Raw genomic sequence first — 56504 nt, 5'->3', positions numbered from 1 at the left:
AGCTCCGCCGCGACCGCCCGCGCCGTGAGACCACTGCCGAGATAGCCGACGTAGTCGGCGAAGCCCTCCACCAGCCAGGCCGGCATGTCCCCGGAGAGCGCGGCGCCGGTGGCGACGTGGGTCAGCTCGTGGGCCAGCACGACCCGGCGGCCGGTCGGGGAGAGCCGGCCGAACCCGGACGGCGCCACGATCACGTGGTCGACGTCGGCCAGGGCGGCCAGGCCCGCCACCCCGGAGGGCGACGCGAGCGCCTCCGCCTGCTCGTCGGTCGCCGGGACGAGGATCACCGCGTCCACCGGCCCCCACACCCGGGCGACCGTACGGCGAGCGGAGTCGGCCACGTCGGCGAGCCCGGCTCCGGCACGGGCCCCGGGCGTGGAGAGGGACGGCGGCGTGGACGCCGCATGCCCGGTGACGACGACAGCGTGCTTCCCCCTGGCGATGGAGGCGCCGACCCATATCTCGGGGTGCTCCCCCATGACCGTCCGCGCCGTGGCGAAGGCCCGGTCGGGTGGGGCGTCGGCGGCCAGGCCGGTCACCGACGCCACGACCAGCGCGGCCGCCGTGAGGCGGGCCAGAGCGAGCATGCGGAAATCGTACGGGTCGCCGGATATGCCGCGACCCCGCCCCTCTGGACGAGGGACGGGGCCGCGAGGCGTGTCCGGTCAGACCCCACCCCGGCCGGGGGGCGTCCCGGGCGCGCCCGGGATGGGGTCTTCTTCTGCCGGACGTACCCGGCCGATGGGCGGGGACGCTCCTGGGGGCACGTCGGGGCGCCAGGTCCGACAGCCCGGGGGAACGGCTGTCGGCATCGGACGCTCACCGCCCATCGGCGGGCGCTCCTGTGTTCTCAGCTGCCGGGGCGGACCGCTCCGACGAAGCTGCTCTTGCGGTAGGCGTCGAGCTTGTCGATGCGGACCACCGCGCCGGTGTGCGGCGAGTGGATCATCTTGCCCTTTCCGACGTACATACCGACGTGGCCGCCGCCGCTCGTGAAGATGAGGTCACCGGGCTTGAGCTTGCTCCAGGCGACCTTCTTCTTCACGCCGCTGCGCTGCGACCAGGTGGTGCGCGGGATGTCCACGCCGGCCTTCCGCCAGGCGTACTGGACGAGGCCCGAGCAGTCGAACGCGCCGGGGCCGCTGGCGCCCCATCGGTACGGGTCGCCGAGTTGCTTCTTGGCCACTTCGACGGCCTTGCGGGCCAGCTGCTGCTGGCGGGCCGCCTTGGACTGGCGGCTGGAGGTCTGCGCGGCGGCGGCCGTCACGGTGGCCGACATTTCGGCGTCCGTCAGGGCCGTCGCACTCGTGGTCGTGACCTTCTCCATGGTGAGGCCGTCCGTCACGGGGTCGGCCGAGGCAGGGGAGGCGCCGACGGCCCCGAAGGAGACGCCGATCGCGGCGCCGCCCAGGGTGACGCGGGCAAGGCGGGACAGACGTGCAGGGGTGCTGGACAGGATCGCTCCTAGGGTCTTCCGCTTGCGCCTACCGGGTTAGCTGACGGGTTCGGGCGGGGAAGTCGCCCTACGGCGCGAAGCGCGCCGATTCACCCCGGACCTTCGGCAGAAGGTCGATGGTTCCCCGGCTCCGTGCCTCCTGACTGCACGGACTCGGCATGTCGCCTCACCTCGGGAAGTCCCGAAGCTGGCGACGGATGCTGCGCGAACACGGCGTCGGACCGTTGTTCGCGGCGGTGGCGTGGCGCTCACCGCGGCCCAGAAGTTACCGATTCGTGCCACAAGAGGGCAAAGGCCTGCCCAAGAAATAAAGATCGAATAAACGATCCAGCAAAGCGAAAACCCCTGGATAGTCGATATTTCCGGACAGTCGATGTGACCCTGCTCACATTTACCGAATCACACCACAAATTGGCCACATCAGCCACATCGATCACTCCGATTGCGAGATCGATTCCGGCGTTCGCCCTTACGCCATGAAGATCGCCAACGGCGGCATTTTGATCCACTCGAGTGTGAGAGTTATCACATTTCTCACTAAAGATCGGAAGTCATAATCCAGCCCTACGCGAGCCGGTGTACTTCGCTATGGATCGTGTCTCCATCGCCTTCCCAGCCCGCGCTTCCGGCGAATGGGCGAGAGGCACCGCACGCGCCGACGGCACGCCGTCATTGTTCGCGCACCGGAGCGGACGAACGGCGGGGCCTCGGGCGAGACCGCGTGGGTGCGCGCCACGCAACGGAGTCCGCGTGGGACCGGTATCGGCCCTCCGGGCGACGTGACGGGACCCCCCGGGGGCGAGCAGGGCACGCGAGAGCCGGCGCGCTGGCCGCACCACGTATCACCAGGATCGCGGGCGCGGAGCGGAAGGGAGCGAGGACCGCAGCGTTGGCCCGCGGGCGTCGCGAGGACCGCGGGTTCCTTCCGGCGAAGCGCCCGGCCCGGCCAAGCCGGAAGAGCAGGCCGTATACGCGAAGCGGGACACCGGTCAGCCGGTGTCCCGCCAGGTCGAGAGTCCGCTGTCCAGCGGCACGGATCAAGGGCGAACCGCCCCCATCGCGTTGTACTGGGCCAGCGTGACGACCTTCACCACGTCACCCGTCTGCGGAGCGTGGACGACCTTGCCGTTTCCGGCGTAGATGCCCACATGACCGAGCCCGGCATGCCAGAGCAGGTCGCCGGCCTGTAGCGCGTTGAGCGGAACCTTGCGGCTCGCCCCCCACGCCCACTGCTCATAGCTCGTCCGTGGCAGCGACACCCCGCCGGCCGACCACGCGGCCTGGACGAGTCCCGAGCAGTCCCACGAGCCCGGCCCGGTCGCGCCGTACCGGTACGGCTTGCCGATCTGCCGGTAGGCGAACTGAAGCGCGGCGAGCGCGTTACCCGAGGCGGGCCCGGAATACACGGCGCCGGGGCTGTTGGTGTTGCCCGGGTTGTACGCCCCGATGCGGCGCAGCAGCTCGGTCTGCTCCTTGACCAGTTGGTCGGCCTCCTTCTTCTCCTTGAGGAGGTCGGCTTTGACCTTGGTGGCCTCGACGTAGACGCCCTTCTTCTGATCCCGCTGTTTCTTGAGATCAGCGATGGCGCCCTGGTACTCACTGAGCTGCCGGGCCCGCCCCTGCGAAAGCTGGTCGAGCGCGGCGAGGCCGCTGAGCATCGAGTCGGGGTTCGGGCTGTAGAGCAGCCCCATGGAGACGATGTCTCCGGTCTGGTACGTGCTGGTGGCGACCGTCACCAGGCTCTCGCGCAGTACGTCGACCCTCTCGGCCTTCTTGGTGTAGCTGGCGTTGATCTCGGCGTACTGCTTCTTGGCCTTCTTCCACTTCTCGTTGGCCGCGTTGTACTGGTCCACGACCTTGTCGGCCTGGTCGTTCAGCTTCTTCAGCTTGGCCTTGGCCTGCGCGACCGTGGGCTTGGGGTCGGCCTGGGCGCCAGTTATAGGCAACAGCAGCGCCACAGCTGCCAAGCCGACAACGACCGCGGGTACACGCCCTCGCACTGACGTCCCCTTCGATATAGACAAATCTGGGGCGCGACTTTACTCAGGCGATCATGGTGATTCAACCTATTCGCAGGTATTCGCACTGCTCATCACCTATGGCGACCAGCAGGGAACCCTCAGTGATCACGCGCGGCCGAGACGCCGGAGCAACAGCAGCGACGGCACCGGCCGCGCCCCCATCCGGCGTACGGAATCGGCCACCTCGCGGTCGGAGGAGACCACCGCGATGGCGCGCCCGGCGGGCTCCGCCTTGACGAGCTGGCGGATGAGGTCGTCGGCGATCTGACCCGGGGCGCTGAACATCACCCGGACCCCGCGTGGAGCCGAGACCTGCACCGGCCCGTTGAGCTCCGCTCCGTCGAAGACGCAGGTCACCTCCACCCTGGCCTGTACGGCGAGGCCGCCGAGCCCGGTGAGGAGCCGGGCCCGCTGGTCCGCCAGCGTGAGCGTCGGATAACCCGTCTTGGTGACGTTGTAGCCGTCAATGATGACGTGCAGGTTGGGAATGGCGAGCAACTGGTCGAACAGCTGGGGATCGTCGTCGGCGAGCGCCCTGGCGGGCACCGCGCGCACGCTCGGCGCACCCGGGACCACCGCCGACACGTAGTCGGCCGGCTTGCTGATCATCGTGGGCAGGGCCAGCTCCTTGCGCAGCCCGGCGGCGGCGTCCTGCAAGGCGTCCATGAGCACGCGGATGCGGGCGTCCTCCACGCTGCGTCCCTCGCGGGCCGCGCGGCGGCTCGCCTCAAGCTGCCGCTCCGCGTCCGCGAGGCGCTCCTTCAGTTTGCGGATCTCCGTCTCGGCCGCGCCGCTGGCGTTCGCCACCCTGGCCCTGGCCTCGACCGTCTCGGTCTCCAGCTCGGCCGCACGCTGGTCGGCGGCCTTGGCCCGCTCACGCGCGTCGTGCAGCTTGCGCCGGAGGTCGGCGTTCTCCCCGCGGGCGGCTCTGATCTGCTCACGCAGGCGCTCGGCCTCCTCCTTGGCGGCCGTGCGCTGGGCGGCGAGCTGCTCGCGGAGCCGCGCCTCGACCTGGTCCCGCTCCGCCTCGGCCGACGTGGTCAGCTCCAGGTCCTCACGGGCGCGCTCGACCAGATCCGGCCAGTCCTGAGGGCGGATCAGGTACGCCGCGGCGGCGACGAGCACAGGATCGGCCGCCGCCGGGACCACGCCTTCGGCGAGGCCCGTCGCCAGGTCCGGCCAAGCGGACCTGAGCGTCTCCGCGACCGTCTCGCGGAACTCCTTGTCCGACTCGAGCAGGGCGGCGATCGGCGCGCCGCCGAGGCGGGCGCGCTTGCGCGGGTCGAACTTGGCGATGCCGCGCAACTGAGGCGGGATCGTGGCCGCCGGCATGGACCCCAGAACCTGAGCCGCGAGCTCCACCACGTGTAAACGCACCTGCTCCGGCAGCGGACGAGACAGGCCCTCTCCGGCTGAACTCATCCGCTTGCTCCTCATCCTTGTCCTTTTTAAAGGGTACGGCCGCCGTGCCCCTGGCCGGGTCGGGGCATCACCCTGGCCCGCGCGTCCGCCGCCCGGGCCTTCTCTTGGCATCGCGGGGGGCTCCCTTACGATGCACGAACTGCGAGGTTAACGGACTTCAGCCAACCGGTTGGTTGCGATAAGGACTCAGGACGGACCCGCCGACCCGTGACTGCGCTCCAGAGGACACCCCCTTACCGGACGTCCCGCCAGTCCTCCGGCACCTCCCCCGCCAAGCACACGGTGTTCCCGTGTATCCACACCTCCCCCCGCTCAGGGAAGCCGACAATGCCGAGCTCAAATGCATCGGTATCCGCATATATCTCGGGATGTTTTGGAGCGCCCGAATTTTCCTCTTGAATGCGGTAGCCGCGACTGCGCCAATGAGCGCCGACGGCCTTGACGACAGAGCGAGGATCTCTGGCCTTGACATCGTAGCTAGAGCTGAATGACCTCTTTTGTGCTTGATCACATTGCCAGGGCCTCCTGGTCTTCAGATAGGGCTCCGCTCCGTCAAGCCCGGCCGCCACCGTTTCATCCAGTGCCCCGAGCATCATGCGCAGCCCGTCGGCCAGAGAAGGCAGCTTCTTATCCACCATCACGCATCCTTGGGCAAATACAACAATAATGACGACGAGAGGGACAAACCTCTTACGTTTCATCGGTCCTGTCCCTCCCAACGCCGAATGGCATCGGTCTCTGATCTCCGGCGATCACATGCGCGATGTTCTTGGTCGCAAGCTTGCTTCTGCCCGTGGTCGTGAAGTAGTCGCCGTGGGCGTCGATGTCGAGGCCGAGTTGCACGAGATCGCGGTCCGTGCCGGTCGCCAGACGGGTGACGCCGTCGAGGAGGATGGGATCCTGCCCGTGGCCCGTCCAGGCGGTGGCCAGCAGGCCGAGCAGCCCCGCCTTCGACAGCAGCGACACCACGGGCGCGATGCCGATCACGTCGTGGGGGTGGCGCAGGGCGTACAGGCGGATGCCGGGAGCGTGCAGAGCCGCCGCCGAGTACACCCCCCACCCCGGGCTCGCCACGGCGACGAGGTTGCCGGGACGCAGCCCGGCGGTCACGGCGTGGCCGGTCACCGTACTGCCGTACGAGTGGCCGACCAGGGTGGTGCGGACGTCGTCGCCGAGGCGCAGGCCGGTCACGAAGTCGCGGAGCAGGGGCCCGCCGGCCTCGGCGTAGGACGTCCAGGCCGCCTGTGGCAAGGTCTGCGGCAGGTCGCATCCCATCCAGGCGATCGTGGCCGTCCTTCCCCCGGAGAAGCGCTCGGCGAAGTCGTGCAGGGCCAGCGCGTTCGCGCCCGGGCCGTCGGTGTAGGTCGCGAGGTTGTTCCCGGTGCCGGGCACGGTGACGGCGACGGACACCGCGGAGGCGAGGTCGCCGAACACCTCGGCGACCCGGCCCTGCCCGTTCGGGTCGAACAGCAGGAACTGCCGGGGCACCCGCAGCGAGACGACCCGCCCGTCCCGCATGGCCGACACCTCGCGGGGTTGAAGCAGCCGGGAGAACAGGGCGACCCGGTCGGTCAGCCACAGAGCCTCCGCCTCCGCGCGAGCCTGCCGGATGAGCAGCCGGTTCGCCGCGTACCGCAGCTCGTACGGCACGCCGCCGAGCGGGCCGGTCAGGGCGGCGCCGGCGAGGGCGACCGCGAGCGCGGTGTCCGGCGCGAGCGTGGCGAAGAACGCGGCCACCGCTTCGTCACGCCCGGGCCCGGGGCCCCGGGCACCGACGAGGAGCCGTAGTTCGGACAGCGCGGCGTCGGCCGCACCGGACGCGGCGGCGACCAGCGCGCTGCGCACCGCGGGCGGCTCCACCGGGTCGAGGGCCAGCGCGTCGGCCTGTTCGGCGATCGCGGCCCTGCGCCGCAGGTCCGCCGAGGTCTCCTCGCACCAGCGCCGCAGCGCGCGCAGCCGCTCGGCGTAGTGCGCGAGCTCGGGGTGGCGCGCGATCTGGTCGGCGCCGAACACCGGTGAAAGGGCGCCGCCCACCCTGGGGGCGAGGCGGCCCGACACGTCGTCCAGGCGGGCGGCGAGCGCGCGCAGGGACGGCGCGTCGGCCAACCACAGCTTGGTCACGTTGCGGATCGTAGGGCATCGGTCACGTACTGTTCCCGCTTCTGTCAGGCTTGGGCGCGTGACGTTCGAGAGCGACGCAATGCGCAGGACCGCGCCCTGGTTCGACGATCTGCTGGATCCGGTGGCCGGGCTGCGCCGATCCCCGGGGTGGACCGGCCCGGCCTCCGAGCGATTCGACCGCGAGTTGTACGGCTGGCGCGGGATGCTGCATCTGTTGGCCGAGGACCTCAGGAGCGTCGCGGCGAGACTGGACCGGGACGCGCGGCGAGCGGCCGGGCCGCCAATAGGATGATCCGGTGCTGAACCCGTCCTACCCCATCAAAACCCCCCGACTGCTGCTCCGCCCGTTCACGATGGACGACCTCGACGAGCTGTACTCCTTCCACTCGCGTCCCGACGTCGCCCGCTACGTCTACTGGGACGCCCGTACGCGCGACGAGACCAGGGCCGCACTGGAGAAGAAGATCGGGTACGCCGTCCTGAGCGACGACAACGACACCCTCAACATGGCTGTCGAGCTGCGCGAGACGGGAACGTTGATCGGCGACATCTCCCTGTTCTGGCGCAGCCGTGAGCACCGGCAGGGCGAGATCGGTTTCGTCTTCCACCCCGCCTACCACGGGCGCGGGTTCGCCACGGAGGCGTCTCAGGAGCTGCTCCGGCTCGCCTTCGCCGACCTGGACCTGCACCGCGTCTACGGCCGCTGCGACAACCGCAACACCGCCTCCTCCCGTGTCATGGAGCGTCTCGGCATGCGCCGCGAGGCCCACCTGGTGGAGAACGAGGTGTTCAAGGGCGAGTGGAGCGACGAGGTGATCTACGCCATGCTGCGGCGGGAGTGGACCCCTCAGGCGTAGCCCTGCCGTGGGGAATGTCGGTGCCCGTCTTTAAGGTCAGGCGCGTGGAAGCGGTACAGGGCACTCTGGACGAGCTCGGCACTCCCCTGCGGGACGTGACGTTCGTGGTCTTCGACCTGGAGACCACCGGCGGCTCGGCGGCCGAGCACGCCATCACCGAGATCGGCGCGGTCAAGGTGCGCGGCGGCGAGGTCCTCGGCGAGTTCGCCACGCTGGTCGACCCCGGCGGACCGATCCCGCCGTTCATCTCCGTCCTCACCGGCATCACCGACGCCATGGTCATGGCCGCGCCGAAGATGCCCGAGGTGCTGCCCGCGTTCCTGGAGTTCGCCGCCGGCGCCACGCTGGTCGCGCACAACGCGCCCTTCGACATGGGGTTCCTCAGGGCCGCGTGTGCCGCCGGGGGCTACCCGCCGCCGGCCAACCCCGTGGTCGACACCGCGGACCTGGCGCGGCGGGTCCTCACCCGGGACGAGACGCCCAACTGCAAGCTGGCCACCCTCGCCCGGCTGTTCCGCAGCGTCACCGACCCCTGCCACCGGGCGCTGTCCGACGCCAAGGCGACCGTCGACGTGTTGCACGGCCTGATCGGCCGGGTCGGCTCGTACGGCGTGCACACCTTGGAGGACCTGCGCTCCTTCGTCCGCGCCCCGACCCCGGAGCAGCAGCGCAAGCGGCACCTGGCCCAGTCGGTGCCCGGCGCCCCGGGCGTGTACGTCTTCGAGGACGCCAAGGGCGAGGCGCTCTACATCGGCAAGAGCTCCAACCTGCGCAACCGGGTCAGGAGCTACTTCACGGCGAGCGAGACCCGCCCACGGGTCCGCGAGATGGTCGGCATCGCGGAGAGCGTCCGTTCGATCGTGTGCGCGACCGCGCTGGAGGCGGAGGTACGCGAGCTGCGCATGATCGGGGCGGCGAAGCCGCGTTACAACAAGCGGTCCCGGTTCCCGGAGCGCGTGGTCTGGCTCAAGCTGACCGACGAGCCGTTCCCCCGGCTCAGCGTCGTCCGCGACCTCAAGGACGACCACGGCACCTATCTCGGGCCGTTCTCCAGCAGCAGGCTCGCCGACGAGGCGCGGGCCGCCCTGCACGAGGCGATCCCGCTGCGGCAGTGCACGCAGCGGCTCTCTCCCCGCGTCCGCCGCTCCGCATGCACGCTGGCCGGGCTCGGCCGGTGCGGCGCGCCCTGCGAGGGCCGCGAGAGCGAGGGGGATTATTCACGGCACGTGGAAAGCGCCCGGCACGCGATGGAGCGCGACCCCGAGGTGGTCGTCTCCGCGATCGAGACGAGGATGCGCCGCCTGTCGGCGGAGCAGCGGTATGAGGAGGCGGCCGTGGACCGTGACCGGCTCGCCGCCTACGTCCGTACGGCCGCCCGCATGCAGCGACTGCGCTCTCTCACCGCGATCCCGCAGATGGTGGCGGCCGCCCCCGCGTTCGACGGCGGGTGGGACATCCACGTGGTACGGCACGGGCGGCTCGCCGCGGCGGGGGTGATGCCGCGCGGCGCCCATCCGGTGCCCTACGTCGACGCCCTGGTCGCCACGGCCGAGACCGTCTCACCGGGTCCCGGCCCCATCCCGGCGGCCAGCGCGGAGGAGACCGAGTGCGTGCTGCGCTGGTTGGAGGCCCCCGGCGTGCGGCTGGTCCGGGTGGACGGCACGTGGAGCCTCCCGGCGTACGGCGCGGGCCGGCTGCGCGCCCGGATGGAACGCGCCTACCAGGGGCTCCCCGGGCATCAGCCGCGCGAGGGCAAGCCCCTACGATGAACCATCGACCCCGCCCCCGCGTCGCCGGGGCGCGGGCCGTACGCGATGAACCCCGACTGACACAGGAGAACGCGAATGGTCACCGCGATCGTGCACATCAAGGCTGATGTCGACCGGATTCCCGAGGTCGCGCAGACGGTCGCCGAGCTCGACGGGGTCAGCGAGGTCTACTCGATCACCGGCGAGTACGACCTGCTCGCCATGATCCGCGTGGGGCGGTACGAACAGATCGCCGAGATCGTGCCCGGCCGGATCAATAAGGTGCCCGGGGTGCAGCAGACCGAGACGCACATCGCCTTCCGCACCTACTCCCGCCACGACCTCGACGCGGCCTTCTCGATCGGCCTCAGCGAGGCCGACTGACCGCACAGCAGGCGGACCCGGGTGTCGATAGCGGCCGGGCACGACGCGCGCCGCGCGGCCGCTCCTCGGCGCGCCGTCGGCCCGTCCGGTCAGGCCGAGCAGGCGTCCGGGTCCGGCGTGACCGCAGGGCGAGCAGAAGGCGCGGCAGGCGCGCACGGTACGGCTCACGCCCCGCGGCACGCGTCATCTCCGCGGCGGACCGGGACTCCCTCGCGGGGCGGATCCCGGCCCGCGCGGCTCAGGAGGCGAGGGAGCGGCTGACCTCGACCCAGCGCTTGAGGGTCGCGGCGGCCTTCCCGGTGTCGACCGCCTCGGCGGCGCGGGCGTACGCGGCGCCGAGATCGGCGACCAGGTCGTCGCCGGATCCGTCGAAGGCGACCAGGGCGGCGGCGGCGTTCAGCAGCACCGCGTCGCGCACCGGACCGGTCTTGCCCCCGAGCGTGTCGTGGACGGCCGCGGCGTTGAACACGACGTCGCCGCCGCGCAGGTCGTCCGGCCGGGACCGCGACACGCCGATGTCCGCCGGATCGAAAAGAATCTCGGCGGCGGCGCCGTCACGGACGACGAAGACCCGCGAGGGCCCGGCGGTGGACAGCTCGTCCAGCCCGTCCTCGCCCCGGAAGACCAGCGCGGACACGCCGCGCTCGGCGAAGACGCCCGCGACCACGGGGAGCATACGGGCGTCGAAGACGCCGATCGCCTGGGCGGTGGGCCGCGCCGGGTTGGTGAGCGGGCCGAGGAAGTTGAAGACGGTGGGGATGCCGATCTCGCGGCGCGGCGGCCCGGCGAACCGGAAGCCCGGGTGGTAGACGGGCGCGAAGCAGAACGCGATCCCGGCCTCGGCCGCGAGCCGGGCGGTGGCCTGCGGCGACAGGTCGAGGACGACACCGAGGTGCTCCAGGACGTCGGCCGCGCCGCACAGGGAGGTCGCGGCCCGGTTGCCGTGCTTGACGACCCGGGCGCCCGCGGCCGCGGCGACGATGGCCGACATCGTGGACACGTTGACGGTGTGCGCCCGGTCGCCTCCGGTGCCGACGATGTCGACGACGGGCCCCTCGATGGACAGCGGAACCGCCCGCTCCAGCATGGCCCTGGCCAGGCCGGACGCCTCGGCGACGGTCTCCCCCTTCGCCCGCAGCGCGACCGCGAACGCCCCGATCTGGGCGGGGGTGGCGTCACCGGACATGATCTCGCCCATGGCCCACGCCGTCTCGTCGGCGCTCAGGTGCTCGCCGGCGAGCAGGGCGTTCAGCAGGGACGGCCAGGTGGTACGCGAGTCCATAGGGAGAGGCTCCGTTACGAGACGGGCTGGGCGGGGAGGTTCGATCCGGTCAGGTTCAGCCGGCGCCGCATGAGGTCGGCGACGGCCTCGGCGACGGCCATGGGGTCGAGCGGCTGGGCGACGACGGCGTCGGCGCGGGACCAGTTGGCGAGCCAGCGGTCGTCCTTGCGCGCGATGATGAGCAGGATCGGCGGGCAGTTGTGCACCTCGTCCTTGGCCTGCCTGCTGACCCCCATGCCCCCGGCCGGGGCGGCCTCGCCGTCGAGGATCGCGATGTCGATCTCGCCGGAGTCGAGATGCTTGAGCACGGCCGGCTGGGTGGCGCACTCGACGATCTCGACGAGGGGCACGTCCGCTGCGGGACGCCGTCCGATGGCAAGCCGCACCTTCTCACGGGTGCCTGCGTCGTCGCTGTAGACGAGAACCCTCATGTCACGCTCACTGTCGAATCGCTGGGTATGGTCATCGTGATGGTACCGGCGCCCCCGCCGTACGCGTAGCCCAGGGTTCTTGCCAGGATTCTGAGGTTCTAAACCGAGCAAAGCGGCCTCTAACGGGGGGCCGTGCGGCGACCCGACCAGGGGAGCCGCAATAATGCTGCCCGTGGCGACAGCATCCGCAATTACAACGACGACGACGCCCTACGGGACCCGCCGACCGAATCTGGTCCAGGTCGGGACCATCGTGTGGCTGTCCTCTGAGCTCATGTTCTTCGCGGCGCTGTTCGCGATGTACTTCACCATCCGGTCGGTCAGCCTCGGCCAGGGCCAGCCCTGGCCGGACACCCATCTCGACATTCCGTACGCCACGGCGAACACGATCATCCTGATCCTCTCCAGCGTGACGTGCCAGTTCGGTGTATGGGCCGCGGAAAAGGGCCAGGTCAAGAAGCTCAGGTTCTGGTACATCTTCAGCTTCATCTTGGGCGCGATCTTCGTCGCGGGCCAGCTGAACGAGTACCGCACCCTGGTGGAGGAGGGCATGACCCTCGCCTCCAGCGCCTACGGCTCCGTCTTCTACCTGACCACAGGCTTCCACGGTCTGCACGTGACGGGTGGACTGATCGCGTTCCTGTTCATTCTGGGACGCACGTACGCCGCGAAGCGCTTCACCCATGAGCAGGCCACCAGCGCGATCGTCGTGTCCTACTACTGGCACTTCGTCGACGTGGTCTGGATCGGCCTTTTCGCGACCATCTACATCATCAAATGATCGGAACGGGGAGATCGGTGAAACCCATCACCGCGCGACGGCGGCATCCCCTCGCGCGTTTTGCCGTTGTGGCACTCGCGCTGGGCCTCCTCGGCGGGGGATACGCGCTCGCCGCGCCGAACGGCAGCACCGCGGACGCGGCGGTCGCGTCCGGCAAGGCCGATGACGTGGCGAAGGGCAAGGACCTCTTCGTCGCCCACTGCGCCAGCTGTCACGGGCTGAACGCCGAGGGCACCAAGTCCGGCCCCACCCTGGTGGGCGTGGGCGCGGCGGCCGTGGACTTCCAGGTGAGCAGCGGGCGCATGCCTGCGGCCGACCCGGGGGCCCAGGCTCCGCGCAAGCCCCTTGACGAGTGGGCGACGCCCGAGGCCATCGACCAGCTCGCTGCGTACGTGCAGTCGCTGGGCGGCGGCCCGACCCGGCCGACGGCCGAGCAGGTGGACCCGGCCAAGGGCGACCCGGCGAAGGGTGGCGAGCTGTTCCGCGCGAACTGCATCCAGTGCCACAACTTCGTCGGCGCGGGCGGCGCGCTGACCTACGGCAAGTACGCACCCCCGCTGCACGAGTCGTCGCCGACGCAGATCTACGAGGCGATGGCCACCGGTCCGCAGGCGATGCCCGTCTTCAACGACTCAGTGATCACTCCCGAACAGAAGCGGGACATGATCGCCTACATCACCAGCGTCCGTGGCCAGGTGGACCCGGGCGGTGCCGGCCTCGGCAGGATCGGTCCGGTGACCGAGGGCCTGGTGGGCTGGGTCGTCGGCATCAGCCTGCTGGTTCTCGCCGCTATCTGGATCACCGCGAAGAAGCGACAGGCTCACTAATGACAGACAACACCATCGACCAGCCCGAGGATCGCGTGCCTAAGCGCGTTATCGGCACCCCCCCGCCGAGCGAGGCCATCCTCAAGGAAGAGCCCGCCCACAAGCCCGAGGCTCTGCTTGGGGTGAAGCTCCAGGATCCCGAGAGCGCCCGTAAGGCCGAAAGGGTGGTCGCGCTTCTGTTCGCGATCGCCTTCCTGGCGGGCGTCGGCTTCATCGCCTCGTACGTCATCTTCCAGGTGGGGACGCTCGAGAAGACCTCGGCGTCCAACTTCGCGCTCGGCGGCACGCTGACGCTGGCGCTGCTCGCGCTGGCGGCCGGCATCACGACGTGGGTGCGCAGGATCATGCCGAAGTACAGCATGATCCAGGAGCGCCACCCGATGGCGTCCGACTCCGAGACCCGTGAGTCCGTCAAGGAGACGTTCCTCGCGGGGGCCAACGAGAGCGGCTTCGTCAAGTACAAGCTGCTCCGCCGCACGCTGCTGCTGGCGGCGGCGCCGCTCGGCCTGGCTCCGATCGTCCTGCTCAGGGACCTCGGCCCGCTGCCGGGCACCAAGCTCCGGCACACGGTCTGGGGCGAGCCCACCAAGAACGGCAAGCCGCGCCGCCTCATCACCGAGGGCACCGGCCAGCCGATCCGCGCCGCCGACTTCAACTCGCCCGGCGGCATCCTCTCGGTGGTGCCCGAGGGTCACGAGCACGACCTCAACGCCCTGGCCAAGGCCACGCTGATCCTGCTCAAGTTCCGTCCGGAGGAGCTCAAGTCCGGCACGAACCTGAACTGGACGCACGACGGCATCGTCGCCTACTCGAAGATCTGCACCCACGTGGGCTGTCCCGCGGCGCTGTACGAGCAGACGACCCACCACATCCTCTGCCCGTGTCACCAGTCGACCTTCGACGCCGCCGACGGCGCCAAGGTCGTCTTCGGTCCCGCGGCGCGGCCGCTGCCGCAGCTTCCGATCGGGATCGACGAAGAGGGCTACCTCGTCGCCAAGGCCGACTTCAACGTGCCCGTCGGTCCCAGCTTCTGGGAGCGCGGGGACGCTGAGAAGGAAGCCCGGGAGAAGGCGGAGAAGGCGTAATGGACACTCCTCCGAAGGCAATCGCCGGCGTTTCGACCTTCGTCGACGACCGGCTCGGGGCGGGCAGCTTCCTCAAGCGCAATCTGCGGAAGATGTTCCCCGACCACTGGTCGTTCCTCCTGGGTGAGATCGCGCTCTACTCGTTCGTCATCCTGCTGCTGACCGGTACGTTCCTGACGTTCTGGTTCAGGCCCACCATGGGCGAAGTGATGTACAACGGGGCGTACGAGCCGCTCAAGGGCGTCATGATGTCCGAGGCGTACGCCTCGGCGCTGAACATCTCGTTCGACGTCCGCGGCGGTCTGCTCATCCGGCAGATCCACCACTGGGCGGCCCTGCTGTTCATCGCCGGCATGGTGGTGCACATGCTCCGCGTGTTCTTCACCGGGGCATACCGCAAGCCGCGCGAGCTGAACTGGCTGATCGGCATCCTGCTGCTGAGCCTCGCCCTGTTCGAGGGCCTGACCGGCTACTCGCTGCCGGACGACCTGCTGTCCGGTGCCGGTCTGCGCATCACCCAGGGCGTCATCCTGTCGATCCCGCTGATCGGCACGTACATCCAGTTCTTCCTGTTCGGGGGCGAGTACCCCGGCGAGGACATCATCTCCCGGTTCTTCACGCTGCACATCCTGCTCATCCCGGGCATCCTGCTTGCGCTGATCACCGCTCACATGATCCTCATGTGGGTGCAGAAGCACACGCAGATGCCGGGCAAGGGCCGGACCGAGCGCAACGTGGTGGGCGCGCCGTTCTACCCGGCCTTCATGGCCAAGGCGGGCGCGTACTTCCTGTTCACGTTCGGCGTGCTGGCGCTGCTGGGCACGTTCGCGCAGATCAACCCGATCTGGCTGTTCGGGCCGTACACACCGGCGGACATCTCGGCGGGCTCGCAGCCCGACTGGTACATGGGCTTCCTCGAAGGTTCCCTGCGCCTGATGCCCGCGTGGGAGATCAACCTCTTCGGCACGTCCGGAGGCACGATCCCGCTGAGCGTGCTGATCCCGGCGCTGCTGCCGCTGGGGCTCATCATGACCGGCCTCGCGCTGTATCCGTTCCTGGAACAGTGGGTGACCGGCGACCGGCGCGAGCACCACATCGTCGACCGGCCGCGCAACAACCCGCACCGCACCTCGATCGGCATCTCCGCGATGACGTTCTACGGTGTCCTGTGGCTGCTGGGCGCCAACGACGAGATCTCGGCCAACTTCCACATCGGCCTCTACGAGACGACGATCTTCGGCCGGGTGGCCGTCTTCCTCGGCCCGGCGATCGCCTACTTCGTCACCTACCGGATCTGCCTCGGCCTCCAGCGCAAGGACGCCGAGATCGTGTCCCACGGTGTCGAGTCCGGTGTCATCAAGCGGATGCCGAACGGCGAGTACATCGAGGTCCACACGCCGCCGGCGGACGACATCCTGGCGCACATGCGGGGCAAGAAGGAGATCCCCGTCATCGAGAGCGCAGCCGACCGTGAGGGGATCCCGCCCAAGGGCGCCCGCTCGCTGATCGGCCGGCTCCGCGCCAAGATGAGCAAGGCGTACGGCACCGACCGCGTCCCCCTTGAGGAAGGCCACGGCGAGGAGCACGTCGCCGTCGGCGCCGGGGAGCACAAAGAAGGTCACTGAGTCCGGGTGAACCGCACGTGAGCGGCCCGGGTGGGGATTCCCACCCGGGCCGTTTCACTTTCTGGCGTTGTCCGGCCCCTTGGGGGCCGCACAACGCCCTACCCTCAGGGACGGGCCCCTACGGCCCGCCGGGGCGGCTCAGCGCCGCTGTGCCGCCCTGAGCGGCCGGCCGCGACGCGCACACGCCACCACAAGGGCGCCTCTCCCCCGAATGGGCTGTCCGGCCCTCATTCGGCCGCAGACGGCGGACGACCCGCGCCCCGGAGAAATGGGACACGGGCCGTCGTCGCGGCGTTCAGCGGCCGTCAGAGCGGCTCGGTGCTGGCGCCGCGGAGCCGGCTCCACTTGAGCCACTGCTTCCAGGACTCCTGCCAGTGCCCCCAGCCGTTCGTCGGGTCGAGCGGCCGCGGCGATCCACTGATGACGATGGGGTCGCCGATCAGGGTGTTGATCCTGAACCACTTCGCGTTCGCGGGGCTGACGTTGACGCAGCCGTGGCTCACGTTGGAGTTGCCCTGGTCCCCCACCGACCACGGGGCGCCGTGCACGTACTCGCCGGTGTCGGAGATCCGTACGGTGTCGTAGACGGTGGTCTGGTAGTAGCCGGCGCTGCCGGGGCCGATGCCGGGCGAGGTCATGACGGTGACGAGTTCGCGGTCCATGGCGAGATGGATGCCCGAGGTCGTGTAGTACTTCATCTGGCCGCCCATGCCGGCGCTGATGGGCATGTTCCGGATGACCTTCCCGTCGCGCTCCACCTTCATGTAGTGCGATCCGGTGTCGGCGTGGCTGATCTGGGAGCGGCCGATGGTGAAGTCGCGGACGTAGTCCTTCGTGCCGTACGTGCCCTCGCCGCCGCGGACACCGGCGAGCCGGGCCACCAGCCGGACCTTCGTGTGCGCCGGCCAGTACTCCTTGGGACGGAACGTCACCCGGCGGTTGTCGAACCAGTGCCACGCGCCCTGGATCGGCTTGGACGCGTAGACCTGCAGGTTCTTCTCCACCGAGACGCGGTCGGTGACGTCGTGGTCGAATGTGATCATGATGGGCATGCCGATGCCCACGGTCAGACCGGTGATCTCCTTGTTTGGGAGGATGGTCTGGACGTCGAACGTCTTGGCCGCCTTCTGCGTCGAGAAGACGCTCCTGGTCTCGGTGGTCTTGCCCGCCGCGTTGACCGCCACGGCGGTGACCGTGTAGTCGGTGCCCGGTGTCATCGGCCGGGCGCTCCGCCACCTCGTCCGGTCGGCGCTGAACATCCCGGCCACGGGCTTGCCCTTCGCCTCGGCAGTGACGCTCTTCAGCGTCCCCGCGGCGGCCGCGATCATGATGGGCAGTTCGGGCGCGAGGCCCTGGGCCCCGTTCTCCGGCGTGATGCCCACCGCCGCCGCCGGTAGGCCGGCGGCCTCCTTCTCGCGATCCGCCACGGCGGCGGAACATCCGGTCGCCATGAGTATGGCAAGCAGCCCAGCACCAGCTCGCACGTCGGCCTCCCCCCGCCACGTACCACTTGCAACGGGTTAGTACCCGATTACGTTGGGTCTGCGCTCAGGGCAGGGATGACACCTGGCAAAGAAAAGCGTCGCGGCCGGCCAACGAGATCGTTGGCCGGCCGCGACGGAGTCGGTGGAGACGCGCTCCTCCGGGTCAGTGCGAGAAGTTGCCCCGGTAGTACTGGAACACGAAGCCGATCATGCTCATGACGGTGGCGAAGACACCGATCAGGAAGAGCCACATCCCGACGGCGAAGCCGAAGAACGTCAGCGCCGCGGAGAGGCAGACGAACAGCGGCCACCAGCTGTGCGGGCTGAAGAAGCCCAGCTCGCCGGCGCCGTCGCTGATCTCGGCCTCCTTGCTGTCCTCCGGCTGCTCACCGATGCGGCGAGCCGTGAAGAGCAGGTAGTAGCCGACCATGAAGGCGAGGCCGACGGAGATGGCCATCACCGCGGTGCCGGTCGGCTCCTTGGACCAGAACCAGTAGACCACGTCCACTGCGGCGAAGAAGAGGCCGCAGATCACGAACACCCAACCCTGGACCTTCATCGGCCTTCCTCCAGTGCAGGCTGCGCGGCAAGGTGCGGGTACTTCAGGTCGAACGCGGGACGCTCAGACCGGATGCGCGGCAGCGACGTGAAGTTGTGCCGCGGCGGGGGGCAGGAGGTCGCCCACTCGAGCGAGCCGCAGTAGCCCCACGGGTCGTCGACGGTGACCTTCGGCGCCTTCTTCCACGTGATCCACATGTTGTAGAAGAACGGCAGCAGCGAGGCGCCGAGGAGGAACGCGCCCACCGACGAGACCATGTTCAGGTCGGTGAAGCCGTCCACCGCCGCGTAGTCGGCGTAGCGCCGCGGGAAGCCGATGACGCCCAGCCAGTGCTGCACCAGGAAGGTCAGGTGGAAGCCGAAGAACGTGAGCCAGAAGTGGACCTTGCCCAGCCGGTCGTTCAGCATCCGCCCGGTGAACTTGGGCCACCAGAAGTAGAAGCCCGAGAACATCGCGAACACCACGGTGCCGAAGATCACGTAGTGGAAGTGGGCCACGACGAAGTAGGTGTCGGTGATGTGGAAGTCGAGCGGCGGCGAGGCCAGGATGACGCCGGTGAGACCGCCGAAGAGGAAGGTCACCAGGAAGCCGACCGCGAACAGCATCGGCGACTCGAACGTCAGATGGCCACGCCACATCGTGCCGATCCAGTTGAAGAACTTCACACCGGTCGGGACCGCGATGAGGAACGTCATGAACGAGAAGAACGGCAGGAGCACCTGGCCGGTCGCGAACATGTGGTGCGCCCACACGGTGATCGACAGGCCCGCGATCAGGATCGTCGCGCTGACCAGGCCGATGTAACCGAAGATCGGCTTGCGGCTGAACACCGGGATGACCTCGGTGATGATTCCGAAGAACGGCAGCGCGATGATGTAGACCTCGGGGTGCCCGAAGAACCAGAACAGGTGCTGCCACAGCATCGCGCCACCGGTGGCGGAGTCGAAGATGTGGGCGCCGAGCTTGCGGTCGGCCTCCAGCGCCAGCATCGCGGCCGCGAGGACCGGGAAGGCCAGCAGCACCAGGACGCTGGTGAGCAGGATGTTCCAGGTGAACATCGGCATGCGGAACATGGTCATGCCGGGCGCGCGCATGGTGATGATCGTGGTGATGAAGTTCACCGCGCCGAGGATCGTGCCGAGTCCGGACAGCGCCAGACCCATGATCCACATGTCGCCGCCGAGGCCGGGCGAGGTGATCGCGTTGGACAGCGGCGCGTACGCCGTCCATCCGAAGGCGGCGGCGCCGCCGGGGGTGATGAAGCCCGCCACCGCGATGGTGCTGCCGAACAGGTAGAGCCAGTAGCTCACCATGTTCAGCCGGGGGAAGGCCACGTCGGGCGCGCCGATCTGCAACGGCATGATCGCGTTGGCGAAGCCCGCGAAGAGCGGCGTCGCGAACATCAGCAGCATGATCGTGCCGTGCATCGTGAAGAGCTGGTTGAACTGCTCGTTCGTCACGAACTGCAGACCCGGCTGGGCCAGCTCGGCGCGCATGACCAGCGCCATGACGCCGCCGATCAGGAAGAACACGAACGACGTGATCAGGTACAGGTTCCCGATGACCTTGTGGTCAGTGGTGGAAAGCCACTTGGCCACGACCGAGCCCTTGGTGTGCGGCCGGGCCGCGAGGGCGGCGGGTTGGTGGATGGCGGTCACTGTGCACTCCCCGCCTGGCTCTGGATGTACTGGTCGAACTCCGTCTGCGGCACGAGCTTGACGGAGAACAGCATCTTGCTGTGATCGACACCGCACAGCTCGGCGCACCGTCCGACGAAGACGCCGGGGCGGTTCAAAGTCTTGATCTGGAACTTGTTGTGGACCTGGCCGGGGAACACGTCCTGCTTGAACAGGAAGGCCGGCACCCAGAACGAGTGGATGACGTCGGGCGAGTGCAGCTCGAACTCGACCTCGGAGCCCGTCGGCAGCACGAGCTGCGGGCCCTCGGGGTTCTCCACGCTCTGCTTGGCGAGGTCGACCGGCACGCCGTCGACCTTGGCGGTCTTGCCCTGGTACTCGGTGGTGAAGCGCCAGCTCCACTGGAAGCCGTCGACCTTGACCTTGACCGGAGCGGTGCCGGTCACCTTCATGATCGTGGTCTCGTCACGCGAGGTGAAGTAGAAGAAGACCGAGACCATGATGATCGGCACCACGGTGTAGAGGATCTCGATCGGCAGGTTGTACCGCACCTGAGGCGGCAGCCGGTCCGGCGAGTTCTTCTTCTTACGGTGGAACGCGCACGCCCAGAGGATCAGGCCCCACACGACGATGCCGGTGGCCAGTGCCGCGATCCAGGCCCCGTTCCAGAGCGACTGGGTAAGGAGTGACTGCTCTGTAACGCCCTCGGGCATACCGCCACGGGACCACTGCTCAGTCGTCTGGGCGCTACACGCCGTCGCAGCAGCCACGAGCACCGCCAGAGCGGCGACGCGTGGCAACCGGCGGCGGGCCAACGGTCGCCGTGTCGTACGGCGGGTCGGACTCACGGATTGCCTACCCCACAGGTGAAGCCCAAGAGTCCTTCTCCTGGGCGAATCTTCCAACTTGCACGTTCAAAGGGACCAGGGCCGTCTCGGACCGGTCACCCCTTTACTTGATTGAGTTCACGCTGGGGGACACATTAGCGCGGACCGGGACCGCCCCTCTGAGCAGCCCCCGTTAATGTCCTAACTGTGGTCTATCTGGACGCTGCCTCGACTGAACCGCTTCACCCCGCGGCGCGGGACGCCCTGCTGTCCGCCCTCGACTCCGGCTGGGCCGACCCGGCACGCCTGTACGGCGCCGCGCGACGTGCGCAGATGCTGCTTGAGCAGGCGCGGGCCGACGTCGCCGAGGTGATCGGCGCCCGCCCGGACGAGGTGGCGTTCACCTCGTCGGGCACCCAGGCGGTCCATCTCGGCGTCCTCGGCACGTTGAACGGGCGCAGGCGCGTCGGCGATCGCCTGGTGACCGGCGCGGTCGAGCACTCCAGTGTCCTGCACGCCGCCGAGGAGCACGAGCGCGGGGGCGGCACCGCCGAGGTGGTCGGCGTGAGCCGTTCCGGCCGGGTGGACGCGGAGACTTTCGCGCGAGCCGTCTCCGCGCCGGGGACGGCGCTGGCCTGCCTGCAGACGGCCAACCACGAGGTGGGGACCCTCCAGCCCGTCGAGGAGGCCGCCGCGGCCTGCCAGGAGGCGGGGGTGCCGCTGCTGGTCGACGCCGCGCAGTCGGCGGGACGGCTCCCGCTCCCCCGCGGCTGGTCCGTGCTGACGGCGAGCGCGCACAAGTGGGGCGGCCCGGCGGGGGTCGGCGTCCTCGCGGTGCGCAAGGGGACCCGCTGGCGCTCGCCGTACCCGCAGGACGAGCGGGAACGGCGCCGCGTGCCGGGGTTCGAGAACGTCCCGGCGATCGTGGCCGCCGCGGCGGCGCTGCGCGCGACTGCCGAGGAGGCCGCGGCGGAGAACGCCCGGCTGTCGGCCCTGGTCGATCGGGTCAGGACCGAGGTTCCGCGCCTGGTTCCCGACGTGGAGGTGGTCGGCGACCCCGTCCTGAGGTTGCCGCACATCGTCACCTTTTCGTGTCTTTATGTGGAGGGCGAGGCGCTGCTGACCGAGCTGGACCGGGCCGGGTTCGCCGTCTCATCCGGGAGTTCCTGCACGGCGAGTACGCTTCGTCCATCGCACGTGCTGGAGGCGATGGGGGTGCTTACGCACGGGAACGTCCGGGTATCGCTGCCTCGAGGCGTGTCCGAGGGCGACGTCGACCGGTTCCTCGCCGCACTACCGGACATCGTGCGACGCATCCGAGCGAGTTTGGGAGTGCGCTGATGTGGCGGAGGCGTTCGGGGGCCGGCGGAGGCGAGACCGGGGAGCCGGGGGCGGAGGCGGTGGCCGAGACACAGGCCGGGACGCGTGAGCCCGCCGCTCTGACGATCGACGCGCTCGGGCGCAAGTGCCCGATCCCGATCATCATGCTGGCCGACCAGATCAACCAGGTGCCGATGGGCGCGGTGGTCGAGGTCCTGGCCGACGACCCGGCCGCGTACACCGACATCCCCGCGTGGTGCCGGCTGAAGTCCCACGCGCACGTGGGCAGCGCCGAGATCCCCCAGGGCGGCTGGGCCATCCGGGTGCGGCGCAACTACTGACCGCCCATCTTCTGGGTAGAGGGTCCCCGGAAACGCACATCGAGAGATCTCGGGGGATTCCATGACCACCGCACGCAACGTCATGCACTTCGGCGTGCAGTGCATCGGGGAGAACGAGAACCTGCTCACCGCCGCGCGGATGATGCGCGATCTCAACGTCGGTTCGCTGCCGGTGTGCGGCGAGGACGACCGGCTCAAGGGGATCATCACCGACCGCGACATCATCATCAAATGTGTCGCGGCCGGTAAGAGCTGCGCCGAGGTGAAAGCGAGTGAACTCGCGCAGGGCACGCCCGTGTGGATCGACGCCGACGCGGATCTGGACGACGCGCTCCAGACCATGGAGGAGCACCAGATCCGGCGGCTGCCCGTGCTGGAGAACCACCGACTGGTCGGGGTGATCAGCGAGGCCGACCTGGCCGCCCACCTGCCCGAGAACAAACTCGCCGAGGCGGTCAGCAGGATCTACGCGGAAAGCACGCCGCGTCTGTAGCCGCGTGCCGCGGCTACGCGTAGTGGCACTTCACGTGGGCGGCGACCTCACCCGCGGCGTCCTGGCCGTAGACGGCGCCGAACCGCTCCAGGAAGACGCGCTGGCTCAGCTCGTACTCCTGGCAGCCGACCTGCTCCAGGACGTGCGTCGCGGTGAGGTTGCCGACCTGCGCGCAGCGCTCGAGTGACAGGTCCCAGGTGAGGGCCGAGAGGAAGCCGGCCCGGAAGGCGTCGCCGACGCCGGTCGGGTCGGCTTTACCCAGCTCGGGAGCCGGGGGGACGTGCAGGCTCGGCTCGCCGACGCGGTCGATCCGCGCGCCCTTCGGGCCGAGCGTGGTGACGCGCACGCCGACCCGCTGCAGGATCTCCTCGTCCGACCAGCCGGTCTTCTGCTCGATGAGGCCCTTTTCGTAGTCGTTGCCGAACAGGTAGGCCGCGCCGTCGACGAGCTGGCGGATGTCCTCGCCGGGCATCCGGGCGAGCTGCTGGGAGGGGTCGGCCGCGAAGGGGATGCCCCGGCCGCGCGCCTCGTCCGTGTGCCGCAGCATGGCGTCGGGGTCGTTGGGGCTGATCAGGACCAGGTCGAGGCCGCCGAGGCGGTCGACGATCGGGCCCAGCTCGATCTCCCTGGCCTCGGCCATCGCCCCGGTGTAGAACGAGGCGATCTGGTTGTGATCCTCGTCCGTGGTGCACAGGAAGCGCGCCGTGTGGTGCAGCTCGGAGACGTAGACCGACTCGCAGTCGACGCCGTGACGCTCCAGCCACGAGCGGTAGTCCGTGAAGTCCGTTCCCACGGCGCCGACGAGGACGGGGCGCTGCCCCAGGCATCCCATGCCGAACGAGATGTTCGCCGCGCACCCCCCGCGGCGGATCTGCAGTTCGTCGACCAGGAAGGACAGGGATACCCGGTCGAGCTGTTCGGCGATGAGCTGGTCCCCGAAACGGCCGGGGAAGGTCATCAGGTGGTCGGTCGCGATGGAGCCGGTGACGGCGATGCGCACGGGGTCAGTCTCCTCGTTGTCAGCATCTGGACGAACGTTTCGAGGATCTCCATAGGACTTCGCGGACGCCTCGATGAACGTTCCGACAAACCCCGCAAGAATACGCGACCGGAGTCCAGGTGGGATCTCCACCGGCGCCGGTGCACGCCGACGCCCCGCACGGCAGGGGCCGTACGGGGCGTCCGTGTCGCGGTGCGCGGCCCGAGAGGGTTGCTCCGGGGCCGCGGGCGGCCGCTAGTTGAACGAGTCGCCGCAGGCGCAGGAGCCCGTGGCGTTCGGGTTGTCGATCGTGAAGCCCTGCTTCTCGATCGTGTCCACGAAGTCGACCGTGGCGCCGATCAGGTACGGCGCGCTCATCCGGTCGGTCACGACGCTGACACCGCCGAAGTCCGACACGACGTCGCCGTCCATGGAGCGGTCGTCGAAGAAGAGCTGGTAGCGAAGGCCGGAACAGCCGCCCGGCTGCACCGCGACGCGCAGCTGCAGTCCTTCCTCGCCCTGCTGCTCCAGCAGGCTCTTGACCTTGGCGGCGGCCGCGTCAGTCAGGATCAGACCCTGCTGGGTGGTCTCGCTGCTCTCAACCGTCATGTGCTGACTCCCGCGTCTGCGTCAACCGCCCTCCGGGAGCGGTCGATGGATTCTGACGTCTCAGGGTGGGCCCAAAGGGATGATTTCCGCCTTTGTCGAAGGCCACACCCCTGAGCTCTCCCCAGATAGACGCTACCAACACCGCTTCGGCGCCACACATTCCCGGCCGGGCCCTCCCCGCGGCACCCGGGCTCGTGATCGCCGGTGAGCGTGGGGCCGGGTCGCGGGCAGGCCCGCGCGGAGACCGGCGACCCCTGGCACGAAACGGACTAAGGATGTGTAATTATTAGTCGTCAGTTCGACGATAAGTCCCCGAAGGGGGTGTGGTCGTGACGACCACCGAGACCGGGATTCCGCTCTTCATCCTCGGCCAGGACGCCGACCCGCACAGCGAGCGTGGCGTGGAGTGTCCGGGTGAGCTGCCCCTCGCCTCCGATCCCGCGCTGGTCGAGCGCGCCCGCAAGGCCAAGGAACGGCTCGGCGACAGGCTCTTCGTGCTCGGCCACCACTACCAGCGCGACGAGGTCATCCAGTTCGCGGATGTGACCGGCGACTCTTTCAAGCTCGCCCGCGAGGCCGCCGCCCGTCCCGAGGCCGAATACATCGTCTTCTGCGGCGTCCACTTCATGGCCGAGTCGGCCGACATCCTCACCTCCGACGCCCAGAAGGTCGTCCTGCCGGACATGGCGGCCGGCTGCTCGATGGCCGACATGGCGACCTTCGACCAGGTCGAGGAGTGCTGGGACGCCCTGGAGGACGCGGGGCTCGCCGACCGCGTGGTCCCGATCACGTACATGAACTCCAGCGCCGACATCAAGGCCTTCTGCGGGCGGCACGGAGGGGCCGTCTGCACCTCGTCCAACGCGCGGCGCGCGCTGGAGTGGGCCTTCGAGCAGGGAGAGAAGGTCCTGTTCCTCCCCGACCAGCACCTCGGCCGCAACACCGCCGTGCTGGAAATGGGCATGTCGCTGGACGACTGCGTCGTCTACAACCCGCACCGCCCGAACGGGGGCCTCACCCGGGAGCAGCTCGAGAACGCCCGGATGATCCTGTGGAAGGGCCACTGCTCGGTCCACGGCCGGTTCACCGCCGAATGCGTCGACGGCGTACGCGCCCGCATCCCCGGTGTGAACGTGCTGGTCCACCCGGAGTGCCGGCACGAGGTCGTGACCAAGGCCGACTTCGTCGGCTCCACCGAGTACATCATCCGCAAGCTTCAGGAGGCCCCGGCCGGCTCGTCGTGGGCGATCGGCACCGAGCTGAACCTGGTCAAGCGGCTCGCGGGGATGTTCCCGGACAAGGACGTGACCTTCCTCGACCGGACCGTCTGCTACTGCTCCACCATGAACCGGATCGACCTGCCGCACCTGGTGTGGGCGCTGGAGTCGCTCGCCGACGGCGAGGTGGTCAACCAGATCACCGTCGACCCCGACACCGCCCACTGGGCCAAGGTCGCGCTCGACCGCATGCTGGCGCTTCCGTAGTGGGGCCGGGGGCGCCGCGCGACCGGCTCACAGGCCGGGGGCGCCCCAGACCGGGAACCAGCGGGCGAGGTCGGGTTCGATCTTGAGCTCGCCCGCGAGCACCCCGCGCATCTGCAGTTCGAGCGCGTTGTCCCGCTGGGTGCCACCGGTGGGCGCGAAGGGGTAGAAGGTGCCCTGCTTGTACAGGTAGACGATGGCGAGCCGCCGGCCGCGCGGGTCGGCGAAGGTCACCAGCGAGCACAGCAGGGACGGCCCGAAGCCGTTCGCCTCCAGCGTCGAGTTGACCGCGTGCAGGTCGGTGACCAGCGACGCCACGTCCTCGGCGGGGCGGTGGACCACCAGCCAGGTGTAGCCGTACGAGTCGGGCGCCAGCTCGGTGCCCGTGCCGAGCAGGGCCTGGATCTCCTGTTCGAGCTGGACGAAGGCGCCGCCCTCCGCGGCGCGGAAGCACACCGACCCGACGCCGGCGGGGGTGAACCCGGTGGCCGCCTGCAGGGTCACCGCCGCCGACGGCAACGCGAACAGCGCGTCGAGGTCCGGCTTCGCCGGTTTCGACCTGCCGAGAAGCGCGTCGAACCAGCCCATCAGCGCCCCAGCTCGGCCGAGATGCCGGAGAGCTGCTCCAGGCGGCGCTCCAGCGACGGGTGGGTGGAGAACAGGGACGCGACGCTCTGTCCGGAGAGGGCGGGCGCGAAGTAGAACGCGTTGAACGGCTGCGCCTCGCGCAGGTCCTGCGTCGGGATCCGCGCGATCTCGCCGCTCACCTTCGTGAGCGCGCTCGCCAGCGCGGACGGCTGCTGCGTCAGCAGTGCGCCCGCGCGGTCGGCGGCCAGCTCGCGGTAGCGGGACAGGGCCCGCGTCAGCAGGAAGCTCACCGCGTAGACGATGCCGGACACCAGCAGGATGATCAGCCCGACGGGCGGGCCGTTGTTGTTGTCCCTGCGGCCTCCCGCGAGGCCGCTGTAGAGCGCGAACCGGGTCATCAGCCCGGCCACCACGCCGAGGAACGAGGCGATCGTCATGACCGCCACGTCGCGGTGCGCGACGTGGGACATCTCATGGGCGAGGACGCCTTCCAGCTCCCGCGCGTCGAGCCTGCGCAGGATGCCGGTCGTCACGCAGACGACCGCGTTCTTCTGGTTGCGCCCGGTGGCGAACGCGTTCGGCACGTCCGAGTCGGCGATCGCCACCCTGGGTTTGGGCATGTCCGCCATCGCGCTCAGCCGGTCGATGATGCCGTGCAGCTCAGGGGCTTCCTGAGGGGAGACCTCCCGTCCGTGCATCGCGAACAACGCGATCTTGTCGGACAGGAAGTACTGCACCAGCAGGAAGCCCGCGGCGATCACCAGAACCACGACCGCCCGCACTCCGACCGCGATCAGGATGGCCATGAACGCGACGTAGAGCAGGCCGAGCAAGAACATGGTCGTGACCATCCGGGTGGTCAGACCACGATCAGGGGCGAACCTGGTCCGGGACATCAGCCCGGGATGAGCCCGGTGTCGCCGAGCATGTCCCGCACTTCCTCGATCGAGGCGTCGGCGGGAGGCAGGATCAGCTCGGACGGCTCGAGCGAGTCGTCGGGCAGGGACTTGCCCACCTGACGGACCTTGTCCAGAAGCGCGTGCAGCTTGACCCGGAAGACCGCCTCATCCTCTGCCTCGATGGCGGCCTCAAGCTCGTCGTCCAGGGCGTTCAGAACGTCGAGGTCGGCGTCGGCTATCTGGATCTGGCCCTCTCCCATGATTCTGACGATCACAGGCCCTCCCCCGGCTGCCGAATCTGCTGGGTCTGCGGCGCCTGCTGGGCCGCCTGGCCAGGCTGCCCGGCCTCGATGGCGCTCTTGGGAGCCGGACCCTGCCCGAGCTCCGCCTTCATCCTGGCGATCTCCAGCTCGACGTCCGTGCCGCCGCCCATGCGGTCGAGCTCGGCCTGGATGTCGTCACGCTGACCGGTGAAGTCGTCGAGCGCGCCGCTGGCGAGCAGCTCGTCGATCGCGCCGGCGCGCGCCTGCATCTGCGCCGTCTTGTCCTCGGCGCGCTGGATCGCGAGGCCGACGTCGCCCATCTCCTCGGAGATGCCGGAGAACGCCTCGTTGATCCGGGTCTGCGCCTCGGCCGCGGTGTAGGTGGCCTTGATGGTCTCCTTCTTGGTGCGGAAGGAGTCCACCTTGGCCTGGAGCCGCTGGCTGGCGAGGGTGAGCTTCTCCTCCTCGCCCTGCAGGTTGTTGTACTGGATCCGCAGGTCGGCGATCTGGGTGTTGAGGCCGTTGCGGCGGGTCAGCGCCTCACGCGCCAGGTCCTCCCGCCCGACGGACAGCGCCTGCCTGCCCTGGTCCTCCAGTTTCTTGCCCTGGGCTTCGAGCTGGTTGATCTGCAGTTCGACCCGCTTGCGGCTGGTGGCGACGTCGGCCACGCCCCGGCGCACCTTCTGCAGCAGCTCAAGCTGGCGCTGGTAGGAGTAGTCCAGGGTCTCCCGCGGATCCTCCATCTTGTCCAGTGCCCTATTGGCCTTCGACTTGAAGATCATGGAAAGTCTTTTCATCACGCTCATGCGCGTCGGCCGTCCCCTTCTCAAGGTTGCGTGGGTAGCCCCAGCCGTATTCAGTCGCCCAAAAGCGGCCAAGCCGCCTTGGTTCACCCTACGCATAACGCGTGAGGGCGTCACTAAGTTGCACTCCCGGTAGGCTGGGCGACGTGTTCGGACGTCGTAACCAGGCCACCACGGACGAGACCCCCATCTCCGTCCAAGATCCTAAGCCTCAGCAGACTCAGGGCAAGGGCCGTCCCACCCCTAAGCGGAGCGAGGCGCAGGGGCGCCGCCGCTCGCCCGTTACCGCACCGGCCAACCGCAAGGAAGCCTACCGCCAGCAGCGGGACCGGGACCGGGTGCAGCGGGCCCGGCAGCGTGAGGGCATGCTCCGTGGCGAGGAGAGGTACCTCCTCCCCCGTGACAAGGGCCCCGTGCGCAGGTTCGCCCGGGACTGGGTCGATTCCCGGCGTCTCCCCGGGCAGTACTTCCTGCCCGCGGTGCTGGTCATCATGCTGCTGTCGGTGGTCCCGTTCCCGCCGGAGATCCGCGTGGCGGTTCTGACGGTCTACACCCTGGCCCTGCCGATCGTGATGGTCGCGGTCATCGGCAACTCGTTCTACGTCGGGTACCGGGTGAAGCAGGCCGCCGCGCAGAAATTCCCCGACGAGAACCTGAAGGGCATCGGCTTCTACGCCGCGATGCGCTCCTCGCAGATCCGCCGCCTGCGCTTCCCCAAGCCGATGGTGCTGCCCGGCGGCAAGCCGGTCACCCCGCCGTCGAGCTGAGGGCGGGCGGGTTCCGGTACGGCCACCGCGACGCGGTGGCCGTACGCCGTTCCGCCCTTCTCCGCCTTCTACGGCGTCATACCGACGGTCATGCCCGGGTTGCCCGTTTCCCGGTCGTCCACGTCGACCCATCCGAGCGCCCCATCCGTCACCCGGGGGGCGAGCCGGCCCTTGATCGGCTGTCCCGAGACCAGCGCGTCGGCGACGGTCCTGAGCAACGCGTAGTACGAGGTCCAGTCCGGCCCGCCCGTGAAGGTTCCGCCGTTCTCGGCGAGCGATCCCGCGACGTCCCTTCGTACTGAGTCGACCAGCAGGTACTCACCGTTCTGGTCGTCGCCGACGGGGATCATCCGCCCGCTCCACCACTCGTCACGCGGATCGTCGGTGTAGTCGACGCCCTCCTGCCGGCACAGGTGCCGCCAGGTGTCGCGGATCTCCTTCACGCCGGACATCCCGTACCGGTAGAGCCGCAGGCCCCCGGTCTCCGGCGTGACGCGGGAGCCGTTGTGGCGCAGCAGCGAGGCGCGCAGGTCGTCGGGGAACCGCACGCCCATCTGGGCCTCGGCGACGGCGATCGTCCCCGCCCTCGCGGGCGGGCGCAGCGTGCGGAACGTCCTGGGCGCGTTGGCCTTGAGCCACCTCTCGATGCGCCGCCACTGCCGGTTCACGGCGCGGGTCACCCGGGGCCGCACCGGCCGGACCACGGGCCTGCCCACGGTGGGCGCGCACGCCGGGTCCGGCTTCTCCCCCGCCTGCACATGGTCCTCGGGATCCGCCCCACCGGTGGCGGATGTCACAGCGCCGCCGCCGCCCGGGCAGCCGTCCCCGACGCAGGGGACGCTGTCCGGGTGCCGCGCGTCCGCCGAGGTCAGCGGGTCTTCGTGGAAGGTCGTGGCCTCGACGTAGCGGACCCCCAGCGCGAGCAGGCAGACGACCACCGCGGCCCCCACCAACCGGTGCAGCCGCCTGCGGGTTCGCCGGTCAAGTCTGCGCACGTCCGCGAGCGGCCCCTCCCCCGGAGGCCCACCCGCTTGGGCGAACGCCTCGAGCCTTTCGGCCGCGCGCGAGCGGCGGCCGAGGAAGAGCCGGGCCTCCTCGGTCGTCGGCCGTCCCAGGACCGGCTCGGGCGGGAAGGGTGCGACCTCGGCCGTGCCGGTGCCGGGTGCGCCCCCTGTCCGCGGGACCGGACGGCCCTGGTCAGGGCGTGCCGCGCCCCCGGGCGCACCGCCGATGGCGCCGTCCGCCGCGTGACCGGACGCACGGCCTGAAACACGGCCTGAAGCGCGGCCGGGCACGCTGGCGGAGGCGGGGTCCGCGCGGCGCCGGAGCAGGAGGAACACGGCCCCGACGATGGTCGCGGCCACCGCGGCCGCGAGCGCGAGCCGTATCAGACGAGAAGGGATCAACCGCCGCACCGGGGCACACTACCGCCAATCCGTCCCAGGTCTGATCCGTTCCCGCGCGACGGCGGTGGTCCCGATCCCGGCTCCTGCGCGGCTTCCCGGGCTGTACGGGCGGGTCGTGGCACTATGGCGACCGGCGTCGCGCCGGGGGCGGCCGCGAGCCGTACCGGTCGCTTGGGGGGCGGCGCGACGATCGTGAAGACGGGGCGGGGATGAGGACCAGCAGGCGGGGATTCTGGACCGTGGCCGCGGGGCTCGCGGCGACCGCGGTGGGCTGGGGCGGCGGCAGGGTGGTGGCGTCGGTCCGCGGGGAGACTCCGGGGACGATCGGATCGGGAGACGACCCGCACGGAAGTTCGGCGCACGGCCCGCAGCGCCCCGGCTCCTCGCCGACCGGCAACGTACCCCCCGCCGCGGCGGACATCCCGCAGGGCCGCGGGATCACCACCACGCTGACGCCCTTCCTGGACGCGCTCCGCGTCCCGCCGGTCCTCCGCCCGCAGGGGCAGCGGCTGACGATCGAGCTACGCTCGGTGAACCGGCGGCTGCACGCGCAGCTCCCGCCGACCCGCTTGTGGACCTACGGCGGGCATTTCCCCGGCCCGACCATCGAGGTGCGGCGCGGGCAGCGGCTGGAGGTGGCCTGGCGCAACGTCATCGACGACCAGCGGGTGCCGGTCACCGCGGTGGAGGTCTACGCCCCGGTGGGGGTGCAGCCCAACCCGTACGTCGTGCCGGGGCGCAGCGGGGGCACGCCGCGCGCGGACGTGGCCGCGATCCCGCCGTGGCTGGTCGTGCACCTGCACGGCGCCGTCACGGGGGCGGGCCAGGACGGGTGGTCGGAGAACGGGCAGCTCCCCGGTGAGACACAGATCGTGGAGTATCTCAACTCCCAGCCGGCGTCGACCCTGTGGTACCACGATCACTCGATGCACGTCTCGACGTGGACGCTCTTCGCCGGGCTGATCGGCATGTACCTGATCAGGGACGATGAGGAGGACCGGCTCAGGCTCCCGGGCGACGACCGCGAGATCCCGCTGGTGATCACCGACCGCAACTTCGAGGTGGACGCGGACGGACGGCTCACCGGCCGCCTGCTGCACAAGGTGACCTACGCCGACGCCGCGCCGCCGCACGTCACGGCCGGGTTCCGCGGGCCGTACACGCTGGTCAACGGCACGATCTGGCCCTATCTGGACGTGAAGCCCGCCTGGTACCGGTTCCGAATGCTCAACGCCTGCAACACCCGCACCTACCACATGATGATCATCGATGAGGAGACCGGGCGGCCGGTGAAAGGGGCGGTGCGGCAGATCGGGACGGACGCCGGGCTCCTCCCCGCACCGGTTACCGTCGACTCGCCGCTCATCCTGTCGCCCGGGGAGCGGGTGGACATCCTGGTCGACTTCTCGGGATCCGGCGGGCGGCGGCTGCGGCTGGTGAACGTGCTGGACGACAACCCGCCCGCCCCGCCCATCTCGCGGGAATCGGCTCCGGGGGTGCCCACGCCCGGCCTGCCGTACCCGCAGATGATGCAGTTCCGGGTCGCGGCCGGGAGCGGAGCCGACTCGTTCGCCCCTCCCGCGGTGCTCTCGTCCTCGTTCGCCCGCCTGACGTACGGCGCGCTGCCCGCGGACCGCTATCACCGGATCGTCGCCACGAAGGTGCTCGGCGGGCGGCACGCCGAAATGTGGGAGATGGCGGAGGTGGACGCGGCGTCGGTGCGGATCCCGTCGGACGGCGTGGTGCAGCTCCGGGGGGCGGACGGCCGGCTGCGGACCTTCAAGCGGATCTCCCGTAACCCCGACGACACCGTGAACTTCTACAGCGAGCTGGGCAAGTGCGAGCAGTGGACGTTCATCAACGTCGCCACGGCGCTGCACCCGATGCACATCCACCTGATGCGCTTCCAGATCCTGTCGCGGGACGTCTACGACGTCAGCGGGTTCGACATGAAGCTCTGCGGCACCACCCGGCCCCTCGAGTTCAAGGAGACGGGCGTGGTCGAGGAGGGAGAGAAGGGCTGGAAGGACGTGGTCCGGCTCGGCGACGCGGAGGTCGTGGAGATCGCCGGCACGTTCGTGGGCGGCACCGGGCGGTACGCCTACCACTGCCACCTGCTGGAACACCAGGACATGGGGATGATGCGGCCGATCATCGTCTTCCCGCCGGGGATCGCGGCGATGCGCCTGGCACACCAGCGCACCGCCTGATCGACCGGGTGTTCTAGTGTTCCGCTTATGGAATTCCGCCATCTCGGCCGGAGCGGTCTCATGGTCAGTGAGATCAGCTACGGCAACTGGATCACGCACGGTTCCCAGGTTGAGGAGGACGCCGCGCACGCGTGCGTGCGCGCGGCCCTGGATGAGGGCATCACGACCTTCGACACCGCGGACGTCTACGCGGGCACGAAGGCCGAGGAGGTGCTCGGCCGGGCGCTGAAGGGCGTGCGCCGCGAGTCTCTGGAGATCTTCACGAAGGTCTACTGGCCGACCGGGCCCGGCCGCAACGACCGCGGCCTGTCACGCAAGCACATCATGGAGTCGATCAACGGGTCGCTGCGGCGGCTCGGCACGGACTATGTGGACCTCTATCAGGCGCACCGCTTCGACTCTGAGACTCCCTTGGAGGAGACCCTCCGGGCCTTCGACGACCTCGTACGGCAGGGCAAGGTGCTCTACGTCGGTGTCAGCGAGTGGAGCGCCGACCAGATCTCCCAGGCGTTGAAGATCGCCGAGTCGATGGGCTTCGACCGCCTCGTCTCGAACCAGCCGCAGTACTCGATGCTGTGGCGGGTCATCGAGGCCGAGGTCGTGCCGCTGAGCGAGCGCGAGGGGCTCGGCCAGATCGTGTGGTCGCCCATCGCGCAGGGTGTGCTGACCGGCAAGTACCTGCCCGGGCAGCCGCCGCCCGCCGGCTCGCGGGCGACGGACACCACCGGGTCGCGGTTCATCGACGGCCTCATGTCCGACGAGGTGCTGCGCCGGGTGCAGGAGCTGAAGCCGGTCGCGGCCGACCACGGGCTCACCATGGCCCAGCTCGCCGTGGCCTGGGTGCTGCAGAACCCCAACGTGTCGTCGGCGATCGTGGGCGCGACCCGTCCCGAGCAGGTCCGCGACAACGTGAAGGCGGCCGGGGTCAAGCTCGACGCCGACACCATGCGCAAGATCGACGAGATCCTCGGCCCGGTGGTCGAACGCGACCCGGCCAAGACGGTGAGCCCGGCGAGCCGGCCGTAGCGAGCCGCGCGCCGGAAACGAAGGCGCGGCGCGGATCCCTGCCGGTAGGGGATCCGCGCCGCCCCGGTCAGAGCCCGGCGCCGTGCCTCGCGTGGCGCCGGGTCAGAAACGGTCCCAGTCGTTGTCGGCCGCGCGCCACACGTCGATGTTGCGCGGGTCGGCGACCATGCGGCGGGCCCGGTGCGTCTCGTGCTCTTCGGGCGTGAAGACCCGGTGGCCGTCGCACAGCTCGTACCGCGGCCCGTGCTTGGGCTCGAACATGTAGAACGCGATCGACGTGGACGCGGAGTGGTTGACCAGGTCGGAGGGGATCGGCACCTTCTTGTGCAGCGCCCGCGCCCGACCGCGCATGACGTGGTCGAAGCTCTTCATCATGAAGCACAGGTGCGCGACGAAGTACTCCTTGTTCCGCTGCAGCGCGAGGCTGTGGTGGAACCGGTCCTCCGAGCGGAGGAACGCCGAGATGTCGCCGACGTAGTCCGAGACCTGGAAGCCGAGGACCTTGGTGTAGAACTCCAGGCACTCGTCGTACTTGTCCGTGGCGAGGAAGGGGTGCACCAGCTTGCGCGGGCGCAGCTCGATCGTCGGCGGCTCGGCGTACTCCTGGAACTCGGTGAACAGCTCGATGATCAGGCCGTTCGGGTCGCGTACGGCGAAGCCGTCCTGGCACAGGCCCTTCATCCGGTCCTGGAGCGCCAGCGCCTCGAGACCGGCGGCGGTCACCCGCTCGCGCAGGTCGGCGAGCACCTCGGCGGACTCGACGCTGAAGCCGATCGCGACGGTGTGCGACGCCGAAAGGCTCGGGTCGCTGATCAGCTCGATGCAGTGGTGCTCGATGTCGGCGCGCAGGTAGGCGTACTCGTCGGTGTGCCGCTCCAGCTGGAGGCCGACGTGGTAGCGCAGGAACTCGATGGTCTCGGCCATGTCCGGGACCAGGATCCGTGCGTACTCCATGCTGTGGGGCCCCCTGCGGCGGGCGCCGTCAGTCGTCATGTCAGTTCCTCATCGGTCGTGGTCGTAGGGGGCGCGCACGTCAGTACGCGAAGGTGACGATCGCCTGCCGGTCGATAACCGGGCGCCAGCGCTCGCGTACGAACTCCTCGTGGGAGTCGCTGCCGAGGTAGTCCAGGAGATCCTGCTCGGTGTCGAACTCGACGACGAACCCGTGCGTCATCGTGGTGTCGCGGGTGCTGATGTTGCGGCCACTGGCCCAGTTGCGCATCGTGGGGTACTTCGCCGGGAAGGTGGCCAGCTCCGCGAGGACGGCGGCGACGGTCTCCTCGGGGACGTCGTCGCGGAACCGGAACACCAGCGTGTGCCTGATCATGGACGCCGCCTCAGAGGATGAAGCTCAGCCGGGCGCCCGGGGCCATCGTCTCCATGGTCGGGATCGACCTGCGGAGCCGGAACCTGAGCCCGTCGTCGACCAGCAGGACGTGCTCGTAGCGGCCGACGTACGAGAACGCCTGGTTGTCGCGGTAGCGGTGGATGATGAAGTTGGCGGCGACCCAGACCGTCTCGTCCCCCTGCTCCAGGATGATCACGTTGGAGATCATCCGGTGGGTGCGGGAGTGCGGGTTCTCGGCGTGCGCCTTGCGGCTCTTGAGCCGCTTCACCCTGGCCTTGAGCAGGTCGTGGTCATCGCACATGAAGGCGCCGGCCGAGGAGCTGTCCCATCCGTTCCAGTCGGTGGTGGTGACCTCCATGCGGCCGCCCTCCTCGAAGAGGGCCAGCCACTCGTCCAGGCGCCACTCGTCGAGCAGCATCGCCTCCCGGTAGAGGAAGTCCTCGGCTTCCGCCCTGGTCACCGTGCGGCGGCCCATGGTGCTCTCCTTACGCTGGTCCATGCTCTCCACCCGTCCCGGCCGCTCAGGCACCCGGGGTTCCGTCGCCCTCGACGCGACGCGACCACTGCCGCCAGAAGCTGCGCATCGCGCCCTCGTCGATGGAGCGGCCCTGGTTGCCCTGCTTCTCGTTCGCCATGCCGCGCGACATGTCGCTCCAGTCCCAGGCGGGGTCGGCCGAGTCCGCGGTGGCCTCGATGCCGCGCTGCACCGCCTCGTACGCCTCGATGTCGTCGGGGGTCGCGAGCCCTCCGGGGCCGACGAAGCTGACCATCGTCTTGATGCGCAGCGCCCGGACCTCGTCCGGCTCGCCGGTCTCGACGAACTGCCAGGCCCGCACGTCCGTGCGGCCCGCCTCGACCGGCTCGATCTGCCGGATGGTCAGCGCCTCCAGGTCGAACAGCAGCAGGTTGGGGAACACGAACAGGATCCGGCTGGCGTCGGCGACCTCGGCGGCGAGCTCCTTGCCGAGGCGCTGCTCCATCTCCTGCCGCTTGGCGGCGATGCGCTCCTTCTCCTCCGGGCCGAAGCGCGGCTCCCACACCATGCCGATGCGGCCGTTGTGCCCGGTCAGGATGAGCAGCCCGTGGCCGTCGCCGAGGTCGTAGGCGTACTGGTCGTCGTCGGTGACCGCGAAGCCGGTCTCGCGCAGATAGCCCACGAAAGTGTTGTGGGTGGGGGCGAAGTGGTAGCCGTCCATGGCGTTCTCGACGGCGAGCTTCCAGTTGCCCTTGACCGAGTAGAGCTGGACGCCGGGGACGGTCTGCATGCCCTGCGGGCCGATCTTGGCGGTGAGCGACATGTAGTGCGCGGCCTCGCCGAGGTGGGTCAGCAGGTCCGGCACGTCCGGGTCGAAGGAGATGAAGACGAAGCCCTCGTGGCTGTCCACGCGCGGGACGGAGCGCAGCCGGTGCCGCTCCTTGAAGCCGGGGACGTCGGCGTACGCCTCGTCACCGGGCAGCGCGGCCAGCTCGCCGGAGTTGCTGAACGCCCAGGCGTGGTAGAAGCACTGGAAGAACTTGGTGTTGCCCTCGTTGTGCCGGCACAGGATGGTGCCGCGGTGGGTGCAGGCGTTGAAGAACACCTGGATCTTGCCGGAGGAGTCGCGGCAGAAGATGAGCGGCCGGCCGCCGAGCGTGCGGGACTTGAAGTCGCCCGGGTTCGGGATCTCGGTCTCGTGCCCCAGGTACAGCCAGGTGTGGCCCCAGATGCGGGACGTCTCCTGCTGGAACAGGGCGGGCGACCGGTAGGCCGACCTGTGCACCTTGAACGTCAACGCGTCCCAGTCCTCGTGGACGAGGGAGCGGTTGGGCGTTCCACCGGGGTCCGTATGTGTCAACTGCGTCATCGCCGCGGTCTGGCCCTTCTTGCGATTTGAGCGAGAATTCGAGATACCGTCTCGCAATGTGATGCTGGCCCGGAGCCTTGTGGAATGTCAAGAGGGTCCGGCTCATCCCTGTTCAGGGGAAATCCGTCCCGCGACGCGCGGGCACGCTCGCGCCGCCCTGGCGGGGGCACCCGACGGGCACGTGGCTCCCCGGATCGGCCCCGCGCCGATGGCGGGGCCGGGCGGGCCGCCCCGCCGGCCGGTCGAACGGCACGCACGGGCGGTCGGTCACCTACCGGTCAGGGGCCTTCCGGGAGCCAGACGGCGTCACGGAAGTCCGCGCGCGGCGGCGCGAAGACGTCCACGTTGACGCACGGCCCCTCGACGGGCTCGATGTAGTGCTCGGCCCCCTTGGGCACCAGCAGCATCGAGCCCGGCCCGAGGTCGTGGCCCACGCCGTCCACGTAGTACGTGCAGCGGCCCTGGTGGATGAGCACGAGCTGGTCGAAGTCGTCGTGGTGGTGCGGGTTGAGGGTCATCCCGACGGCCAGCTCGTGCCAGGCGAGCATGATCTCGTCGGTGGAGTACACCTTGCGCCGCACTCCGGGGCGGATCTCGGTCGCGGGGATGTCGTCCCAGTTCACCGCGACGCCGTACAGGTGCTGGTTGAACATGGTCGTTCCTTTCTCGGCGTCCTTCACCGGGCTCCCGATTCCGGACTGGGCAGGTCGCGCGCCACGGCCGCGGTGGCGCGCAGCGCGGATCCGAGGAACTGCAGGTCGGACCCGGCGATGACGTACGCGGCCGAGCCGAGCCCGGCCGCGGTGATCAGCGCGGCTTCCGGGCGGGCCACCCAGCCGCCGAAGGCCGTCCCGGTCGCGCGGGCGGCCGCGGAGATCTCGGCGACCCGCGCCGCGAGCGCCGTCTGGTCGGCGGCCCCGGCGAGGCCGAGGCCGACCGCGAGGTCGGTGGTGCCGACGAAGGCGACGTCGAGGCCGCGGACGAGGTCCGTGAGCGGGTCGCGGGTCGTCGCGGTCTCGATCTGCCCGACGAGCAGCGGCGGGTCGAGTTCCTCGGCGGCCAGGTACGCGGCCAGGTCTGCCGCGCCGAAGCCCGCCGCCGGGTGCGCCAGGCTGACGCTGCGCTCGCCGTGCGGCGCGTACCGCGTGGCCGCGACCAGGGCGGACGTCTCGGCGGCGCGGGTCAGCATCGAGAGCTGCACTCCGGCCGCGCCGCTCTCCAGCACGCGGTTGATCCACGCCGGGTCCACCGAGGGCACCCGGACCAGGGCGGGCAGCCCCGTGACGGCGGCGTGCCGTACCAGCGCGAGGACGGTCTCGTCGGTGAGGGCGGAGTGCTCGCCGTCCACCACGACGAAGTCGAGCCCGGCCTGGCGGGCCAGGTCCACGCAGTCGATCGTCGGCAGCTTGACGAACGTACCGGTGACCCGGCGCCCGGCGGCGAGCGCGGCCCGCAGCCGCCGCCGGGCGTCCGTCACCGGGGTGGTCCAGGTCACCGGGAGCCGGCCGGCTCCGCCGCCAGGCCCCGCCACGGGGTCGACTCGACCTTGCGGCCCTTGTGCAGGATGAGGGCGGGTTCGAGCCGGGGCGCGACGATCGAGTTGCCCGCAGCGTCGGGCAGCACCGTCTCGTCGGTCTCGGCGAGCACCGTGACGTGGGCGGGGCCCCCTTCGACGAGGGTTCCGTACCCCTCGGTGTCGAGGCCGAGGACGCGGGCGGGGGCGATCGTCATGCGCGGCGCGATCTCGTCCATCGGCATGCCGAGCGCGAGCAGCTTGGCCGCGCTGGTGATCAGGTCGAACACCGGTCCGCGCCAGTTGCGTCCGCTGGTGTCGGAGGTGAGCAGGTCCGGGAGGAAGCCTTCGGCGATGGCCTGCCGGGCGACCTCGAAGCTGAGGTTGCTCTTGCCGTGCGCGCTGTCGAACAGCACGCCGCGCGCCCTGGCCTCCTGTACGGCGGGGATGACCTTGCCGTCGTCGAGGATGCCGTGCGGCTTGCCGGTGTAGCAGTGGGCGACGATGTCGCCGGGGCGGAGCATCGGCAGCACGTCGGGCAGCGGCTCCTCGGTCTCGCCGATGTGGACCATGAGGGGCAGGCCCGCCTCGTCGGCGAGTTCGAGCGACGTCTTCAGCAGGGACCGCCAGGCCGGGCCGACGACATCCTCCGACAGCCGGATCTTGAAGCCGCGCACCACACCCGGGTTCTCCCTGGCCACGGCCAGCGCGTCCTCCGGGACCAGCGTCGCGGGGTTCAGCAGCTCTCCGAAGCGGAAGTCGATCAGGCCGAGCACCGACACGTTGAGGAAGTTCACCAGCCGCATCTCGGCCCGGCCGACCACGTACGCGTCGAAGGCGGCGAACGTGGACGCGCCGACCGTGCCCGCGTCGGCGGCGGCGACCACTCCCCTGCGCAGGTGGGCCTCGTCCGGCGGCGCCCCCACCTTCGACACGTGCTCGAAGATGTGCGTGTGGCCCTCCACCAGGCCGGGGAGCACCCAGCGGCCGGAGCAGTCCACGACCTCCCGCGCCCGGTCCTTGGCGCCCTGGTCGAGGGACGGCGCGATCCGCGCGACCCGGTCGCCCGAGATCGCCACGTCGGCCACCGCGGACGTCCCCGCCTCGGTGTCGAAGACGGTGCCGTTCGTCAGGACGAGATCGTAGGAAACATCTGTCTCGGTCATCGAATCTCCTTGAGCGTGGAGACCCCGGCCTGTGGACGGGGGAGCCGCCGCGGCACGGTGCCGCGCGGCGGATGCGGACAAAGCGAGTGACCCCGACGGGGTGTCGGGAAGAGGGGTGCGGTCAGGAGTGGCCGGGAAGCGCCCGGTATCGGGTGCGCAGGGGCAGCACCCCCGGCACGGTGATCTCCACCTCGTCGCCCGGACCGAGGAAGACCTGGCGGTCCTGCCCCGTGCCCGCCGGAGTGCCGGTCAGCACCACGTCTCCGGGCTCCAGCACGGCGAAGTGCGAGATCCGCGAGACCAGGTCGGGCACCGGGAAGATCAGCTCGGCCGTGCTGGAGTCCTGGTGGACGACGCCGTTGACGGTCGCGCGGACCGCGATGTCCCCGGGGTCGGGCACCCCGGACAGGTCGAGCACCGAGGCGCCGAGCGCGCCGAAGCCGGGGAAGCTCTTGGCCAGGGACGGCGTGCCGGTGGCCGCCATGACGTCGCGGGCGGTCATGTCGTTCGCGGCGGTGACGGCGGCGAGGTGCTCCCACACCTGCTCAGGCCGTACGCGGGACATGCGGCGGCCGACGACGAAGGCGACCTCGGCCTCGTAGTCGACCTGGCTGGACCGGTCCTGCGGCAGCTCGACCTCCGCCCCCGGCGCCGGCACGGCGGACGGGGCGCGCAGGAAGAGGATCGGCTCCTTCGGCACCGGCCGTCCGGTCAGCTCCGCCTTGGAGCGGTAGTTCAGCCCGACGCCCCAGATCGCCCGCGTGCGGGCCAGCGGCGCCAGGAGCTCTCCTTCGAGGCCGACCAGCGGAAGCCGGCGCAGCTCGCGCGCCCGCCGGGCGGGCGCGAAGCCCTCGCCCAGGGCGAGCAGCTCGGCGACGTCGCCGTACGGCAGGTCGAGGAGGACGGCCTCCCGGCCCTCGACGCGGGCCAGCCCGCCGGGGGTGGCCACCAGGTTGAGCGCGGTCATCGGGCCGCCACCGCAGACCGGCTGTGCGCCGGGGTGAGGGGGACGGTGGTCAGGGCCGCGAGGGTGCCCACGCGTCGGGTTCGCATGCAGGCTCCTTGGTTCCCGTCGTCGCCCACGCCCACCGCCGAGGGGTCGGCGGTATGGGCGTGGGCGACCGGGAGGGGGGTTGGAGGGATACGCACGAACGTAGGAGGAAGGTTCCATCCATGTCAATATGCGAAACAATATCTCGTATTACGTCACACCCCACGGGAAGCCGGTGCGGCGGGGAGCGGAGCGGAGTGCGGGTGGTTGTGGAGGCGCGCGTAGGACCGTGCCATGTACCACCGCGCCCGCGATGGCCGCGGGAGCGGCATCACCGGAGGCCCGCTATCACGGCGCGCCGGAGCAGCCACCCGCCGCAGCGCAGCGGCACTCATCAACGGCGAGGAGGACGTTCTCCGCCCACGGCCGTGCGGGCCCGCGGGTCAGGCGGGTGAGGAGGTGGCGCCGCCCAGTTCGGCGGACAGGCGGCGGGAGAGGGCGCGCAGCGCCTCTGTCACCCGATGCTCGGTCTCTCCGGCCAGGGCGGCCACTGTGCTCACCACCGCCATCGACGCGACGATCTGGTCGCCCTCGAAGATCGGCGCGGCGATCACGCGTACGCCGTGATCGGCGGGCGAGTTGACCGCGACGCCGGTCAGCCGCACCTCGTCGATCAGGTCGCGCAGGTCGGGGGCGGCGCGGAGTTTGCGCGCCAGCCCGGGGACCTCCCCCACCGGCAGGTACGCGCAGAAGACGCGGCCCTGCGCCGAGCGGAGCAGGTCGAGCGTGGAGCCGGTGCGCACGCTGAGCCGGATGTCGCCGTCGGTGTTGTCGACGCAGCGCACGACGACCGGGCTCTCGCCGTTCCAGACGCTGAGCACGGCGGTCTGGTTGGTCTCGCGGACCAGGAGGTCGAGGTACGGCCCGGCCGCGGCGGCGATGGGCAGCCCGGCGCGGGCGGCCGCCTCCAGGGCGAGGATCTCGGGCCCCAGCGTGTAGGTCGCCTGCTGGGCGTCGTACCGGAGCAGGTTGGCCGCCCGCAGCGCCCGCGTGTAGCGGTGCGCGGTGGGCTTACTGGTGCCGAGGCGGGCGGTGATCTCGCTCAGGCTGAGCCGGGGGTGTTCGACGGTGAACGCGCTCAGGATCAGCGCCGCGCGGCGTACGGTCTGGATCGCGGGGGCCTCGTCGCGCGCTTCGGGGGACGCGCTGGACTGGTTCGCGTCGTCGCGCCGCCGTGGCCCCGGCATTCCGTCTCCTCCGTCGAGTACCCCTTACGTCGGATGGGACTCTATCCAGGGACGCGCCGGAACGCATGCCACTTGACGTTCAACCTCGGAATCAACGCGACATTCACACAGCGTCCGACGAATGCCCCGGAACCGTGCTGAACGCCGGGTTGACGAGCGGCGCCAGGTTGTTGACCGCCGCGGCGGCCTCTCCGAACCCGACGGAGATCAGCCGGACCTTCCCGTCGTAGTCGCTGATGTCGCCGGCGGCGAAGACCCGTTCCAGGTTGGTCCGCATGGACCGGTCGACCAGGACGTGCCGCTTGCGCAGGTCGAGGCCCCACTTCTGAACCGGGCCGAGGTCGGCGATGAAGCCGAGCGCGGCCACGACGGTCTGCGCGGGCAGGGTGATCCGCTCGTCGCCGCGGACCCGCTCGACGGCCACCTCGCCGATCGCGCCGTCGCCGGTGATGTCGGCCACCTCGAACGGCGTGAGCACCCGTACGGAGGACGCGCGCAGCCGGGCGACGCTGTGCTCGTGGGCGCGGAAGGCGTCCCGGCGGTGGACCAGCGTGAGCGAGCGGGCGATCGGCTCCAGGGCGAGCGCCCAGTCGACGGCCGAGTCGCCGCCGCCGACCACCACCACGTCCTGCCCGGCCAGCTCGTCGAGCTTCCGGACGAAGTAGCGCAGGCCGCGCCCGAGGTACTCGCCGCCCACGGGCAGCTCCCTGGGCGTGAAGGTGCCGATGCCGCCGGTGAGGAGCAGCGCCTTGGCCCGTACCCGGGTGCCCGCGTCGGTGACGACCTCGACCGCGTCGGCGTCGTGCCGCAGTTCCAGGGCGCTCTCCCCCAGCAGGTAGAGCGGCTCGGCCTGGCTCGCCTGGGTGACCAGGGCGTCGACCAGATCCTGTCCCTTCACGACCGGATAGCCGGCGATGTCGAAGATGTCCTTCTCCGGGTACAGCGCGGCCACCTGGCCGCCGGGCTCCGGCAGGGAGTCGATCACGGCGACGGACATGCCGCGGAACCCGGCGTAGTAGGCGCCGTACAGCCCGGCGGGGCCGGCGCCGACGATGACCAGGTCCACCTCGTGAAGCGGGCGCGGCCCGCCGTTCTCCGCCGGATCGCCGAAGCCGTACGCGTCGGAGGCGGCGGTCACGACGCGTCCCCGGAGACGGCGGGATGGTCGGCCCCGGTCCGGCCGACCTTGCGCGCGCCCCCGGGGGAGCCGAGGCCGGCGAAGAACTCGGTGTTGATCTGGGCGAATCCGGCCAGGTTCGGCGGTAGGTCCTCGTGGTGGTAGATCGACGTCACCGGGCAGACCGGTTCGCATCGGCCGCAGTCCACGCACTCGTCCGGATGGATGTACATCATCCGGTCTCCCTCGTAGATGCAGTCGACCGGGCACTCCTCGACGCACGATTGGTCCTGTACGTCCACGCACGCGTCGGTCACGACGTAGGCCATCAGTCCTCCTGGGATGGGCGCCCGCGCGGGAACGGGGGGACGCGCGAGCCGTTGGCCGGAGGCCCGCCACCAGAAGGGCGGGCCGGGAGCGGCGGGAGCCGTGGGAATCCGGTTGGCCTGCGGAATCGGCCTCTCCACCGACGTGAGGGAACAGTAGGTTCCGGCCGAGAACGTTGTCAAGATACGAGATGCCATCTTGGATTGAGTTACCATCAGTGTGATGCGGGCCGCCCGCCCCATCGCGGAGCCCGAGCGGAACTCTGGAGAGCCCGTGACGACCGACCCCCTGGAAGGCCTGCGGAGCGCCGCGCACGGCGCGATCGACGGCGAGCGGATCGTCGAGGCGGTGCGGCTGCTCGCCGCCGGCCCGAGCCCGCGCGGAGCCGAACGCGCCGCCGCCGATCGGCTCGCGGAGTGGGCGCGGACGCGGTGGCCCCAGATCTCGTGGCGTCGCGACGCGATCGGGGCCGCGGGCGCCAACCTCGTGGCCACATCGGCCCAGGAAGATGCCGACCGGCCCCGGGACGTCCCCGGGGCCCGCGCTCTCCGCGGCGCGCCAGGCGGCGGGGAACTGCTCCTCTACTCCCACCTGGACACGTCCCTGCCCGGCGATCCGGAGCGGGACCGATGGACCACGGGGGTCGGCACCGCCCCGGCCCCGCTGACCGTGGACCGCGAGTCGGGCACGCTCGCCGGGTTCGGCCTCGGCGTGGCACGGGCCCCCGCCGCCGCCGCGCTGGCCGGGTACGCGGCCGCCGTGACGGCGCTGCGGAACGCGGGCGTCCCCCACCGGCTCACGCTGCTGCTGGCCGGCGGTGGCACGCACGCCTCCCCGTTCGCGGCCACCCCAGAGTCGGCCGCGCCGGTCGGCGTCGAGGAGTACCTCCGCTCCGGCCCGCGTCCGGACGCCGCCGTCGTGGCCAAGTGCGGCCCGCCCGGGATCTTGTACGAGGAGCCGGGGGCGGCCTTCGTCCGGGTGCGGCTGGGCACCGGGTACCGTCCGGTGCTCGCCAGGGACGCCGCGCCGCCGGCCGGCGGGCTGATCGCGCACCTCGGCGAGGTGATCGGCGTCCTGGAGCGGTGGCGGGAACGGCACGTCGCCGCCCGCGCCGGAGTCGGCGGTCAGATCGCGGCGGAGGCCGGGATCGGCGCGGTGCGCGGCGGCCTGGCGGCCAAGCCGGATCTGCTGCCCGGCGTCGTCGAGCTGCACCTCTATCTGGTCACCGTGCCTGGGGACGACGTCGCGCAAATCGCCGCCGACATCCGGGCCGCACTGGAGACCGGCCTGCGCGGCGGCCCACTGGAGGGTTGCGCGCTGTCCGTGGCGGCCCGGACGGCCCATCCCTCGGGCGCGACGCCGCCGGACGCGCCCGTCGTACGGCACGCCGCCGCCGCGTGGACCCGCGAGCACGGGGCCGCGCCCCCGCCCATCTCGGGCTGGAAGGGCTCGACCGACGGCGTGGTGCTGCGCGGCCACGGCGTACCCACTGTGCGGGTCGGCCCCGCCGTACGCGCCGATCCGGCGGACCCGCGGAGAGATGCCATCGAGTTGGACACTTTGCTGCGATTCGCCCGGATTTATAGCGAGATCGTCGTGCGGCATGCCGTTTACGGCGAATCAGTCATCGAAGCGCCTCACTCCTGAGAAGATCGTCGTCGCCGGACAGCTCCGCTCCATCCCGTGGAACACATCTCCGATGCCAAGACGATGTCTCGGAACATGGAACACGAGCGTGCCCCCGGGCCACCACCCCGACACAAAGGAAGCCATATGGGTGACGAGACCACGCCTGCCGTTCCCGGCGCAGGGGCCGAGCGGGCGGCCCCGGCGATCCAGACCGTCCAGCGCGCGGCCATGATCCTCAGCGCGTTCACGGTCAGCCGTCCGCAGCTCAGCCTCAACGAGCTGACCGCCAGCCTGGGCACCAGCAAGGCGACCGCGCATCGGTACACGAAGGCGCTGCGCGAGAGCAACCTGCTGCGCTACGACGACCGCGAGGCGCTCTACTCCCTCGGCCCGCAGATCCTGACGCTGTCGGCCGCCGCGCGGGCCGGGATGCCGGTCATCGGCATCGCCGGGCCGTACATGCAGCGGCTGGTGCGCGAGATCGACGAGACCGTGGTGCTGAGCGTCTGGGACGGCGACAGCGCGGTCGTGGTGCGGGTGGACGACAACACCGACCGCGTCATCCGGGTCAGCGTGCGCACCGGGACCCGGCTGTCACGGACCGAGTCGGCCCAGGGCCGGGTCTTCTGCGCGTTCCTGCCGGAGGGCGAGGTGCCGGGGCTGGCCGAGGAGCTGGCGGCGTCCCCGGAGCTGCGGCAGGAGCTGGAGCGGATCCGCGAGGAGAGGATCTCGGCCAACACACCATCGGTGAACGGCGTGCGCACCATCGCCGCCCCGGTCTTCCGGGACCGGATCCCGGTCGCGACGATGGCCGTCGTGGCGACCACGGACTCGGTGCCGCCGGGCAGCGGCTCCCCCGCCGCCGAGGCGCTCAAGCGCGTCACCGACGAGATCACCGCGGAACTCGGGCGGGAGAACCACCACCCGGACGGCACGGCGTGAGCGTCGTCTCGGCTACCTGAACGGTGTCACCGCCGGCGTCCGCGACACCGTCGCCGGCGGTCCGGGGCTCTGGGTCCGGCAGCGGAAGGACCGTCGGACACCCCTCGGGCAAGGCGCGGCGCCCATTGAGGGCGTGGGCATACTGATCTCCATGACTGATGCGGAACTCCGGGAGAAATTGGCCGATCTGCGGACTCAGGACCAGAGCGATCCCGAGGTGCTGCGGCAGATCGCCTACACCAATGACGCGCTGGGCAACGAGCACGAGGCGCTGCCGTACTACGAGAAGGCGCTGGCGGTGGGCGCGAGCGATCGGCTCGGCACGTGGACCGGCTACGGCAGCACCCTGCGCGTGTGCGGCCGTTATGAGGACGCGTTGGCGGCTTTTGACAAGGGGCTTGCGGAGTTCCCTGGCGATCCGGGCCTACGTACGTTCCGCGCGATGGCGCTGCACAACCTTGGCAGGCACCGTGAGGCCGTACAAGACCTGCTGAAGATCATTGCCGAGACCAGGCAGGTCGGGGGATACGAGCCAGCGGTGGAGTTCTACGCGGAGAACCTCGATCTCACGGTCTGAGCGAAGGCGGTCTCGGCGAGTGCCTGCGAGTCGCGGCTGGTCAAGGCACTCCGCACAGGCCCCGACCACGAGCTTCTCCCCGTACTTCGACGGGGAGAAGCCCGGCGGCGGGCCGCCGGCCCGGAACATGATCTCCGGCCGTCACAGGTCCAGGACGAGCTTCGGCGAAGCTGCCCGGCCGACGCAGATCATCATGGTCCGGCCGGACTCCCGCTCCTCGGGCGTGAGCAGCGAGTCCCGGTGCTCCGGGGTGCCGGCGAGGACCCGCGTCTCGCAGGCCCCGCAGTACCCCTTCTCGCAGTCGTAGGAGAGGCCGGGGACGGCCTCGCGCACCGCCTCGATGAGGCGCTGGTCCTCCCTGACCCGCACCGTGCGGCCGGTACGCGCGAGATGGACGTCGAACGCGGTGTTGGCGGCCGGATCGAACGCCGCCTCCAGGTCGTCGCCGGCCGCGAACCGCTCGATGTGCAGCCGGTCGGCGAGGCCGCGGCCGGCGCAGGCGCGCTCGACCGCCTCGATCATCCCGGCGGGGCCGCAGCAGTAGATCGCGGTGCCCGGCCCGGCCGAGGAGAGGATCGCGCCGAGGTCGGGCAGCCCGCGCTCGTCCTGCGGCAGCAGCGTGACGCGCTCCCCCGCGTGCTCCACCAGCTCGTCCCGGAACGCCATGGACGAGCGGGACCGGCCGCCGTAGACGGCGCGCAGGGCGGCCCCGTCGCGGGCGGCGGCCCGGACCATGGCGAGGATCGGGGTGACGCCGATGCCCCCGGCGAGGAACAGGTAGTCCTCGGCGGGCACGAGCGGGAAGTGGTTGCGCGGCCCCTTCACCGTGAGGGTCACACCCGCCGCGGCGAGGTCGTGCAGCTCGGCCGAGCCGCCGCGCCCGGTGTCCTCCCGGAGGACGGCCACGCGATAGGTGGCGCGGTCGTCCGGGTCGCCGCAGAGGGAGTACTGCCGGATGCGGCCCGAGGGGAGGCGGAACTCCAGGTGCGCGCCGGGCGCCCACGCGGGTAGCTCCGCCCCGTCCGGCGCGGCCAGCGTCAGCGACAGCACCCCGTCGGCGACGGTGTCCGCCGCCGTGACGACGACATCGAACGGCGTCGCCTGCTGGAAGGCCGCCGACGCGACCCCGGAGGACGGCGTACCCAGGCGGGCGCCGGGCGTGAAGACGGCGGGGATGGCGTCCCAGCCGGACTGGTTGCCCCGGGTGGGGTAGGCGACCAGGCCCTCTTCCAGGACCGTGAAGTCGGGCAGCCGGGTGAGGACCTGGGTGACCATCTCCCGGAACATGGCGCGGGCCAGGTGGGCGCCGGCGCAGCGGTGCGTGCCGATGCCGAAGCTGAGGTGGCGGGTGGCGTCCCGGTCCAGCCGGATCTCCTCCGGCTCGGGGAAGACGGCCGGGTCGTGGTTGGCCGCCACCCACGGGATCAGCACCCGCTCGCCGGAACGCACCGGGCAGCCGCCGATCTCGGCGTCGGTCAGGGCCGTACGCGCCATCGACTGGGAGGGGGCGAACGCGCGGAGGAACTCCTCGGTGGCCGTCTCCAGCAGGTCGGGCGACTCGATGAGCCGGCGGCGCTGGTCGGGGTTCCGGCTGAGGTGCACGAGGACGGAACCGGTCAGCGACGTGGTGGTGTCCACGCCGCCGGCGACGAGCAGGCCGATCACGGAGACGAGCTCGTCCTCGCCGAACGGCTCCCCGTCCGGGCGGCGCTGCGCGACGAGGTGGCTCACCGCGTCGCCGGCCGGCTTCTCGCGGCGGAGCCGTACCAGCTCGCGGATGCGGCGCTCCATGTGGGCGAGGCCCTCGGCGCCGCGACGGGCCCGCTCGCTGTCGGCGGGCGCGGCGAAGATGTCGTGGATGGGACCGGCCAGCGGGGCCCAGTCCTCCTCGGGGAAGCCGAGCCAGTCGAGGGTGACCGCGGCGGGCAGCGGGTTGGTCAGGTCGCGGACGAAGTCGGCCGAGCCCAGCTCGACGAACTCGTCCACGATCCGGGTCGCGTGCCGGGCGATCATCGGCCGGAGCCGCTCGACCGCGTCGGGGGTGAGCAGCGGGTTGATGAGGTCGCGGTACCGCGTGGACTCCGGCGGATCCAGCTCGATCGGGTACTGCTCCAGGCCGGGTCCGCTCGGGATCACGATCGCGACGCGGTCCGGGCCGGCGGCGGCGCGTGAGGAGGAGAAGGTCCCGTCGTCGCGGGCCACGCGAACCACGTCGGCGTAGCGGGTCGTGTAGACGTAGCCGCCGTGGGCCGCCGTACGGCCGACCGGGCACGCTTCGCGGAAGGACTCGTAGTAGGCGACCGGGTTCTCCGTACAGAGGGCGGAGTGGTGGTCGAAGTCAACCTGTCGGGTCATGATGCACAGGCCCCACATACATGGACGACGCGCGGTGTTTCCCAGCCGCGCCACTGGGTGTCTGTGGTCCCGAGAGTCTAACGGCGCTCACAACGCGAGACAATGTCTCGTTTTTCGCGACAGGTCACGAAAAACGAGACTCGGGAAGGATTCGCGCCGGCCGGCCCCGGGAGGGGCGGCCGGGACGTCAGAACGTCAGGACGGCCTTGGCGACCTCGCCCGCCCGCACGGCGGCGACGGCCTCGTTGATCTTCTCGAACGGGAACGCCGTCATCATCCGGTCCACCGGGAAGCGGCCCGCGGCGTGCAGGTCGAGCAGCTTCGGCAGGAAGACCTGCGGGACGCTGCTCCCGGCGATGATCCCGGTGATGGTCCGGCCGTTGAGCACGCTGCGCCAGTCGAAGCTCATCTCGGGGCTCGGTCCGACGCCGATCACGCCGCATCGGCCGAGCGGCCCGAGCGCCTCGACCGCCGTACGCAGGACGTCCTGCCGACCCGTGGTGTCGATGACGTGGTCGAAGCCGTGCGGCGCGATCTCGCGGAGCGCTGCGGCGGCGCCCGTCGCGGCCGAGTTCACGACGTGCGTGGCGCCGTAGGAGCGGGCCGCCTCCAGCTTGGCCGCGTTCACGTCGACCGCCGCGACGACGCCGCAGCCGCTCACGGCGGCCGCGATGATCGCGGCGACGCCGACCGCGCCCGCGCCGAAGACCGCGATGGACGAGCCGGCCTCGGGGCGCAGCACGTTGAACACGCCGCCCGCTCCCGTCTGGAAGCCGCAGCCGAACGGGCCGGCGACGGTCAGGTCGACCGCGTCGCCGACGGGGACGACCGCGCGCTCCGGCACCACGGCGTGCGTCGCGAAGGACGACTGGCCGAGGAAGTGCCCGTTGATCTCGGCACCGTCGAGGGACAGCGCGGAGGAGCCGTCGGGGCGCCGGCCGCTGAAGTTGACCGCGTCGAAGGCGTGGCAGTACGCGGGCGAGCCGGTCCGGCAGGTCGGGCAGCGCCCGCAGGAGGTGAAGCTCATCGCCACGCGGTCTCCCGGGGCCACGGAGGTGACCTGCGCGCCCACCCGTTCGACCACGCCCGCACCCTCGTGACCGAGCACGGCCGGGGTGGGGAAGAAGGTGGCGAACTCCAGGTCGGTGCCGCAGATGCCGGTGCCGCCGAGCCGGACGAGCACCTCGTCGGGGCGGGGCTCGCCGAGATCCACGTCACGGAGGGCGAAGGGGCCTCCCGCCGTCTCCAGAACCGCTGCGGTGATGCGCACGGAGCCTCCTCAGAGCTTTTCATAAAACGAGATGGCATCTTGACATGCAGAATATTGGGGGTCAAGGATTCCGTGCATGGCCGAACTCCTGATCCCTCCCGCCCAGCAGCTGATCGACGGCGAGTGGGCGCCCGCCCGCGACAAGGGCGAGCTTCCCGTCACGGATCCCGCGACCGGACAGACGATCCAGGCGGTGGCCCGCGCCGGACGCGCGGACGTCGACGACGCCGTGGCCGCCGCCCGCCGGGCGTTCCCCGGCTGGGCCGCCACCTCGCCGTCCGAGCGCGGCGCGCTGCTGCGCCGCTGGGCCGAGCTCATCGGGCGGCACGTCGAGGAACTGGCCGCCCACGAGGCCCGCGACGTCGGCAAGCCGCTGTCCGGCGGCCGGATGAACGGCTACATCGCGCAGAGCATCGTCGACTACTTCGCCGGTGCGGCCGACAAGCTCACCGGGGTCACCCTGCCCACCCGCTCCCCCGGCTACCTCGGCTACACCGTGCAGGAGCCCTACGGCGTGTGCGCCGTGGTGATCCCGTGGAACGTTCCCTCCGTGCTCACCGCGGCCAACGTGGCGCCGGCGCTGGCGGCGGGCAACACCGTGGTGCTCAAGCCGTCCGAGGTGGCGCCGCTCGCGCCGCTCGCCCTGGCCGAGCTGGCCCGGCGCGCCGGGTTCCCCCCGGGCGTGCTGAACGTCCTGACCGGCGAGGGGGCCGAGGCCGGCGCCGCGCTCACCTCGCACCCCGGGGTGAACCACATCAGCTTCGTCGGCTCGACCACCACCGGCCGCGCCATCATGCGCGCCGCCGCGGAGAACCTGGTGCCGGTCAAGCTGGAGCTGGGCGGCAAGTCGCCCAACGTGCTCTTCGCGGACGCGGACATGGACGTGGCGATCCCCGCGATCGTCGGCTCCATCACCGAGAACGCCGGGCAGAACTGCTACGCCGGGTCCCGGCTGCTGGTCGAGGCGTCGGTCAAGGACGAGGTCGTCGAGCGGATCGCCGCCGCCATGCGGGCCGTACGGCTCGGCCCCTGGGACGCGGACCTGGACATGGGCCCGCTGATCAGCGCGGCGCAGTACCGCCGCGTGCTCGGATTCCTGGAGGAGGCCCCGCGGCAGGGCGCCCGCCTGGTGACCGGCGGCGGCCCTGCCAGAGAGTGGGCCAGAGAGCGGGCCGGGGGGCGGCCGGACGGCTGGTTCGTCGAGCCCACCGTGTTCGACGACGTCGATCCGGGCTCCCGGCTGTACCGGGAGGAGGTCTTCGGCCCCGTGCTCGCCGTCCAGGCGTTCTCGGGCACCGCGCAGGCCGTCGAGATGATGAACGACACCGACTTCGGCCTGCTGGCGTGCGTCTGGACGAACGACGTGTCGCGCGCGCTGCGGCTGGCGGGCGAGGTTCGCTCGGGCCAGGTGTCGGTGAACCAGTTCGCCGACGCCGGGGTCATCGGCTTCCCGTTCAACATGCAGAAGGACAGCGGCTTCAGCCGGGGCGGCGGCCACGGCGCGATGCGGGAGTACACGCAGGAGAAGGCGGTCGCGATCCGCCTGCTCGACCGCTGACGGCGGCGGGCGCGGGTCCGGGGCGGTGTCACTGTGTAATCCGCGCGGACCCGCTCCGACATGCGTGTATCCGCGCCCGGAAGCGCCGGATAACAAGCGCATGACGCGCGCCGCGAGATCCCGCGGAGGCATTGACACGCTACCGGCGCGGTAGCAGAGTACGTCGCATTGCGAGCCACCGAATCACAATGCGAGATGGCATCCACATTCGCGAACCGTCGGAGGGTAGCGTGCGAGCACTGGTCCAGACGGCCTTCGGAGGCCCCGAGGCGGTGGCCGTCCAGCGGGTCCCGGACCCCGAGCCCGGCCCGCGCGACGTGGTGGTCGAGGTGGCCGCCTGCGCGCTCAACCGCCTGGACCTGCTGCAGCGGCGTGGTCCGGGGATGCTCCCGGGCTTCAGCCTGCCGCACATCGCCGGCATGGACATCGCCGGGCGGGTGGTGGCGACCGGCGCGGCCGTCACGTCCCGGTCCGTCGGCGACCGGGTGGTGATCGACCCCACCGTCGGCTGCGGCTGCTGCCCGTCCTGCGCCGCCGGTGAGCGGGGACACTGCGCCGCGCTGCGGGTCATCGGCGGCAACGTGCCGGGAGGGTACGCCGAGTTCGTCGCCGTCCCGGCCGACCTGGCCTACCCGGTGCCCGACCGCGTCCCCCTCGACGAGGCCGCCGCGCTGCCCACCCCGTGGAGCACCGCCTGGCAGGCGACGTACCGCGTGGGCGAGGTCGGCGCGGGCGACTGCGTGGTCGTCCAGGCGGCGGCCAGCTCGGTCAGCATCGCCGCCATCCAGCTCGCCAAGCGGGCCGGAGCCCGCGTCGTCGCGGTGGCCAGCACCGACGAGAAGCTCGCCGTGGCCGCCGGTCTCGGCGCCGACCTGCTGCTGCGCGGCGACGCCCCGATCGCCGCGCCGGTACGCGACTTCACCGACGGGCGCGGCGCGGACGTGGTCCTCGACCACGTGGGCGCCGCCACCTGGCAGCGCTCGCTCGATTGCCTGCGGATCGGCGGGCGGATAGTGATGTTCGGCAACACCACCGGGGACGAGGTGTCGTTCTCGCTGGCGAGCGTCTACCACCGCGGCCTGCGGCTGCTCGGCTCCGGCGCCTACACCGCGGACGACTTCGGCCTGATGCTCCAGACGTACTTCTCCGGCGGCCTGCGCACCGTCACGGCCGCCGAGTGCGGGCTGGAAGACCTGCACGCCACCTTCGGCCTCGACAACTCCCGGGCGCTGGTCGGCCGGGTCCTGGTGCGGCCATGACGACGCCGGCCGACGCGCCCGCGGACCTGCTGGTCGTGGGCGGCGACGTGGTCACGATGGCGCCCGGACGCGAGGTGGTCACCGGCGCCGCGATCGCCGTCGCGGACGGGCGGATCGCCGCGATCGGCACTCCCGGCGAGCTGCGGGCCCGCTTCCCCGCCAGCCCCGAGCTGGACGCCCGCGAGTGCGTGGTGATCCCCGGCCTGGTCAACGCGCACCAGCACACCACCGCCGACCCCCTCGTGCGGAGCATGATCCCGGACGACATCTCCTCCCAGGAGGCGATCTTCGACTGGATCGTTCCGCTGCACGACCAGGTCACCGGCGACGACGACGAGCTGTCGGCGGCGCTCACGGCGGCCGAGTCGCTGCTGCGCGGCGTCACCACGCTCCTTGAGCCGGGCACCGTCGCCCACCCGCTGCGGGTGGCGGCCGGCCTCGCCTCGGCCGGGATCCGCGCCCGGGTCGGCCGGTGGGGCTGGGACGTGCCGGGCGCCGCCCACGCCCTGCCCGCGGCCGAGACCCTGGCCCTCCAGGAGGAGACCGTACGCGCGCTGCCCCCGGGCGGCACCGTCACCGGCTGGGTCACCCTCGTCGGGCACGACCTCGCCAGTGACGAGCTGTTCACCGGCGCCGCCGAGCTGGCCGAGCGGCTCGACGTGGGCCTGACCTGGCACGTCTCCCCCAGCGCCGCCGACACCCGCGCGTACGCGGAGCGGGCGGGCACCGCGCCCGTGCTGCACTTCCGGCGGCTCGGCGTGCTCGGCCCCCGGCTGCTGCTCGCCCACGCCGTCTGGCTGGACGACGCGGAGGTCGACGCCGTCATCGAGTCGGGCACGGCGGTGGCCTCGTGTCCCGGGGCGTACCTGCGGCTCGGGCAGGGGTACGGCCGGGCCGGGCGGCACGCCGAGCTGGTCCGCCGGGGCGGCAGGCTCGCCCTCGGCTGCGACTCGCACAACGCGGGCGACGCGCCCGACGTGCTGGGCGCGGCGCGGCTGCTCGCCGCGCTCGAACGTGACCGGGACGAGACGCCGGTCCTGCGCGCCGACCAGGTCTTCGCCCTGGCGACGATCGACGGCGCGCGGGCGGCCGGCCTCGGCGAGCTCGTCGGCTCCGTCGAGGTGGGCAAGGCCGCCGACCTGGTGGTCATGGACACCCGGGACCTGTCCTGGACGCCCCGGGGCGACCTGGCCACGCACCTGGTGTGGGGCGCGCCCGCCCACACGGTCCGCGACGTGCTGGTGGACGGCAAGGTCGTCGTACGCGACCGCCGGCTGACCACCCTCGACGCGGACGCGCTGCGCCGGGAGGCCGCCGAACGGTCGGCCGGGCTGCTGCGCCGGGCCGGCCTCGACGTCCCGCACCGCTGGCCGGTCGTCCCGGCCGGCTCGTACGCCCGAAGACCCTCCTGACCCCGTCCCGGCCCGCGAATCCCAGCGCCCCTCAGAACTCCCCCGCTGGTCACCGCCCGGGACCCACACCATCCGACAATCCACCGCGAACTCCAGAAGATCGAGCCCCCAGAAGATCGAGAGGATCGTTATGGCCGGAAACTACCGCGCGGGCACGGCCGCCGGTGCGATGATCGCCTGCTTCGGCGCGATCGCCCTGACCGGTTGCGCGAGCAACGACGCGACCGCGGTCAAGGCTCCGGCCGCGGCCGGCGACAGCACCGCCGACGCCGGCGGCCAGGCCGGCCAGCCGGACGTCAACGGCGACGGCAAGGTCGTCATCGGGGTGCTCAGCCCCGGCGACATCAACGACGGCGGCTACTACCAGAGCTTCGTGGACACGGCGGAGAAGTTCGCCACGTCCCAGGGCTGGACGCTGATCAAGCGGGGCAGCGTCAACACCAGCGACGCGCTCAACGCCGCGCGTGCGCTCTGCCAGCAGAAGGTGGACCTGATCGCGCTGGGCGCCTCGGAGCTGCGGGACGCGATCCCCGCGTCCGAGGAGCCGGTCTGCGGCAACACGGCGTGGTACGTGCCGTCCTCCGACAACATCCCGCAGACCCCCAAGATCATGCTCTCGGTGGACGACGCGAACCAGAGCCTGCTGGCCGCCGGGTACGCCGCCGGGCTGCTGCTTGAGGAGCGCGGCGACAAGAAGGCCGGGTTCATCACCGGCCCCGAGGTGGACTTCACCCAGTCCGCCGTCAGGGCGTACCGGGCGGGCATCCGCCTGGTGCTGCCCGACGCGACCGTGGTGACCACCTTCACCGGCGACCTCAACGACTCGGCGAAGGCCAAGGAGGCGATGCAGGCGCAGATCAGCCAGGGCGTCAAGGTGGTGTACCCCTACCTCGGCGGCGCCACGAACGCCGCCACCGAGCTGGCCAACTCGGCCGGCGTGTACACCCTCACGCCGGGCACCGACCAGTGCGCCTCCACCAAGCCGAAGTTCGACGTCTCGGTGATGTTCAGCCCCGGCGACTACTTCGCCTCCGCCCTGGAGAGCTTCGCCGAGGGCAAGCTGCAGATGGGCGTCAAGAAGGTCTGGCAGCTCGGCGTCGACCCGTACCCGACGGTGCGGCTGTGCGACGACAAGCCGGAGGTCAAGAAGAAGCTCGACGCGTTCATGGCGGACGTCGGCGCCAAGAAGTTCGACCCGGCGGCCGAGGTCAAGAGGCTCGGATCCTGACATGACGACAGTTGACGAGCGGGCGAGGGAGCTGACCCCGCCATCGACACCCGCTCTGCGGCTGCGGGGCATCAGCAAGCGCTACGGCCCGGTCGTCGCCGCCGACAACGTGGATCTCGACGTCAACCGCGGCGAGATCCACGGGCTGCTCGGAGAGAACGGCGCGGGCAAGTCGACGCTGATGAAGATCCTTCTCGGGCTGGTCCAGCGCGACTCCGGGACGATCATGCGCGGCGACACGCCCGTGGACGTGCACGACCCGCAGGACGCCGTGGCGCTGGGCATCGGCATGGTGCACCAGCACTTCAGCCTGATCGACGCGCTGACCGTCTGGGAGAACGTCATCCTCGGCGACACCGGGCGGATCGACCGCGCGGCGGCGTGCCGCCAGGTGGAGGAGGTGTCCCGCAGGTACGGCCTGCCGATCGACCCGACGGCCCGCGTCGAGCGGCTCTCCGCCGGGGAGCGGCAGCGGGTCGAGCTGATCAAGTGCCTGCGCCGGGACCCGTCCGTTCTCATCCTCGACGAGCCGACCTCGGTGCTGACCCAGGCCGAGTCGGCGGAGCTGTTCACCGTCCTGCGCCACGTCGTACGCGCCGAGAACCGCGCGGTGATCCTGATCAGCCACAAGCTGGCGGAGATCACCGCGGCCACCGACCAGGTGACGGTGCTGCGCAAGGGGAAGGTGGTCTTCCACAGCGCCACCTCCGAGACCACGCCGCCGGAGCTGGCCCGCCAGATGGTCGGGCGGGACGTCTCGCTGCGCGCGGAGGGGGCGGCGCTCGGCATGCTGCCGGTGGACGGCCCCGTGCCGTCCGGGGAACCCCCGGCCGAACCCCCGCCGGAGACCCCGGCCGAATCCGCGGCCGCGTCCTCGGACGCGGCCCCCGCGACGACCGGGACCGCGCCTGCCCTGCGGCTGCGCGACCTGACGGTCGTGATCGACGGCGTGACCGTCCTGTCCGACCTGAGCCTGGACGTCGCCCCCG

The 56504-nt window shown here is 70.8% G+C and carries 55 protein-coding genes and 1 riboswitch (2 of these 56 only partly in view); of the genes, 23 read left to right on the top strand and 32 right to left on the bottom strand.

Annotated features, from left to right (window positions below; all coding sequences use genetic code 11):
- The 6 genes from AWQ71_RS06475 to AWQ71_RS06450 all read right to left on the bottom strand — a co-directional run.
- Positions 1-587, bottom strand: the 5' portion of a protein-coding gene (locus AWQ71_RS06475; RefSeq protein ID WP_067128198.1) for a peptidase MA family metallohydrolase. It extends 271 nt beyond the left edge of the window; only the first 587 of its 858 coding nucleotides appear in the window; its start codon is at positions 585-587; its stop codon lies beyond the left edge, outside the window.
- 263 nt (positions 588-850) lie between these two features.
- Entirely contained in the window at positions 851-1345 is a 495-nt protein-coding gene (locus AWQ71_RS06470) for a C40 family peptidase (protein WP_245658140.1), read from the bottom strand.
- A 121-nt stretch (positions 1346-1466) separates the two neighbouring features.
- Positions 1467-1625, bottom strand: a riboswitch (cyclic di-AMP (ydaO/yuaA leader).
- A gap of 868 nt (positions 1626-2493) precedes the next feature.
- Positions 2494-3414 carry a C40 family peptidase gene (locus AWQ71_RS06465; protein ID WP_245658139.1) on the bottom strand — a complete coding sequence of 307 codons (921 nt, stop codon included), beginning with the start codon at positions 3412-3414 and terminating at the stop codon, positions 2494-2496.
- 168 nt (positions 3415-3582) lie between these two features.
- Positions 3583-4899 carry an NYN domain-containing protein gene (locus tag AWQ71_RS06460; RefSeq protein ID WP_067128192.1) on the bottom strand — a complete coding sequence of 439 codons (1317 nt, stop codon included), beginning with the start codon at positions 4897-4899 and terminating at the stop codon, positions 3583-3585.
- Between the two features lie 233 nt (positions 4900-5132).
- Positions 5133-5600 carry a hypothetical protein gene (locus AWQ71_RS06455; RefSeq protein WP_157570216.1) on the bottom strand — a complete coding sequence of 156 codons (468 nt, stop codon included), beginning with the start codon at positions 5598-5600 and terminating at the stop codon, positions 5133-5135.
- Positions 5590-7020 (bottom strand): alpha/beta hydrolase, encoded by a 1431-nt coding sequence (locus AWQ71_RS06450; protein ID WP_067128186.1) that lies wholly within the window; start codon positions 7018-7020, stop codon positions 5590-5592. The genes AWQ71_RS06455 and AWQ71_RS06450 overlap by 11 nt, the downstream gene beginning before the upstream one ends.
- Before the next feature lie 58 nt (positions 7021-7078).
- Here AWQ71_RS06450 and AWQ71_RS06445 point away from each other — a divergent pair, with 58 nt between their 5' ends.
- From AWQ71_RS06445 to AWQ71_RS06430, 4 genes are all read left to right on the top strand, one after another.
- Positions 7079-7312: a hypothetical protein gene (locus tag AWQ71_RS06445; protein ID WP_067128184.1), complete on the top strand. Its 234-nt coding sequence runs from the start codon at positions 7079-7081 to the stop codon at positions 7310-7312.
- A gap of 4 nt (positions 7313-7316) precedes the next feature.
- Positions 7317-7877, top strand: coding sequence for a GNAT family N-acetyltransferase (locus AWQ71_RS06440; RefSeq protein ID WP_067128180.1), 561 nt, complete (start codon positions 7317-7319; stop codon positions 7875-7877).
- 14 nt (positions 7878-7891) lie between these two features.
- Positions 7892-9646 carry a DEDD exonuclease domain-containing protein gene (locus AWQ71_RS06435; RefSeq protein ID WP_067128177.1) on the top strand — a complete coding sequence of 585 codons (1755 nt, stop codon included), beginning with the start codon at positions 7892-7894 and terminating at the stop codon, positions 9644-9646.
- A gap of 75 nt (positions 9647-9721) precedes the next feature.
- Positions 9722-10009: an Lrp/AsnC family transcriptional regulator gene (locus tag AWQ71_RS06430; protein ID WP_067128174.1), complete on the top strand. Its 288-nt coding sequence runs from the start codon at positions 9722-9724 to the stop codon at positions 10007-10009.
- A gap of 238 nt (positions 10010-10247) precedes the next feature.
- Here the strand turns inward: AWQ71_RS06430 and trpD are convergent, their stop codons facing one another.
- A complete protein-coding gene (gene trpD / locus AWQ71_RS06425; protein WP_067128171.1) occupies positions 10248-11291 on the bottom strand; it encodes an anthranilate phosphoribosyltransferase in 1044 nt (347 codons plus the stop codon).
- 14 nt (positions 11292-11305) lie between these two features.
- A complete protein-coding gene (locus tag AWQ71_RS06420; RefSeq protein WP_067128168.1) occupies positions 11306-11722 on the bottom strand; it encodes a hypothetical protein in 417 nt (138 codons plus the stop codon).
- A gap of 163 nt (positions 11723-11885) precedes the next feature.
- Here AWQ71_RS06420 and ctaE point away from each other — a divergent pair, with 163 nt between their 5' ends.
- The 4 genes from ctaE to qcrB are packed head-to-tail and all read left to right on the top strand — an operon-like array spanning position 11886 to position 16040.
- The gene (gene ctaE, locus AWQ71_RS06415) at positions 11886-12503 is read left to right on the top strand and encodes an aa3-type cytochrome oxidase subunit III (RefSeq protein ID WP_067128166.1); all 618 of its coding nucleotides are present in this window, start codon (positions 11886-11888) and stop codon (positions 12501-12503) included.
- Complete coding sequence (gene qcrC, locus AWQ71_RS06410; protein WP_439650359.1) at positions 12500-13330, top strand: cytochrome bc1 complex diheme cytochrome c subunit; 831 nt, start codon at positions 12500-12502, stop codon at positions 13328-13330. The genes ctaE and qcrC overlap by 4 nt, the downstream gene beginning before the upstream one ends.
- Positions 13330-14415, top strand: coding sequence for a cytochrome bc1 complex Rieske iron-sulfur subunit (gene qcrA / locus AWQ71_RS06405; protein ID WP_067128160.1), 1086 nt, complete (start codon positions 13330-13332; stop codon positions 14413-14415). Before qcrC ends, qcrA begins: the two co-directional genes overlap by 1 nt.
- Complete coding sequence (qcrB, locus tag AWQ71_RS06400; protein ID WP_067128157.1) at positions 14415-16040, top strand: cytochrome bc1 complex cytochrome b subunit; 1626 nt, start codon at positions 14415-14417, stop codon at positions 16038-16040. The genes qcrA and qcrB overlap by 1 nt, the downstream gene beginning before the upstream one ends.
- Before the next feature lie 305 nt (positions 16041-16345).
- Here qcrB and AWQ71_RS06395 read toward each other — a convergent pair whose 3' ends face one another.
- From AWQ71_RS06395 to ctaC, 4 genes are all read right to left on the bottom strand, one after another.
- Positions 16346-17524 carry a L,D-transpeptidase gene (locus tag AWQ71_RS06395; protein WP_067128154.1) on the bottom strand — a complete coding sequence of 393 codons (1179 nt, stop codon included), beginning with the start codon at positions 17522-17524 and terminating at the stop codon, positions 16346-16348.
- Between the two features lie 163 nt (positions 17525-17687).
- The gene (locus AWQ71_RS06390; RefSeq protein WP_067128151.1) at positions 17688-18083 is read right to left on the bottom strand and encodes a cytochrome c oxidase subunit 4; all 396 of its coding nucleotides are present in this window, start codon (positions 18081-18083) and stop codon (positions 17688-17690) included.
- Positions 18080-19741 (bottom strand): aa3-type cytochrome oxidase subunit I, encoded by a 1662-nt coding sequence (ctaD, locus tag AWQ71_RS06385; RefSeq protein ID WP_067128148.1) that lies wholly within the window; start codon positions 19739-19741, stop codon positions 18080-18082. Before ctaD ends, AWQ71_RS06390 begins: the two co-directional genes overlap by 4 nt.
- Positions 19738-20568 carry an aa3-type cytochrome oxidase subunit II gene (gene ctaC / locus AWQ71_RS06380; RefSeq protein ID WP_067128145.1) on the bottom strand — a complete coding sequence of 277 codons (831 nt, stop codon included), beginning with the start codon at positions 20566-20568 and terminating at the stop codon, positions 19738-19740. The genes ctaD and ctaC overlap by 4 nt, the downstream gene beginning before the upstream one ends.
- Positions 20569-20754: 186 nt before the next feature.
- Between ctaC and AWQ71_RS06375 the strand changes: the two genes are divergently transcribed.
- The 3 genes from AWQ71_RS06375 to AWQ71_RS06365 all read left to right on the top strand — a co-directional run bounded on the left by AWQ71_RS06375 (position 20755) and on the right by AWQ71_RS06365 (position 22701).
- Positions 20755-21888, top strand: a complete 1134-nt coding sequence (locus tag AWQ71_RS06375; RefSeq protein ID WP_067128142.1) for a cysteine desulfurase family protein — start codon at positions 20755-20757, stop codon at positions 21886-21888.
- Positions 21888-22208, top strand: a complete 321-nt coding sequence (locus AWQ71_RS06370; protein WP_084258632.1) for a sulfurtransferase TusA family protein — start codon at positions 21888-21890, stop codon at positions 22206-22208. The genes AWQ71_RS06375 and AWQ71_RS06370 overlap by 1 nt, the downstream gene beginning before the upstream one ends.
- 61 nt (positions 22209-22269) lie before the next feature.
- Positions 22270-22701, top strand: a complete 432-nt coding sequence (locus AWQ71_RS06365; RefSeq protein WP_067128139.1) for a CBS domain-containing protein — start codon at positions 22270-22272, stop codon at positions 22699-22701.
- A gap of 13 nt (positions 22702-22714) precedes the next feature.
- Here AWQ71_RS06365 and AWQ71_RS06360 read toward each other — a convergent pair whose 3' ends face one another.
- Positions 22715-23701 carry a carbohydrate kinase family protein gene (locus AWQ71_RS06360; RefSeq protein WP_067128136.1) on the bottom strand — a complete coding sequence of 329 codons (987 nt, stop codon included), beginning with the start codon at positions 23699-23701 and terminating at the stop codon, positions 22715-22717.
- A gap of 234 nt (positions 23702-23935) precedes the next feature.
- On the bottom strand, positions 23936-24289 hold the full coding sequence (gene erpA / locus AWQ71_RS06355; protein WP_061256525.1) for an iron-sulfur cluster insertion protein ErpA: 354 nt from the start codon (positions 24287-24289) through the stop codon (positions 23936-23938).
- 329 nt (positions 24290-24618) lie between these two features.
- On the opposite strand from erpA, the gene nadA reads away from it, so the two are divergent.
- Positions 24619-25773 carry a quinolinate synthase NadA gene (nadA, locus tag AWQ71_RS06350; RefSeq protein ID WP_067128922.1) on the top strand — a complete coding sequence of 385 codons (1155 nt, stop codon included), beginning with the start codon at positions 24619-24621 and terminating at the stop codon, positions 25771-25773.
- A gap of 27 nt (positions 25774-25800) precedes the next feature.
- Here the strand turns inward: nadA and pspAB are convergent, their stop codons facing one another.
- The 4 genes from pspAB to AWQ71_RS06330 are packed head-to-tail and all read right to left on the bottom strand — an operon-like array spanning position 25801 to position 28326.
- Positions 25801-26358: a PspA-associated protein PspAB gene (gene pspAB, locus AWQ71_RS06345; RefSeq protein WP_067128133.1), complete on the bottom strand. Its 558-nt coding sequence runs from the start codon at positions 26356-26358 to the stop codon at positions 25801-25803.
- Positions 26358-27254 (bottom strand): zinc metalloprotease HtpX, encoded by an 897-nt coding sequence (htpX, locus tag AWQ71_RS06340; RefSeq protein ID WP_067128130.1) that lies wholly within the window; start codon positions 27252-27254, stop codon positions 26358-26360. The genes pspAB and htpX overlap by 1 nt, the downstream gene beginning before the upstream one ends.
- Positions 27254-27532 carry a PspA-associated protein PspAA gene (gene pspAA / locus AWQ71_RS06335; protein ID WP_067128127.1) on the bottom strand — a complete coding sequence of 93 codons (279 nt, stop codon included), beginning with the start codon at positions 27530-27532 and terminating at the stop codon, positions 27254-27256. The genes htpX and pspAA overlap by 1 nt, the downstream gene beginning before the upstream one ends.
- Entirely contained in the window at positions 27529-28326 is a 798-nt protein-coding gene (locus AWQ71_RS06330; RefSeq protein ID WP_084258631.1) for a PspA/IM30 family protein, read from the bottom strand. The genes pspAA and AWQ71_RS06330 overlap by 4 nt, the downstream gene beginning before the upstream one ends.
- 143 nt (positions 28327-28469) lie before the next feature.
- Here AWQ71_RS06330 and AWQ71_RS06325 point away from each other — a divergent pair, with 143 nt between their 5' ends.
- Complete coding sequence (locus AWQ71_RS06325) at positions 28470-29090, top strand: DUF3043 domain-containing protein (RefSeq protein WP_067128121.1); 621 nt, start codon at positions 28470-28472, stop codon at positions 29088-29090.
- A 68-nt stretch (positions 29091-29158) separates the two neighbouring features.
- Here the strand turns inward: AWQ71_RS06325 and AWQ71_RS06320 are convergent, their stop codons facing one another.
- On the bottom strand, positions 29159-30505 hold the full coding sequence (locus AWQ71_RS06320) for an SMI1/KNR4 family protein (RefSeq protein ID WP_067128118.1): 1347 nt from the start codon (positions 30503-30505) through the stop codon (positions 29159-29161).
- A 200-nt stretch (positions 30506-30705) separates the two neighbouring features.
- Here AWQ71_RS06320 and AWQ71_RS06315 point away from each other — a divergent pair, with 200 nt between their 5' ends.
- Together AWQ71_RS06315 and AWQ71_RS06310 are read left to right on the top strand one after the other, a co-directional pair.
- Positions 30706-32706, top strand: a complete 2001-nt coding sequence (locus AWQ71_RS06315; protein WP_084258630.1) for a multicopper oxidase family protein — start codon at positions 30706-30708, stop codon at positions 32704-32706.
- Positions 32707-32733: 27 nt separating this feature from the next.
- Entirely contained in the window at positions 32734-33732 is a 999-nt protein-coding gene (locus tag AWQ71_RS06310; protein WP_067128115.1) for an aldo/keto reductase family protein, read from the top strand.
- A 102-nt stretch (positions 33733-33834) separates the two neighbouring features.
- On the opposite strand, the gene AWQ71_RS06305 is transcribed toward AWQ71_RS06310, so the two are convergent.
- From AWQ71_RS06305 to fdxA, 11 genes are all read right to left on the bottom strand, one after another.
- A complete protein-coding gene (locus tag AWQ71_RS06305) occupies positions 33835-34725 on the bottom strand; it encodes a VOC family protein (protein ID WP_067128112.1) in 891 nt (296 codons plus the stop codon).
- A gap of 40 nt (positions 34726-34765) precedes the next feature.
- Positions 34766-35059, bottom strand: coding sequence for a Dabb family protein (locus AWQ71_RS06300; RefSeq protein WP_067128109.1), 294 nt, complete (start codon positions 35057-35059; stop codon positions 34766-34768).
- Positions 35060-35069: 10 nt separating this feature from the next.
- Positions 35070-35579 carry an aromatic-ring-hydroxylating dioxygenase subunit beta gene (locus AWQ71_RS06295; protein ID WP_067128917.1) on the bottom strand — a complete coding sequence of 170 codons (510 nt, stop codon included), beginning with the start codon at positions 35577-35579 and terminating at the stop codon, positions 35070-35072.
- Between the two features lie 22 nt (positions 35580-35601).
- Positions 35602-36924 carry an aromatic ring-hydroxylating oxygenase subunit alpha gene (locus AWQ71_RS06290; protein WP_067128106.1) on the bottom strand — a complete coding sequence of 441 codons (1323 nt, stop codon included), beginning with the start codon at positions 36922-36924 and terminating at the stop codon, positions 35602-35604.
- 278 nt (positions 36925-37202) lie between these two features.
- Entirely contained in the window at positions 37203-37577 is a 375-nt protein-coding gene (locus AWQ71_RS06285) for an AraC family ligand binding domain-containing protein (protein ID WP_067128914.1), read from the bottom strand.
- 23 nt (positions 37578-37600) lie between these two features.
- Entirely contained in the window at positions 37601-38419 is an 819-nt protein-coding gene (locus tag AWQ71_RS41415) for an HpcH/HpaI aldolase family protein (RefSeq protein WP_169806519.1), read from the bottom strand.
- Positions 38416-39603, bottom strand: a complete 1188-nt coding sequence (locus AWQ71_RS41410; protein WP_067128100.1) for a TatD family hydrolase — start codon at positions 39601-39603, stop codon at positions 38416-38418. The genes AWQ71_RS41415 and AWQ71_RS41410 overlap by 4 nt, the downstream gene beginning before the upstream one ends.
- A gap of 121 nt (positions 39604-39724) precedes the next feature.
- Positions 39725-40570: a fumarylacetoacetate hydrolase family protein gene (locus AWQ71_RS06270; RefSeq protein ID WP_067128097.1), complete on the bottom strand. Its 846-nt coding sequence runs from the start codon at positions 40568-40570 to the stop codon at positions 39725-39727.
- 467 nt (positions 40571-41037) lie between these two features.
- On the bottom strand, positions 41038-41841 hold the full coding sequence (locus AWQ71_RS06265) for an IclR family transcriptional regulator (RefSeq protein ID WP_067128094.1): 804 nt from the start codon (positions 41839-41841) through the stop codon (positions 41038-41040).
- 103 nt (positions 41842-41944) lie between these two features.
- Positions 41945-42979, bottom strand: coding sequence for an NAD(P)/FAD-dependent oxidoreductase (locus AWQ71_RS06260; protein WP_218001688.1), 1035 nt, complete (start codon positions 42977-42979; stop codon positions 41945-41947).
- Positions 42976-43287: a ferredoxin gene (gene fdxA / locus AWQ71_RS06255; RefSeq protein ID WP_067128091.1), complete on the bottom strand. Its 312-nt coding sequence runs from the start codon at positions 43285-43287 to the stop codon at positions 42976-42978. The genes AWQ71_RS06260 and fdxA overlap by 4 nt, the downstream gene beginning before the upstream one ends.
- Positions 43288-43558: 271 nt before the next feature.
- Here fdxA and AWQ71_RS06250 point away from each other — a divergent pair, with 271 nt between their 5' ends.
- From AWQ71_RS06250 to AWQ71_RS06240, 3 genes are all read left to right on the top strand, one after another.
- Complete coding sequence (locus tag AWQ71_RS06250) at positions 43559-44932, top strand: hypothetical protein (RefSeq protein WP_157570214.1); 1374 nt, start codon at positions 43559-43561, stop codon at positions 44930-44932.
- Between the two features lie 126 nt (positions 44933-45058).
- Complete coding sequence (locus AWQ71_RS06245) at positions 45059-45856, top strand: IclR family transcriptional regulator (protein ID WP_067128084.1); 798 nt, start codon at positions 45059-45061, stop codon at positions 45854-45856.
- Between the two features lie 151 nt (positions 45857-46007).
- Entirely contained in the window at positions 46008-46433 is a 426-nt protein-coding gene (locus tag AWQ71_RS06240; protein ID WP_067128908.1) for a tetratricopeptide repeat protein, read from the top strand.
- Between the two features lie 141 nt (positions 46434-46574).
- On the opposite strand, the gene AWQ71_RS06235 is transcribed toward AWQ71_RS06240, so the two are convergent.
- Entirely contained in the window at positions 46575-48788 is a 2214-nt protein-coding gene (locus AWQ71_RS06235; RefSeq protein ID WP_169806518.1) for a cytochrome P450/oxidoreductase, read from the bottom strand.
- Between the two features lie 187 nt (positions 48789-48975).
- Positions 48976-50058, bottom strand: coding sequence for an NAD(P)-dependent alcohol dehydrogenase (locus tag AWQ71_RS06230; protein WP_067128079.1), 1083 nt, complete (start codon positions 50056-50058; stop codon positions 48976-48978).
- Positions 50059-50134: 76 nt separating this feature from the next.
- Between AWQ71_RS06230 and AWQ71_RS06225 the strand changes: the two genes are divergently transcribed.
- The 5 genes from AWQ71_RS06225 to AWQ71_RS06205 all read left to right on the top strand — a co-directional run.
- On the top strand, positions 50135-51616 hold the full coding sequence (locus tag AWQ71_RS06225) for an aldehyde dehydrogenase family protein (RefSeq protein ID WP_067128076.1): 1482 nt from the start codon (positions 50135-50137) through the stop codon (positions 51614-51616).
- A 230-nt stretch (positions 51617-51846) separates the two neighbouring features.
- The gene (locus tag AWQ71_RS06220; protein WP_067128073.1) at positions 51847-52875 is read left to right on the top strand and encodes a zinc-binding dehydrogenase; all 1029 of its coding nucleotides are present in this window, start codon (positions 51847-51849) and stop codon (positions 52873-52875) included.
- Positions 52872-54287, top strand: a complete 1416-nt coding sequence (locus AWQ71_RS06215; protein ID WP_067128071.1) for an amidohydrolase family protein — start codon at positions 52872-52874, stop codon at positions 54285-54287. Before AWQ71_RS06220 ends, AWQ71_RS06215 begins: the two co-directional genes overlap by 4 nt.
- Before the next feature lie 130 nt (positions 54288-54417).
- Entirely contained in the window at positions 54418-55515 is a 1098-nt protein-coding gene (locus AWQ71_RS06210; protein WP_218001687.1) for a BMP family ABC transporter substrate-binding protein, read from the top strand.
- A gap of 1 nt (position 55516) precedes the next feature.
- A protein-coding gene (locus AWQ71_RS06205) for an ABC transporter ATP-binding protein (RefSeq protein WP_067128068.1) crosses the window boundary here: on the top strand, positions 55517-56504 show its 5' portion. The gene runs 656 nt beyond the window's last position; only the first 988 of its 1644 coding nucleotides appear in the window; its start codon is at positions 55517-55519; the stop codon falls past the right edge of the window.

This window comes from Microtetraspora malaysiensis (assembly GCF_001528665.1).
GTDB lineage: Bacteria > Actinomycetota > Actinomycetes > Streptosporangiales > Streptosporangiaceae > Microtetraspora_A > Microtetraspora_A malaysiensis.
Note: the sequence above shows the minus strand (reverse complement) of the source record. Positions and strands in the feature narration are given on the sequence as shown.

Bases quoted from the DNA above. Each gene is read 5' to 3' on its own strand.
- AWQ71_RS06455 (WP_157570216.1), bottom strand. From the start codon at position 5,600: ATGAAACGTAAGAGGTTTGTCCCTCTCGTCGTCATTATTGTTGTATTT.
- AWQ71_RS06270 (WP_067128097.1), bottom strand. From the start codon at position 40,570: ATGACCGCGCTCAACCTGGTGGCCACCCCCGGCGGGCTGGCCCGCGTC.
- AWQ71_RS06235 (WP_169806518.1), bottom strand. From the start codon at position 48,788: ATGACCCGACAGGTTGACTTCGACCACCACTCCGCCCTCTGTACGGAG.
- AWQ71_RS41410 (WP_067128100.1), bottom strand. From the start codon at position 39,603: ATGACCGAGACAGATGTTTCCTACGATCTCGTCCTGACGAACGGCACC.
- AWQ71_RS06435 (WP_067128177.1), top strand. From the start codon at position 7,892: ATGTCGGTGCCCGTCTTTAAGGTCAGGCGCGTGGAAGCGGTACAGGGC.
- AWQ71_RS06310 (WP_067128115.1), top strand. From the start codon at position 32,734: ATGGAATTCCGCCATCTCGGCCGGAGCGGTCTCATGGTCAGTGAGATC.
- AWQ71_RS06215 (WP_067128071.1), top strand. From the start codon at position 52,872: ATGACGACGCCGGCCGACGCGCCCGCGGACCTGCTGGTCGTGGGCGGC.
- AWQ71_RS06430 (WP_067128174.1), top strand. From the start codon at position 9,722: ATGGTCACCGCGATCGTGCACATCAAGGCTGATGTCGACCGGATTCCC.
- AWQ71_RS06305 (WP_067128112.1), bottom strand. From the start codon at position 34,725: ATGACGACTGACGGCGCCCGCCGCAGGGGGCCCCACAGCATGGAGTAC.
- AWQ71_RS06365 (WP_067128139.1), top strand. From the start codon at position 22,270: ATGACCACCGCACGCAACGTCATGCACTTCGGCGTGCAGTGCATCGGG.
- erpA (WP_061256525.1), bottom strand. From the start codon at position 24,289: ATGACGGTTGAGAGCAGCGAGACCACCCAGCAGGGTCTGATCCTGACT.
- AWQ71_RS06390 (WP_067128151.1), bottom strand. From the start codon at position 18,083: ATGAAGGTCCAGGGTTGGGTGTTCGTGATCTGCGGCCTCTTCTTCGCC.
- AWQ71_RS06210 (WP_218001687.1), top strand. From the start codon at position 54,418: ATGGCCGGAAACTACCGCGCGGGCACGGCCGCCGGTGCGATGATCGCC.
- AWQ71_RS06240 (WP_067128908.1), top strand. From the start codon at position 46,008: ATGACTGATGCGGAACTCCGGGAGAAATTGGCCGATCTGCGGACTCAG.
- AWQ71_RS06420 (WP_067128168.1), bottom strand. From the start codon at position 11,722: ATGAGGGTTCTCGTCTACAGCGACGACGCAGGCACCCGTGAGAAGGTG.
- fdxA (WP_067128091.1), bottom strand. From the start codon at position 43,287: ATGGCCTACGTCGTGACCGACGCGTGCGTGGACGTACAGGACCAATCG.
- pspAB (WP_067128133.1), bottom strand. From the start codon at position 26,358: ATGGGCTGGTTCGACGCGCTTCTCGGCAGGTCGAAACCGGCGAAGCCG.
- AWQ71_RS06370 (WP_084258632.1), top strand. From the start codon at position 21,888: ATGTGGCGGAGGCGTTCGGGGGCCGGCGGAGGCGAGACCGGGGAGCCG.
- AWQ71_RS06330 (WP_084258631.1), bottom strand. From the start codon at position 28,326: ATGAGCGTGATGAAAAGACTTTCCATGATCTTCAAGTCGAAGGCCAAT.
- htpX (WP_067128130.1), bottom strand. From the start codon at position 27,254: ATGTCCCGGACCAGGTTCGCCCCTGATCGTGGTCTGACCACCCGGATG.
- AWQ71_RS06295 (WP_067128917.1), bottom strand. From the start codon at position 35,579: ATGGACCAGCGTAAGGAGAGCACCATGGGCCGCCGCACGGTGACCAGG.
- ctaE (WP_067128166.1), top strand. From the start codon at position 11,886: ATGCTGCCCGTGGCGACAGCATCCGCAATTACAACGACGACGACGCCC.
- AWQ71_RS06300 (WP_067128109.1), bottom strand. From the start codon at position 35,059: ATGATCAGGCACACGCTGGTGTTCCGGTTCCGCGACGACGTCCCCGAG.
- AWQ71_RS06245 (WP_067128084.1), top strand. From the start codon at position 45,059: ATGGGTGACGAGACCACGCCTGCCGTTCCCGGCGCAGGGGCCGAGCGG.
- AWQ71_RS06225 (WP_067128076.1), top strand. From the start codon at position 50,135: ATGGCCGAACTCCTGATCCCTCCCGCCCAGCAGCTGATCGACGGCGAG.
- AWQ71_RS06315 (WP_084258630.1), top strand. From the start codon at position 30,706: ATGAGGACCAGCAGGCGGGGATTCTGGACCGTGGCCGCGGGGCTCGCG.
- AWQ71_RS06460 (WP_067128192.1), bottom strand. From the start codon at position 4,899: ATGAGTTCAGCCGGAGAGGGCCTGTCTCGTCCGCTGCCGGAGCAGGTG.
- trpD (WP_067128171.1), bottom strand. From the start codon at position 11,291: ATGGACTCGCGTACCACCTGGCCGTCCCTGCTGAACGCCCTGCTCGCC.
- qcrA (WP_067128160.1), top strand. From the start codon at position 13,330: ATGACAGACAACACCATCGACCAGCCCGAGGATCGCGTGCCTAAGCGC.
- qcrB (WP_067128157.1), top strand. From the start codon at position 14,415: ATGGACACTCCTCCGAAGGCAATCGCCGGCGTTTCGACCTTCGTCGAC.
- AWQ71_RS06290 (WP_067128106.1), bottom strand. From the start codon at position 36,924: ATGACGCAGTTGACACATACGGACCCCGGTGGAACGCCCAACCGCTCC.
- qcrC (WP_439650359.1), top strand. From the start codon at position 12,500: ATGATCGGAACGGGGAGATCGGTGAAACCCATCACCGCGCGACGGCGG.
- AWQ71_RS06265 (WP_067128094.1), bottom strand. From the start codon at position 41,841: ATGCCGGGGCCACGGCGGCGCGACGACGCGAACCAGTCCAGCGCGTCC.
- AWQ71_RS06285 (WP_067128914.1), bottom strand. From the start codon at position 37,577: ATGTTCAACCAGCACCTGTACGGCGTCGCGGTGAACTGGGACGACATC.